This window comes from Candidatus Symbiopectobacterium endolongispinus (genome assembly GCF_018777385.1).
GTDB classification, from domain to species: Bacteria; Pseudomonadota; Gammaproteobacteria; order Enterobacterales; family Enterobacteriaceae; genus Symbiopectobacterium; species Symbiopectobacterium endolongispinus.
The window spans coordinates 57672-115342 of record NZ_JAFJYB010000007.1; the positions used below are offsets into that span (position 1 = coordinate 57672).

49 protein-coding genes and 9 pseudogenes (2 of these 58 cut by a window edge) are annotated in these 57671 nt (G+C 53.4%); 30 read left to right on the top strand and 28 right to left on the bottom strand.

Going from position 1 to position 57671, the window contains the following annotated elements; translation table 11 throughout:
* From JZM30_RS21365 to rfaD, 12 genes are all read right to left on the bottom strand, one after another.
* A protein-coding gene (locus tag JZM30_RS21365) for a glycosyltransferase (protein ID WP_252321235.1) crosses the window boundary here: on the bottom strand, positions 1-472 show its 5' end (the start). The gene continues 518 nt to the left of window position 1, outside the view; the window shows 472 of its 990 coding nt (coding positions 1-472); the start codon lies at positions 470-472; its stop codon lies beyond the left edge, outside the window.
* 18 nt (positions 473-490) lie between these two features.
* Complete coding sequence (gene waaO, locus JZM30_RS21370) at positions 491-1504, bottom strand: lipopolysaccharide 3-alpha-galactosyltransferase (protein WP_252321236.1); 1014 nt, start codon at positions 1502-1504, stop codon at positions 491-493.
* Between the two features lie 10 nt (positions 1505-1514).
* Positions 1515-2603 (bottom strand): lipopolysaccharide 1,6-galactosyltransferase, encoded by a 1089-nt coding sequence (waaB, locus tag JZM30_RS21375; RefSeq protein WP_252321237.1) that lies wholly within the window; start codon positions 2601-2603, stop codon positions 1515-1517.
* 20 nt (positions 2604-2623) lie between these two features.
* The gene (gene rfaP, locus JZM30_RS21380; protein WP_252321238.1) at positions 2624-3433 is read right to left on the bottom strand and encodes a lipopolysaccharide core heptose(I) kinase RfaP; all 810 of its coding nucleotides are present in this window, start codon (positions 3431-3433) and stop codon (positions 2624-2626) included.
* Positions 3434-4558, bottom strand: coding sequence for a glycosyltransferase family 4 protein (locus JZM30_RS21385; RefSeq protein WP_252321239.1), 1125 nt, complete (start codon positions 4556-4558; stop codon positions 3434-3436).
* Complete coding sequence (gene rfaQ / locus JZM30_RS21390) at positions 4555-5652, bottom strand: lipopolysaccharide core heptosyltransferase RfaQ (RefSeq protein ID WP_308167199.1); 1098 nt, start codon at positions 5650-5652, stop codon at positions 4555-4557. Before rfaQ ends, JZM30_RS21385 begins: the two co-directional genes overlap by 4 nt.
* Positions 5653-5799: 147 nt before the next feature.
* Positions 5800-6321: an O-antigen ligase family protein gene (locus JZM30_RS21395; protein ID WP_252321240.1), complete on the bottom strand. Its 522-nt coding sequence runs from the start codon at positions 6319-6321 to the stop codon at positions 5800-5802.
* A gap of 13 nt (positions 6322-6334) precedes the next feature.
* Positions 6335-6601 (bottom strand): hypothetical protein, encoded by a 267-nt coding sequence (locus tag JZM30_RS21400; RefSeq protein ID WP_252321241.1) that lies wholly within the window; start codon positions 6599-6601, stop codon positions 6335-6337.
* Positions 6598-7035, bottom strand: a complete 438-nt coding sequence (locus tag JZM30_RS21405) for a hypothetical protein (protein WP_252321242.1) — start codon at positions 7033-7035, stop codon at positions 6598-6600. Before JZM30_RS21405 ends, JZM30_RS21400 begins: the two co-directional genes overlap by 4 nt.
* 164 nt (positions 7036-7199) lie before the next feature.
* Complete coding sequence (gene rfaC, locus JZM30_RS21410; protein ID WP_252321243.1) at positions 7200-8219, bottom strand: lipopolysaccharide heptosyltransferase RfaC; 1020 nt, start codon at positions 8217-8219, stop codon at positions 7200-7202.
* Positions 8219-9268, bottom strand: coding sequence for an ADP-heptose--LPS heptosyltransferase RfaF (gene rfaF, locus JZM30_RS21415; RefSeq protein WP_252321244.1), 1050 nt, complete (start codon positions 9266-9268; stop codon positions 8219-8221). The genes rfaC and rfaF overlap by 1 nt, the downstream gene beginning before the upstream one ends.
* Before the next feature lie 127 nt (positions 9269-9395).
* Entirely contained in the window at positions 9396-10328 is a 933-nt protein-coding gene (rfaD, locus tag JZM30_RS21420; RefSeq protein WP_252321245.1) for an ADP-glyceromanno-heptose 6-epimerase, read from the bottom strand.
* A gap of 243 nt (positions 10329-10571) precedes the next feature.
* Here rfaD and JZM30_RS21425 point away from each other — a divergent pair, with 243 nt between their 5' ends.
* Both JZM30_RS21425 and tdh read left to right on the top strand, forming a co-directional pair.
* Positions 10572-11768, top strand: a complete 1197-nt coding sequence (locus JZM30_RS21425; RefSeq protein ID WP_252321246.1) for a glycine C-acetyltransferase — start codon at positions 10572-10574, stop codon at positions 11766-11768.
* A 13-nt stretch (positions 11769-11781) separates the two neighbouring features.
* On the top strand, positions 11782-12807 hold the full coding sequence (gene tdh / locus JZM30_RS21430) for an L-threonine 3-dehydrogenase (RefSeq protein WP_252321247.1): 1026 nt from the start codon (positions 11782-11784) through the stop codon (positions 12805-12807).
* 41 nt (positions 12808-12848) lie between these two features.
* On the opposite strand, the gene JZM30_RS21435 is transcribed toward tdh, so the two are convergent.
* Complete coding sequence (locus tag JZM30_RS21435; protein ID WP_438801537.1) at positions 12849-13784, bottom strand: divergent polysaccharide deacetylase family protein; 936 nt, start codon at positions 13782-13784, stop codon at positions 12849-12851.
* A 19-nt stretch (positions 13785-13803) separates the two neighbouring features.
* Positions 13804-15107 (bottom strand): annotated as a pseudogene (gene envC, locus JZM30_RS21440) (murein hydrolase activator EnvC).
* Between the two features lie 332 nt (positions 15108-15439).
* Here envC and JZM30_RS21445 point away from each other — a divergent pair.
* The 6 genes and pseudogenes from JZM30_RS21445 (at position 15440) to JZM30_RS21470 (ending at position 20401) form a co-directional block, all read left to right on the top strand.
* Positions 15440-15871, top strand: a complete 432-nt coding sequence (locus JZM30_RS21445; protein ID WP_252321248.1) for a rhodanese-like domain-containing protein — start codon at positions 15440-15442, stop codon at positions 15869-15871.
* Between the two features lie 173 nt (positions 15872-16044).
* The gene (secB, locus tag JZM30_RS21450; RefSeq protein WP_252321249.1) at positions 16045-16530 is read left to right on the top strand and encodes a protein-export chaperone SecB; all 486 of its coding nucleotides are present in this window, start codon (positions 16045-16047) and stop codon (positions 16528-16530) included.
* Positions 16530-17542, top strand: a pseudogene (gene gpsA, locus JZM30_RS21455) (NAD(P)H-dependent glycerol-3-phosphate dehydrogenase). The gene secB and the pseudogene gpsA overlap by 1 nt, the downstream one beginning before the upstream one ends.
* A 177-nt stretch (positions 17543-17719) precedes the next feature.
* Positions 17720-18541 (top strand): serine O-acetyltransferase, encoded by an 822-nt coding sequence (gene cysE, locus JZM30_RS21460; RefSeq protein WP_252321250.1) that lies wholly within the window; start codon positions 17720-17722, stop codon positions 18539-18541.
* A 344-nt stretch (positions 18542-18885) separates the two neighbouring features.
* Positions 18886-19405: pseudogene (pagP, locus tag JZM30_RS21465) on the top strand (lipid IV(A) palmitoyltransferase PagP).
* 96 nt (positions 19406-19501) lie between these two features.
* Positions 19502-20401, top strand: coding sequence for a carboxylate/amino acid/amine transporter (locus JZM30_RS21470; RefSeq protein WP_252321251.1), 900 nt, complete (start codon positions 19502-19504; stop codon positions 20399-20401).
* On the opposite strand, the gene metR is transcribed toward JZM30_RS21470, so the two are convergent.
* Positions 20304-21242, bottom strand: coding sequence for an HTH-type transcriptional regulator MetR (gene metR / locus JZM30_RS21475; RefSeq protein WP_252321252.1), 939 nt, complete (start codon positions 21240-21242; stop codon positions 20304-20306). The genes JZM30_RS21470 and metR overlap by 98 nt on opposite strands.
* Before the next feature lie 103 nt (positions 21243-21345).
* On the opposite strand from metR, the pseudogene metE reads away from it, so the two are divergent.
* Positions 21346-23615: pseudogene (metE, locus tag JZM30_RS21480) on the top strand (5-methyltetrahydropteroyltriglutamate--homocysteine S-methyltransferase).
* Between the two features lie 52 nt (positions 23616-23667).
* On the opposite strand, the gene JZM30_RS21485 reads toward metE, so the two are convergent.
* Positions 23668-24495, bottom strand: a complete 828-nt coding sequence (locus JZM30_RS21485; RefSeq protein ID WP_252321253.1) for a dienelactone hydrolase family protein — start codon at positions 24493-24495, stop codon at positions 23668-23670.
* A gap of 173 nt (positions 24496-24668) precedes the next feature.
* Here JZM30_RS21485 and udp point away from each other — a divergent pair, with 173 nt between their 5' ends.
* Positions 24669-25436, top strand: coding sequence for a uridine phosphorylase (udp, locus tag JZM30_RS21490; RefSeq protein ID WP_252321254.1), 768 nt, complete (start codon positions 24669-24671; stop codon positions 25434-25436).
* A gap of 29 nt (positions 25437-25465) precedes the next feature.
* Entirely contained in the window at positions 25466-26251 is a 786-nt protein-coding gene (locus JZM30_RS21495) for a tyrosine-protein phosphatase (protein WP_252321255.1), read from the top strand.
* 56 nt (positions 26252-26307) lie between these two features.
* Here the strand turns inward: JZM30_RS21495 and ppc are convergent.
* Both ppc and argE read right to left on the bottom strand, forming a co-directional pair.
* Positions 26308-28959: pseudogene (ppc, locus tag JZM30_RS21500) on the bottom strand (phosphoenolpyruvate carboxylase).
* A 235-nt stretch (positions 28960-29194) separates the two neighbouring features.
* Positions 29195-30344, bottom strand: a pseudogene (gene argE / locus JZM30_RS21505) (acetylornithine deacetylase).
* 241 nt (positions 30345-30585) lie between these two features.
* On the opposite strand from argE, the gene argC reads away from it, so the two are divergent.
* The 12 genes and pseudogenes from argC (at position 30586) to ygiD (ending at position 43713) form a co-directional block, all read left to right on the top strand.
* Positions 30586-31590: an N-acetyl-gamma-glutamyl-phosphate reductase gene (argC, locus tag JZM30_RS21510; RefSeq protein ID WP_252321256.1), complete on the top strand. Its 1005-nt coding sequence runs from the start codon at positions 30586-30588 to the stop codon at positions 31588-31590.
* 23 nt (positions 31591-31613) lie between these two features.
* The gene (argB, locus tag JZM30_RS21515) at positions 31614-32390 is read left to right on the top strand and encodes an acetylglutamate kinase (RefSeq protein WP_252321257.1); all 777 of its coding nucleotides are present in this window, start codon (positions 31614-31616) and stop codon (positions 32388-32390) included.
* 109 nt (positions 32391-32499) lie between these two features.
* Complete coding sequence (argH, locus tag JZM30_RS21520; protein WP_252321307.1) at positions 32500-33870, top strand: argininosuccinate lyase; 1371 nt, start codon at positions 32500-32502, stop codon at positions 33868-33870.
* 215 nt (positions 33871-34085) lie between these two features.
* Positions 34086-35564 (top strand): annotated as a pseudogene (rmuC, locus tag JZM30_RS21525) (DNA recombination protein RmuC).
* Between the two features lie 347 nt (positions 35565-35911).
* Positions 35912-36667, top strand: coding sequence for a bifunctional demethylmenaquinone methyltransferase/2-methoxy-6-polyprenyl-1,4-benzoquinol methylase UbiE (ubiE, locus tag JZM30_RS21530; protein ID WP_252321258.1), 756 nt, complete (start codon positions 35912-35914; stop codon positions 36665-36667).
* A 24-nt stretch (positions 36668-36691) separates the two neighbouring features.
* Positions 36692-37300 carry a ubiquinone biosynthesis protein UbiJ gene (ubiJ, locus tag JZM30_RS21535; RefSeq protein ID WP_252321259.1) on the top strand — a complete coding sequence of 203 codons (609 nt, stop codon included), beginning with the start codon at positions 36692-36694 and terminating at the stop codon, positions 37298-37300.
* Positions 37297-38940: a ubiquinone biosynthesis regulatory protein kinase UbiB gene (gene ubiB, locus JZM30_RS21540; RefSeq protein ID WP_252321260.1), complete on the top strand. Its 1644-nt coding sequence runs from the start codon at positions 37297-37299 to the stop codon at positions 38938-38940. Before ubiJ ends, ubiB begins: the two co-directional genes overlap by 4 nt.
* 240 nt (positions 38941-39180) lie before the next feature.
* Complete coding sequence (tatA, locus tag JZM30_RS21545) at positions 39181-39462, top strand: Sec-independent protein translocase subunit TatA (protein WP_252321261.1); 282 nt, start codon at positions 39181-39183, stop codon at positions 39460-39462.
* A gap of 3 nt (positions 39463-39465) precedes the next feature.
* On the top strand, positions 39466-40095 hold the full coding sequence (tatB, locus tag JZM30_RS21550; RefSeq protein WP_252321262.1) for a Sec-independent protein translocase protein TatB: 630 nt from the start codon (positions 39466-39468) through the stop codon (positions 40093-40095).
* Between the two features lie 3 nt (positions 40096-40098).
* Positions 40099-40818 (top strand): Sec-independent protein translocase subunit TatC, encoded by a 720-nt coding sequence (tatC, locus tag JZM30_RS21555; protein ID WP_252321263.1) that lies wholly within the window; start codon positions 40099-40101, stop codon positions 40816-40818.
* 514 nt (positions 40819-41332) lie between these two features.
* A pseudogene (locus tag JZM30_RS21560) lies at positions 41333-42767 on the top strand (ATP-binding cassette domain-containing protein).
* A gap of 160 nt (positions 42768-42927) precedes the next feature.
* Positions 42928-43713: a 4,5-DOPA-extradiol-dioxygenase gene (gene ygiD, locus JZM30_RS21565; RefSeq protein WP_252321264.1), complete on the top strand. Its 786-nt coding sequence runs from the start codon at positions 42928-42930 to the stop codon at positions 43711-43713.
* A gap of 9 nt (positions 43714-43722) precedes the next feature.
* Here ygiD and JZM30_RS21570 read toward each other — a convergent pair whose 3' ends face one another.
* The 5 genes from JZM30_RS21570 to tolC form a co-directional block, all read right to left on the bottom strand.
* Positions 43723-44073 carry a tetratricopeptide repeat protein gene (locus JZM30_RS21570; RefSeq protein WP_252321265.1) on the bottom strand — a complete coding sequence of 117 codons (351 nt, stop codon included), beginning with the start codon at positions 44071-44073 and terminating at the stop codon, positions 43723-43725.
* A 60-nt stretch (positions 44074-44133) separates the two neighbouring features.
* Positions 44134-44295 carry a hypothetical protein gene (locus JZM30_RS21575; protein ID WP_252321266.1) on the bottom strand — a complete coding sequence of 54 codons (162 nt, stop codon included), beginning with the start codon at positions 44293-44295 and terminating at the stop codon, positions 44134-44136.
* Between the two features lie 305 nt (positions 44296-44600).
* A complete protein-coding gene (locus JZM30_RS21580; protein ID WP_252321267.1) occupies positions 44601-45764 on the bottom strand; it encodes a glutathionylspermidine synthase family protein in 1164 nt (387 codons plus the stop codon).
* Between the two features lie 11 nt (positions 45765-45775).
* Complete coding sequence (locus tag JZM30_RS21585; protein WP_252321268.1) at positions 45776-46444, bottom strand: DUF1190 family protein; 669 nt, start codon at positions 46442-46444, stop codon at positions 45776-45778.
* A 231-nt stretch (positions 46445-46675) separates the two neighbouring features.
* Positions 46676-48055, bottom strand: coding sequence for an outer membrane channel protein TolC (tolC, locus tag JZM30_RS21590; RefSeq protein WP_252321269.1), 1380 nt, complete (start codon positions 48053-48055; stop codon positions 46676-46678).
* A gap of 287 nt (positions 48056-48342) precedes the next feature.
* Between tolC and nudF the strand changes: the two genes are divergently transcribed.
* The 5 genes and pseudogenes from nudF (at position 48343) to parE (ending at position 52871) form a co-directional block, all read left to right on the top strand.
* Positions 48343-48975 carry an ADP-ribose diphosphatase gene (nudF, locus tag JZM30_RS21595; RefSeq protein ID WP_252321270.1) on the top strand — a complete coding sequence of 211 codons (633 nt, stop codon included), beginning with the start codon at positions 48343-48345 and terminating at the stop codon, positions 48973-48975.
* Position 48976: 1 nt separating this feature from the next.
* Positions 48977-49432, top strand: a complete 456-nt coding sequence (locus tag JZM30_RS21600; protein WP_252321308.1) for a DUF1249 family protein — start codon at positions 48977-48979, stop codon at positions 49430-49432.
* A 16-nt stretch (positions 49433-49448) separates the two neighbouring features.
* On the top strand, positions 49449-50276 hold the full coding sequence (cpdA, locus tag JZM30_RS21605; RefSeq protein ID WP_252321271.1) for a 3',5'-cyclic-AMP phosphodiesterase: 828 nt from the start codon (positions 49449-49451) through the stop codon (positions 50274-50276).
* Positions 50276-50858: pseudogene (gene yqiA, locus JZM30_RS21610) on the top strand (esterase YqiA). The gene cpdA and the pseudogene yqiA overlap by 1 nt, the downstream one beginning before the upstream one ends.
* Positions 50859-50975: 117 nt before the next feature.
* Entirely contained in the window at positions 50976-52871 is a 1896-nt protein-coding gene (gene parE / locus JZM30_RS21615; RefSeq protein ID WP_252321272.1) for a DNA topoisomerase IV subunit B, read from the top strand.
* A gap of 5 nt (positions 52872-52876) precedes the next feature.
* On the opposite strand, the gene JZM30_RS21620 is transcribed toward parE, so the two are convergent.
* A complete protein-coding gene (locus tag JZM30_RS21620; protein WP_252321273.1) occupies positions 52877-53407 on the bottom strand; it encodes a GNAT family N-acetyltransferase in 531 nt (176 codons plus the stop codon).
* A 104-nt stretch (positions 53408-53511) separates the two neighbouring features.
* Here JZM30_RS21620 and JZM30_RS21625 point away from each other — a divergent pair, with 104 nt between their 5' ends.
* Entirely contained in the window at positions 53512-54009 is a 498-nt protein-coding gene (locus tag JZM30_RS21625; protein ID WP_252321274.1) for a LacI family DNA-binding transcriptional regulator, read from the top strand.
* Complete coding sequence (locus JZM30_RS21630) at positions 54006-54587, top strand: LacI family DNA-binding transcriptional regulator (RefSeq protein ID WP_252321275.1); 582 nt, start codon at positions 54006-54008, stop codon at positions 54585-54587. Before JZM30_RS21625 ends, JZM30_RS21630 begins: the two co-directional genes overlap by 4 nt.
* Positions 54588-54629: 42 nt before the next feature.
* Here the strand turns inward: JZM30_RS21630 and JZM30_RS21635 are convergent, their stop codons facing one another.
* The 4 genes from JZM30_RS21635 to JZM30_RS21650 form a co-directional block, all read right to left on the bottom strand.
* Complete coding sequence (locus JZM30_RS21635) at positions 54630-54845, bottom strand: hypothetical protein (protein ID WP_252321276.1); 216 nt, start codon at positions 54843-54845, stop codon at positions 54630-54632.
* A 36-nt stretch (positions 54846-54881) separates the two neighbouring features.
* Entirely contained in the window at positions 54882-55949 is a 1068-nt protein-coding gene (locus JZM30_RS21640; RefSeq protein WP_252321277.1) for an MFS transporter, read from the bottom strand.
* 76 nt (positions 55950-56025) lie between these two features.
* Positions 56026-56664, bottom strand: coding sequence for a hypothetical protein (locus tag JZM30_RS21645; protein ID WP_252321278.1), 639 nt, complete (start codon positions 56662-56664; stop codon positions 56026-56028).
* An 87-nt stretch (positions 56665-56751) separates the two neighbouring features.
* Positions 56752-57671 carry the 3' portion of a hypothetical protein gene (locus JZM30_RS21650; RefSeq protein ID WP_252321279.1) on the bottom strand. 262 nt of this gene lie beyond the right edge of the window, so 920 of the gene's 1182 nt are visible here — the last part of the coding sequence; its start codon lies beyond the right edge, outside the window; it ends in the stop codon at positions 56752-56754.

Sequence of the window (57671 nt, forward strand, 5' to 3'; positions counted from 1 at the left end):
CCATCCCCTCAATATCAGTTACAACTGCACAAATAGCATTATCAAAAGATAAATGTATTAATTCGTCAAGGGAGGCTTTACATACAATATCGGCATCAAGATATAATAATCGATCTGTATATGATCCCAAGTAATCGAATGCGATTAATCTGTAATAAGCAGAATAAGGCCAATTTTTTGTGGGTAAGTCTTTTAATGGTGTATTGTCAATATGATATATGAATATATCTACATTAAATCTATCAGACATTTTCTTGAAACGATGAAGATCATCATCGCTTATGGAGTCAATGAAAAAGTGTAAGGCGATAGGAATTTCACTATTTATAATCGTCGATGTGGCCGAAATTGCAGCACCGAATAAAAAATTCTTATCGACACCGTATGCAATATGCAATATCTTCTCTTTGTTGGTTTCCTGCGCACCAAGAAATTCAACCTTATTCTTGATCACACTGCTATCAAAATACATAATTTTCTATGCTCTGAATTAGATGATTTTTTTTAAGAAATAAAGTAAGTAGTTTTTTAAACCTGAAAATATTTTTTTATTATGAAATTCATGTTTGGCACAATAACGCAGCTGATTAGCTGAATGAGCTTTAAGCAATTCAGCGTCTTTCCATGGGGAGTTATTTTTTGCGTTTGTAAAATAGCATGATGAGTCATAATAAATGGCCCACTCATGCCACGGCTTTGTTGGGCCTATATAATGAATGAATACCGTGTTATTGGTGATGGGGGTGAGCATTTTTTTATTTTCATTTAGCTCATAGTTAATACTAAACTGGGTGTTGTGTTTTTTATCCAAAAAAATAACTTTATTCACAAACAATATGTTTAATATATCTTGATCTAAAAATGATATCTTTTCTTTTGTTTCATCTTTGGAAAGAAGATTCATTGCTTGCCGACTGATATCTTCTTTCGCCCATAAAGGAATGTTTATTAAAAGGAATCCTGCATTAAAATAACCATTACTTATATCCTCATCCCCTAACGCATGTGCCCGCTTGGTCCACCAGGGTTTCTCTCCTTCACTGACCACGGCAGCGAGATGAACGCCCAAGTCTAGATTTATTAACTCATCCAGTTTCCCATTACAAATAATATCAGCATCAAGATAAAGTACTTTAGATGATAACCCATTGAAAAAATCAGCAATGATAAAACGGAAATAGGTTGCATAAGACCAGTTTTTAGTGCTTGGTAATTTTTTTAACTCATCACAGTTGATAAGATAAACGATGATTTGGGTATTGTATTGATGGCTAAGTTCAGTAAATTCTGAGATGTTTTTTTCATCAAAATAATCGGTGAAAATATGAAATACTATTTCTCTTTCTTTATTATTTAATAATATGGAAGATATGGATATTCCGCAGCCAAATATAAAGTTTTTGTCTATTCCATAAGCAATATTAAATGCATTGGCAGGTAATGTATTAATATTGTCATTTAGTGTTATCTTCTCTTTTATAACATGTTTGATATTAAAATACACAATATCACCATTATTTTAATGTTTTTTGATTGTTATGATTGGAAATAGATTCCATGAATGTAGAGTAATAGTTTTCATCATAAAATCCACTGATGGATTTTTTAATTTCTCCTACATTGTGATTGATTTCTTTTTTTTGTACTTGAGATAATATCTTAATAAAACCCTTGATATTACTCGGAGCATAAAGTTGCCCATTCACACCGTTCTTGATGATATCACCTGGTCCCGATGAGCAATCGCTGCTAACGCAATAAATCCCATAAGACATGGCTTCAAGCAACGTCATGGGAAGCCCCTCAAAAGCAGAACTCATAACAAAAGCTGAGACTTGCTTGATCTCTGTCTGAACATATTCCCACGGCTTTTCTTGCCATCCGTGCCAATGCAAATGATCTGCAATGTCCAGTTGATGCGCGTAGGCCTGGCATATTTCTGCATCTGAACCGTCACCGATAAAATGGCATTCCCATTCACCGTGCAAACCTGAGAAAGCATCTAACATGTCTTTAAGACGCTTTTGACCCTCAAACTTAAGACGCCCGACATAGATAAAGACGGTTTTATCGGTTGGGCGCGGAATCACGACACTTTGTGGCGTGACTGGGTTAAAAATCACAGAGATGCGTTCGGGAGAAACGCCACGCTTTATTAATTGCTGCTTGATACCGGAGCTGATGGCCAAGTGATGATCCGCGACCAGTGCCTGTTCGGCATGTTTTTTGTGGTCGAGAGAGTAGTGCAGCCACGAAATCAGCGGCAGCATTTTCTTACTGTAACGGATCGCTTGTGCCGCAACGCGACAGGATGGCGCATCAAAAGCAATAACCGTATCGGGTTGGTTCTGTTTAATGAAGCGCGCCAGAGCGCACGCGTGGCTCATTCTACGCAGAAAGGAGATCTTGATGCCGGAACGATGGCAAATAAAGTGCTTTCCTTCCAGCCAGGCTTTATCCATGCGGTTATCACGGCAGAGGAAATATAAGGTATAGGTGTTTTTAGTGTCTTGATCACCTTCCAGGAAGCTAGTGACCTTTTTTATTACTGTTTCAATCCCGCCGAAACCGGAGGTGGCCTCACCGACGAAAAGTATATTCATAATGATAATTAGGACTCGGGTTAAAGTGCCTTACGCTCTGTTCTTTCTCGAATTTTTTCTGCTTTGGTAAACGCTTCATGAAATAGCGCTTGTTCCTGACGCAACGTAGTACGCAAGGGTTGATGATCAAAATAGATTTTCAGGAAAAACAAGAGATCGTGTTTGCTCGGCCCAATATCGAGTGAGGAAAAATAGAGACCGATAAGATCTTTATTACGCCATCTCAGCGGAACACGTTCGCGGAGTTGTGCCCGATGCAGGTCGATGACCGAAAGTGTAAATTGCGTATCGGTGGGCTGATAAGGCTGACGCAGCAATAAATGGCAAATATAGCAATCACGGTGATTGACGCCACCGGCATGCATCTTTCTCACCATTTCTGCCACACGGCGAATCAGTCGCCGTTTTTCGGCAAGCATTGGCGGATTCTTCGGCCAGTTGGCGCAATAATCTTCCAGGCTGATGGCCGGGCTTAAATCCTCTGTAATGATAAAAGATTCGCGCTGTAGCGGGTTTACTCCCCGCTGGCCAAATGCGGCGCCCGTCATGGTGTCTACACCGAGATCGCGCAAACGATGAATCGCGTTCCATTCACGATCGGCGCCCAATACGGGCAGTCGTAATGAAAGCAGGTTTTTGAGTGCCTCTTTTAATGCCGTACCGCGATGTATTTTGATAAACCAGGAGCGTCCGGCTAAAGTAAAACGTAATGTTTTGCGGCTCTCTAGTGCGCGAAAGACATCGCCATCCAGTTTTTTGACTTCTTCAAACGGGTCGCGTTCCTGCCAGAGTGAAGCGAATGGCTCTTTTAACGTAATGACACTTTTCATTTAGTGACGATCCTGGCCCGCAATCAGCTGCGCGGCTTTTTCCGGTAAGCTGTAAAGATCTTCCGTATCGGCATAATGCCGGGCATTCTCCGACCAGCGATGCAACGTTTCCGTTTGTCCTAATGCCCTGTGCAGCGCAGCGTTCAGCGCTTCCTGACTGAAGGGGGAGGCGATGACCTGGCCTGCTTGTGCCTTATCAATATGGAACGCGTAGCCACATACCTCTGTCACGATAACCGGTAGCCCGGCAGTAATCGCTTCAAGGAGCACGATACCTGCGGCTTCCTGATGTGCAGGGTGGAGTAGCAGGTCTGCGGCGGCCATAAAATCAGGAACATCGCTACGCCCAGCGAAAAAGCGTACCTGTTTATCAATCCCTAACTGACCCGCCAGCGTCTGATAACGGTCGGGTTTATCCTGGCCGACAACCAGGAAAACGACCTTTTCCCGTAGCGCTTCCGGCAGGCTGGCAACAGCGCGCAGGCTGCGCTCGACGCCCTTACGCTTGAAATCTGAGCCGACTTGCAGCAGTACCAGGGCGTTTTCGGGGATGTTTTGCGCATGACGAAAGGTCTGGCGAACGCCGGGAGTCTGCTGGTCATATTTTCTGTCCAGCGCAATGCCCGGTGGAAGAATCAGAAAACGCTCATCCTGCATACCATAATGTTTTTTAAAATCTGCAATCTGGCGTTGAGTCAGCATCAGCATTTTGGTGTTTACGCTTGGGCTGAACACCGCTTTTTCAAAAGCGGCGTAGTGCTTGTAGCGCGGCGTTAAGCGATAGAAAAATCCTTTCTCCTGCTCAACATTTTCTGCGTAGCACACATCAGCGGCGTAATAAAAATCCAGTCCCGGCATTTTATTGAATCCCACCACGCGATCGACAGGGTGCAATTGCAGATGGTGTTGAATCCACTCACTGTAGCGTTGATGCCGCGTGTTATTGCTGATACCCACCGTGGGCACCAAAATAATCTCAAGATTCTCAGGCTCTTCTCCCTGCCAGGACAACACATACACTCGCACACGGTGACCGTGCTTGACGCAGGCCTGAGCAATACTGAGGAAATCGCGCTGCAAACCGCCAAACGGGAAATATTTATACAAGCAGAAGGCAATATTCATGCAGAATTCCTTATCTTTCTGCGGTATTTAGCGAAGCACCCGTAGGGTCGGCCAGCAACTTTGCTGCGGCGTGAATTACGTCTTGAGCAGGGATACATGACAGGTATTTTTATTCCTATCGAGATGCTCTCTCTCTCAGGCATGGCGGTGTAGTCTCCCGCCCACAGGACAATATGGTTATCTGACCAAGGTCTCCATTTGCCGTGATCCGTCGGCCCAAACAGGCAAACCGTTGGCGTTGCGGGCGCTGCTGCCATGTGCATTGGTGCAGAGTCGACGCCGATATAGAGTACGGCGTTGTCGATCAATGCTGCCAGTTCAAGAAAATGCGTTTTACCGGCAAGCGACAGATTAGGTTTGTGTTCGCACAAGGTGCTGATCTCATTCACCACCGCCAAGTCGTCGGCACCAGGGCCACAGGTAAGGACGACTTCTAACCCTTGCTGTTTCAGATGATCAATAACCTGCGCAAATTTATCGTTATCCCAGCATTTAAAATACTGTCTGGCGGTTGGCTGGATGACCACATAAGGCGTTGCCGCTAATTCAGGCACGAGGGCAAAAACGCGGTCAGTATCTTCCGGGCCATAGTACAGCGACAGCGGACGTGTCCTGTCTTCCTCTGGCACATCCAGAGGGGCAAGCAAAGAGAAGTTCTGCTCAACGATATGTTGCCCCGTTGGTTCCAGACAACGTGTGAAACAGGCGCGCCATAGCGACTGTCTGGCTCCTCCGCGTTGAATGGAGAGGCTATAAGGGCAGTTCAACGATTTAATCAGCAGCGCTATTGGCCACTGGTCGGCCAGATTCACAATCAGGTCATAGCGATTGCGTTTGAGGGTGTTGCGCATGGCGAGAAAATCACTGACTTTCTCCATTGCGCCAGCGGTTTTTCTTTTTAAACCGTATAACCGGTGGATATCGGGATGCTTGGAAAGGATAGGGATGGTGTCCTCGTAGAGCAGCACATCAATAGCAGCTTCTGGGTAACGCGCTTTTAGCGTGCTGATAAGCGGCGTCGTCAGCAGCATATCCCCATGAAAACGCAGCCTTACAATCAAGATCCGGTTATAGGTAAGGGTTTTGAGGCTCACTCGCTTTCCTTCAGTTAACGCATATAAACCAGAAAATTGCCACGCTACCGCCCCTGGCTTTTCAGCTACCAATGGGCTGCGCGCTATTATCCGGATTGTTCTCAGGCGTAACGTAAATAAATACACAGGCTCTACTATTTTATACCGCTATGGTACTAAAAGCTGTATGCCTCTCACAGTGATAATTACGCTAGGTTGAGGGGGCGTCTGTGCTAGGGGGGGGCGGGTCCATTTTCCCGTCAGCGTCATGCCAAGGCAGAACGTGACCAGCCACGCCATCAACATATCCCGCGCAAAGAGAATGACATCACTCAAGCCAAACATAAGTAAGGCAAATAACAGCGCAATGGAAAAGTGGCTGCGCAACACAAAAATCGAAAAATAAGAGAGCGCGACATAAAACAAAATAATCAGTAGCGCACCGGGCCAGCCTTTCAGTGAAAAAGCTTCAATGACATCGTTATGAAGATGCACGTTCAGGTAACCCAGCGCCCCCTTCATGGCTGGTGTCTGCTGTGCGAAGTCGGTGATATGTGCCGCGCGCTGTTCGGCGGATTGTCCGAACGGCGCAACAAGCTCTGCGTCCATGCCGGATTGAACCATGGCAAACCGTGCGCCTACGGAAGTTTGACTGTTGTTCTGGTTGTAGCTGCGCACGCCATTGATCAAATCACTGGTGCGTTTATGGATAGTCGTGGAACAGCGCAATGCAGAGCGTTAACGTTATGATGGAGCCCAGCAGCCCCTTAAGTAATTTACGTTTATTATGACGCACTTCTGATAACAGAATTATCGCACCAATCAGGGGATAAACAAAAATGGCCGCCCGTGTCTGTGTCAGGATGATGGCACTGGTTACCAGCAAGAAATGGAGTAAATAGAGATAATATTTGTAGCGCACATTGAGCGTGAGTAATGCCTGCGCACTCAACGCTCCGATAAACGTCATAAAATAGGCCACACCGGTTGCCGGGCCAAAGACAGGCTTACACGGTGCATATCGTGAAAAACTGACTGAAATAGCGCATAAGCCAGCGTCATGATGCAGACTGCGAGGGCGCCAATTTGCAGGATGGGCTGGTTTTTATGTGGCAAGTGGCATGCGGCTAACAGAATAAATGCGCCGAGAATCGCCGCATGTCCGGCAGTGCGATAGGTGGAATAGACATCGGTAAAAAGTGTGTCGGGGTGATAGTAAAGTGAAAACCAGACAAGGTTGAGACAACCCGTCAGCAACAGAAGGGTGGGCAATATTAACAGGCGTTTGGCGACGAGAACCTGTTCCACATGCGTAACCACATACAGAGCGGCAGACACGCCGGTCAAATAGAACAGCCATCCGGCGATGATGGTACTAAACGGCATGACGGCTAGGGTCAACATGCACCCTGGAAACAGCGTATTTGTGGTTAAAGAGGCGCTTACCGCGGGGTATTTTGCCCAGCTGTATCTTAAATAATTCAACATATCATTGGGTCACGTAGCAAGGGCTATCCCCGTTGTCCCGTCCATCCGGGATGGCATGAGTGTAGCCCCGGCGCAAGCCTTTACGGAAGCGCGCTTTGCACCGATGTGTGCAGGGAAGTCGCGTCGAGAGGCTGTAAGTCTACCAACTCTGACAGCTTTTGCCGGACCGCATCGGCAGAGATAGCGCTCATGTGATGATTTTCAGATTGTTCTACCACCTGATTGAGCCCATATCCACCAATAAGCCCAGGATCGGTAGGACCATAGAGTGTGATATTTGGGCGATCCAATGCCGCCGTCAGGTGACTCAGGCCAGTATCGACGGAAACAACCGCTTGTGCCCCCGCCAGTACGGCGGCCACCTGCTGCAAACTCAGGCGCGGTAACACGTCGACGTGTGGAAAGTCGGCTGCAAGGCGCTGCGCTCGCTGATGTTCATGCTCTGTGCCCCAGGGGAGTTTGATGCGCAATCCTGACGGTTGCAGGCTGGCGATCAGTGCGAGCCAGTGAGATTCGGGCCAATGTTTTTCATAACGGGTGGTGGCGTGTAGGAATACCAGATAGCGCCCGGCATCTTCCGACGGTGCTGCCAGAAAATGCTGGGCAATACCGTAGTCCCCCCGCTCACTGGGCTTACGATAGCTCAGGCTGGCCGCGAAAAGCTCGCGAATGCGCTCGACGGCGTGCTGCTGCCGTGCAATACGGTGCCGGTAGTTATAGAAAATGCTGGCCAGCTGCTCACGCGCGCTGCTGCTGTCTAAACCGTGTTTTTTCCCGCGCGCGAGACGCGTGACCAACAGCGCACTTTTCAGCAGCCCCTGGGCGTCAATTACCGCATCGTACTGGCGCTCTCGCAGCTGTTGCTTAAATTGCGCGCGTTCACGCCGTATTTCTGCGCTGAACCAGCTTTTACGCCAGCGGCGGATGGCAACGGGGATTACGCGATCAACGGCGGAATGCCAAGTGGGGATTTGGGCAAACCCTTCTTCCTCCACCCAGTCAAATCGTAAATTGGGGATGACGCGCATGGCATCCGTCAAAGCAGGCAGCGTGTGCAAGATATCGCCCATGGAAGAGGTTTTAACGATCAGCACCCGCATTAGCGATGTTCCTTTGTCTGGATGTAAGGCGTCAAGGCTTCCAACACGCGCTCAGGATGAATATCAATCAGGCTTTGGTGATATCCCTGCTCGCCATCGCCTTTGCGCACGCGATGATATCCAGTAATCAAGCGGATAACGCTGGCCTGATGTGACAGCGGCGGTGTGAAATCCGGACTGCTGGGGCCATAGAGTGCCACCAGAGGACGGTTTAACGCGGCTGCCACGTGCATTAATCCGGAGTCATTGCTGACCACGACGTGACAGGCGGCAATCAGCACCACGGCTTGATCCAGTGACGTTTTGCCTGCCAGATTGGCGCAAAAGGCACGCAGAGATTCTGGTAACGTATCGCGTATCGCTTCTCCCGCCTCGTTATCCTTGGCTGAGCCGAACAGTACAACGTGATGGCCGCGTTCGATCAGAGTTTGTGCCAGACTGGCATAGTGATGGTGTGGCCAGCGCTTGGCGGGGCCAAATTCAGCGCCGGGGCAGAAACCAATAAGTGAGCGCCCGCTAACTAAATCAAAGGTGGGGAGCACGGCGTCGATTTCTGCCTGTGCGACCTGTAGCTGCGGCCATAACAGCGGCTGTGGAAGATCTTCAGCTCGGTGAATCTGGTCGCGCGGATAGGCCAGGGCGACATAGCGCTGCACCATCAGGGGAAACGCGGCTTTGTCCAATACCCGCACATCGTTAAGCAAGCCATAACGCATCTCTCCGCGCCAACCGGTGCGCTCTGGCACCTTGGCAAAGAAGGGCACCAGCGCGGATTTAAACGAGTTCGGTAGCACATAGGCGCGATCGTAACCTTGCTCGCGCAACGACACCCCTAAACGCCGACGTTCACCCAACGCCAGCGCCCCGTGCCCGAGCGGCATCGCCATCGTCTGACGCACTTCCGGCATGCGGTCCAACAGCGGGCGGCACCAAGCCGGCGCCATGACATCAATCTGTGCATCCGGGTACTGTGCTTTGAGCGAACGATACAGACTGTGGGACATCATCATGTCACCCACCCACGATGGGCCAATCACCAGGATTTTCATAGCGTTTATCTTTTATGTTCTTTTGCTTGGCGGCCAGAAAAATGCCATCGAAGGATGCAATCCTGTGCCTGCTGCTTACCGGGAACGTGCGGCCATACATACGTGCGGCCGCACATTGTTGTGGCGTTTACGCGGAGCGGTTCAGCCAGGTCAGGTAGTCGCTGACACCTTCAGCCACCGTTTTGAATGGCTTGCCGTAGCCTGCCGAGCGCAGTTTGGTCAAATCGGCTTGCGTGAAGGCCTGGTAACGGCCTTTCAGTTTTTCAGGGAAAGGAATGTATTCCACCTGGTCTTTCTGGTGGAAATCCAACACGGCATCGGCCACGGCCTGGAATGACTCGGCACGACCCGTTCCGCAGTTGAAAATACCGGAAACGCCGTGCTGCCAGAACCACAGGTTAACCGCAGCCACATCACCAACGTAAATGAAATCGCGTTGGAAATTTTCGCTGCCGGAGAACAGTTTTGGATTTTCGCCCTGATTGATCTGGTTATTCAGATGAAACGCGACGCTCGCCATGCTGCCTTTGTGCCCTTCGCGCGGGCCGTAGACGTTGAAGTAGCGGAAGCCGCAAATCTGGGAATCTGCCTGCGGCAGAATATCGCGCACGTATTGGTCGAACAGGAATTTGGAATAGCCGTAAACGTTCAGCGGCTGTTCGTATTGACGTTCTTCAATAAAGTCGCTGGTGCGCCCACCGTACGTGGCTGCGGAAGAGGCGTACAGGAACGGGATGCTACGTTCCAGACAGTAGTGCAGCACCTCTTTCGAGTACTGATAGTTATTGTCCATCATGTACTTGCCGTCCCACTCCGTGGTGGAAGAGCATGCACCTTCATGGAAGATGGCATCGATATCGCCCAGATCGTCGCCTGCAACGATACTGGCGATGAAGTCTTCCTTGTCCATGTAATCGGTAATGTCCAGATCGACCAGATTGACAAACTTGGTGCCGTCTTTCAGGTTATCCACCACCAAAATGTCTCGATAACCGATGTCATTCAATGATTTAACAATATTGCTGCCGATAAAGCCGGCTCCGCCTGTGACGATGATCATGGGAGTAACCCTTGTAAATCTCGTGGGTGAAGCACCACGCCCCACACTATTTATGACTGCTATCATAACATTTCGTTGCACTACAGACAGTACACCATTTTGTGCTGCCGCAAGGTTTTACCGAGGCGGTGTTACGGCATGCCGTGACCCGCATGGCATTTTTCAGATTCTGTGGCGTTATCTGTCACCGTAATAAACAGGATTGATTAAGCTGTGTACGGGCTTACACAAAGGAGTGACACCATGCCTGCATCGTTTTATCAGCGTCTGTCCGCGCAACTAATGGCGGTGCGAACCGACGGCCTGTTTAAAGAAGAAAGGATTATCACCACGGCGCAACGTGCGGATATAGAGGTGGCCGACGGCGGCCCTTTGCTGAATTTCTGCGCCAACAACTATCTGGGGCTGGCAGACAACTCAACCCTGATTGCAGCAGCGAAAGCTGGGTTGGACAGCCACGGTTTTGGCATGGCGTCCGTGCGTTTTATTTGCGGCACGCAAGACATCCATAAAACGCTGGAGAATAAGCTGGCGGATTTTCTCGGCATGGAAGATGCCATCCTTTACTCCTCCTGTTTCGACGCTAACGGCGGCCTGTTCGAAACCCTGCTGGGTGACGACGATGCCATCATCTCCGATGCGCTGAATCACGCCTCGATCATTGATGGCGTCCGGTTGTGTAAAGCGCGTCGCTATCGCTATGACAATAACGACATGCAGCAACTGGAAGCACAGTTGCAAAAGGCAAAAGCGGAAGGCGCTCGCACGCTGATGGTGGCGACCGACGGCGTCTTTTCAATGGATGGCGTGATCGCCAACCTGAAAGGCATTTGCGATGTGGCAGAGCGTTATGGTGCGCTGGTGATGGTGGATGACTCGCACGCGGTAGGGTTTGTCGGCAAGCAAGGGCGGGGTTCCCATGAATACTGCGATGTAATGGGACGCGTCGATATTCTGACCGGTGCGTTGGGCAAAGCGCTGGGCGGTGCGTCTGGTGGCTATGTTGCTGCGCGTAAACCGGTGATTGATTGGCTACGCCAACGCTCCAGGCCTTACCTGTTTTCCAACTCGCTGGCCCCCGCGATTGTCACGGCTTCCATTGCCGTGTTGGATTTGCTGGCACAGGGGGATGCACTGCGTGAACAGTTGTGGAAAAACGCCGCGCTGTTCCGTCAGCGCATGACGGCTGCTGGATTTACGCTGGCGGGTGCCGATCACGCCATTATCCCGGTGATGTTGGGCGATGCACGGCTGGCGCAAGATTTTGCATTGGCCATGCAGCGTGAGGGAGTATACGTCACCGGCTTCTTCTATCCCGTGGTACCGCAAGGGCAAGCGCGCATTCGCACGCAGATGTCGGCCGCGCACACCACGGAGCAGATAGAACGCGCCGTAGCCGCCTTTATTCGGGTTGGAAAACGCCTTGGTGTTGTCAGCTAACGGAGGGAAACGCATGAAAGCACTCGCCAAACTGAAGTCGGAGCCCGGTATCTGGATGATGGATGCGCCGTTGCCGGAGGTGGGCCACAACGACATCATGATCAAGATCCGTAAAACGGCGATTTGCGGTACTTATGTACATATTTACAACTGGGATAGCTGGTCGCAAAGGACCATTCCCATTCCAATGATCGTGGGGCACGAATATGTGGGTGAAATCGTTGCCATTGGTCAGGAAGTCAGTGGCTTTCTGATCGTCGATCGCGTGGCGGGAGAAGGGCATATCACCTGCGGTTTTTGCCGTAATTGCCGCGCGGGGAGGCGTCATCTTTGCCGTAACACCATCGGCGTTGGCGTGAATCGTCCCGGTGCCTTTGCTGAATATCTGGTGATCCCGGCATTTAATGCGTTTCCTATTCCCGATGGAATCTCTGATGAGCTGGCCGCGATTTTCGATCCCTTTGGCAATGCCGTGCATACCGCGCTGTCGTTCGATATGGTCGGTGAAGATGTGCTGATTTCAGGCGCTGGTCCGATAGGCATTATGGCAGCAGCGGTGTGCCGCCATGTTGGGGCGCGCCATGTGGTGATCACCGACGTTAATGAATATCGACTGGAGCTTGTGCGCAAAATGGGCGTTACGCGAGCGGTGAATGTGGCGCAAGAGACGCTGGCGGATGTCATGTTGTCGTTGGGGGTGCGTGAAGGGTTTGATGTGGGTCTGGAAATGTCCGGCGCGCCAGCTGCGATGCACGCGTTGTTGCATGCCATGAACCACGGTGGGCGGGTGGCGCTGCTTGGCATTCCGCCGGAACCGATGATGGTTGATTGGAACGAAGTGATTTCCAAAGGACTGACGATCAAAGGAATCTACGGGCGGGAGATGTTCGAAACCTGGTACAAAATGGCGTCATTAATCCAATCAGGCCTCGATTTAACGCCGATTATCACTCATCACTTCCCAATAGATGACTTTCAGCAGGGCTTTGATGTGATGCGCTCTGGGCAATCCGGCAAAGTGATTTTGCACTGGGATTAACGGCATCGTAGCGCGCCCCGAGGCCAGGACGCGCTACGCATTTATTTATCCCCTGATGTGACCCAGGTACGCCAGCGCTGCTCAATAAAATGAACGGGCGCACTGTCACGTAATCTTTCCCCGATCAGTTTAAAGAAGACGTCGTTACCCACCGGCGGTAGTGGCTGTTTAATAGTACACAGCTGCGGTTTGCGGAACGGTTTACGTGCTGGTTGCGCAGGACGAGGTTCATAGGGCAGCGTCTGGTAGTGAACCGGCTCATTCAACAACTGGCTGGGGCGCACCAGAACGATATCGGTATCCAGCGTGGGCAACATCTGTTGCAGCACTTTGATAGTCGCGGGGTGCGGGTGACCGATGGCAATGGCCGAACCGGTACGGCGTGCCAGTTGCACCGCACGATTAAACTGGGTGCGGATATCCGCCTCATTCTGAGTATCGTCTAAAAAGACCTTACGCTTGATCACCTTGACGTGCGTGCCCGCCGCAGCCGGAATGGATTGGCTGCTGCCGATAGTCATGCTGTCGAGAAAGTAGAGCTGATAAGCGTTGAGGGCCTGCATCACCTTTTGCATACCTGGCAAGCTGGAGGTCATGGCGCTGCCCATATGGTTATTTAACCCGACCGCGTAAGGGACGTTATTTACCGCCTGACGGATAATGCGTTCGATCTCTTCACTACTCATCTCCGGGCGTAGTGTATCTTTCTCGAGAGGCTGTTTTCCCATCGGAGCCATCGGTAGGTGGATCAATATCTCGCGCCCTTGCTGGTGGGCTTTTACTGCCATGTCACGGGCATAGGGCGCGTTGGGCAACACCGCAATGGAGATGGCGGTTGGCATCGCCAGTATCTGATTTTCGTTGTGGGGCCGATAACCGAAATCATCAATCACAATTGACAGCTTTCCCGCCATCGCCCATGAACAAAATGCCAATAACAAGGTGAAGAGAAGCGGACGGCGTACTTTTCGTAACATCGGTAAAATGTTTTCCCTGTTATTTCCCTAACCAAGGTTGTGGGTCGACCGCCTGACCTTGACGGCGAATTTCAAAGTAGAGCACAGGCTGGCTTTGGCCACCGCTGGTGCCCACTAATGCGATCGGTTGTCCGGCTTTCACCTGTGCGCCGACCGACACCAGTGCGCCCTGGTTATAGCCATACAGGCTCATGTCTTCCTTGCCGTGCTGCAACACCACAACAAGTCCATACCCTTGCAGCCAATCCGCCATCAGCACGGTGCCATAGGCAATGGCCTTGACATCGGCACCCTCTGGTGCCGCGATCACCAATCCCTTCCAGCGCAATTCGTCCTGCAAGGGTTCACCAAAACGTCGTTCAACACGCCCCCTCACTGGCCAGATAGCCTGACCGGCGGGTTGGCCCAACCCGCCGTGCGCGCCATAAGTGAACGCTCACTTTCCGATGGTTGGTAACGGCTGCCGCTGCGTTTGGCTTGTTCTTCATGTTCACGCACCTTGGCTGCCTCGCGCGCTTCGCGTTCGGCTCGCGCTTTGGCTTCGCGTTCAGCGCGGGCAATCTGGTCGCGCAGGCGTGCTTCATTCTGTCGTAATTCTGTCAGTTGCTGCTGATCTTTTTCCAGCGTGGATAGGGTTTGTTTACGTTCACCCCGCGCTTGCTCCAACGCCTTTTGCTGTGTTTGCTGCTCGGCAAGCAACGTTTTTTGCGTTGCTTGCTTCTGCTCTACCTGCCGTTTCTGTGCGGCGAGCTCGGTGCGGGTGTGTTGCAACTCAGCGATGTTTTGCTGGCGAGCTTCATTCAGGTAACCAAAGTAGGCCAAAATACGCTCGCTACGCTGGCTCTCTTCGCCGCTGAGGATCAGTTGCAAGCCGTTGTGTTGACCCTGACGAAAGGCGGCGTCTAATTGGCGTGCCAGCAGCGCTTCCTGCTGCTTTCTTTGGCTTTCGAGTTTGGTGATGGAGGTTGCCAGCGCTTTAAGCTATTCGCTAAGTGTGGCAAGCGTTCCCGTGGTGTCACGCAGTTGGCGACTGGCCCGGGCGATGGATTGTTCTTGCTGCTGTAACTGGCTGAGCAGCGCGCTGCGTTGCTGTTTCTGCTCTTGAACGCGTTTTTCCTTCTCCGCGATATCCTGTTGCAGCGTCTTGAGCTGTTGCTGATTATCGGCACCGAGCCCGAGCGTCGGCCACGCAAAAGCCCCAACGCAAACCGCGCTGATACATATCGCGAGCAGCGCATGCAGCGGTGATTTGCCTGTGCTTGAACCCTGAGCATGCACACTGCATGGTACTCGGGGCGAGACCACTGACGCTTTCTTATTCATAAGATGGGATTATTTCACGATGGGCAGCCCCTGACCAGTCATCCTACCGCGCTTTTCTCTCTCCGATAATGAAAGAACATGTTGCAGAGGTGCGCATCTTGGGTAAGGTTTACACAGGATGAACTGCATCAAGCATAGATAAAAAGGGTGCAATACACATAAAATGGCACAAACGTTAGCGGCGGTCGCTACGATTTTTCTGATTCATACCACAGATAGAGTTACAGTTTAGCGGCTTACTGGTTGTTACAGGCTGTAATTGCTGTACCGCATAGGTATACTCAGAAACCTTGATTTTTGTTGATTAACTGATTCGGGAGCTGTTACCCCCCATGCAAGAGATTATGTCGTTCGTAAGCAGGCATCCGATTATGAGTATCGCCTGGGTTGCACTGTTGGTTGCCGTTATTGTCATGACCGTGAAAAGTAAGCTTCCCAATGTGAAAGAAATCGCGCGTGGCGAAGCCATTCAACTTATCAATAAAGAAGAAGCGGTTATCGTTGATTTGCGCAACCGTGATGATTTCCGTCGTGGCCACATTGCCAACGCCATCAACCTGCTGCCTAACGACATTAAGAATGGCAGTCTGGGCGAGTTGGAGAAACACAAAGCGCGCCCTGTGATTGTCGTTTGCGTGAACGGTATCAGCTCGCGTGAATCAGCTGACAACTTGCTGAAAGCCGGTTTTGAACGCGTGTCTGTTCTGAAAGACGGCTTGTCCGGCTGGAGTGGTGAGAATCTTCCGCTGGTGCAGGGTAAATAAGCGCGATGGCGCAAGCCGAATGTCTTTAAAGCATGCCGTAAAGGTATGGTAGGTTGTAACTAGGCGCAGGTTCCCTGCGCGCATCGTTCGATTTTAAATGCACACATTGGCGTCCGCTGCCACACGGTGAATGCGGCGCATTAAAAACGTTAACATTAAAGGTATTAGCCAACATGTCCGAACAAAACTCCGCCGAAATGACTTTTCAGATTCAACGTATTTACACCAAGGATGTCTCTTTTGAAGCGCCGAATGCTCCTCAGGTGTTTCAACAGGATTGGCAACCGAAAGTTAAACTGGATCTGGATACGGCGTCCAGCCAACTGGCGGAAGACATGTATGAAGTTGTGCTGCGCGTAACGGTAACCTCGACGCTGGGCGAAAATACTGCGTTCCTGTGTGAAGTTCAGCAAGCGGGTATTTTCACCGTTGGCGGTCTGGAAGGCACGCAACTTGCACATTGCCTGGGCGCTTACTGCCCGAACATTCTGTTCCCGTATGCGCGTGAATGTGTGACCAGCATGGTGACACGCAGTACATTCCCGCAGTTGAATCTGGCGCCGGTGAACTTCGATGCGCTGTTCATGAACTATCTGCAACAGCAAACGGAAGGGCAGTCCGCAGAAGGTGAAAACGGCGCACCGCGCCTGGATGCCTGATGAGCACAGCTAATGCTTCCATGACAGTGGTCGGTGCCGGTTCATACGGCACCGCCCTGGCGATTACGCTGGCCCGCAATGGTCACTCCGTGGTGCTGTGGGGACACGATCCTGCGCACATACAGACATTGCAGGCCGCCCGGTGTAACCAGGCGTTCCTACCGGATGTGCCTTTCCCCGATACGCTGCACCTCGAGTCTGATTTAGCGCAGGCGCTGGCGGCGAGTCGCGATATTTTGGTGGTGGTGCCGAGCCATGTGTTTGGTGACGTGCTGCGTCAGCTAAAACCGCTGCTGCGTGCCGATGCACGCTTGGTGTGGGCGACAAAAGGGTTGGAGGCAGAAACCGGGCGCTTGTTGCAAGATGTGGCGCGGGAAGCATTAGGTGAAGAGATTCCTCTGGCGGTGATTTCTGGTCCGACGTTCGCGAAAGAACTCGCGGCGGGATTACCCACCGCTATCGCGCTGGCCGCGACAGACAAAACGTTTTCTGACGATCTGCAAACGCTGCTGCACTGTGGTAAGAGTTTTCGCGTCTACAGTAACCCCGATCTTATCGGCGTTCAGCTTGGCGGAAAAATGTGATTTCTATTGGCGCTGGCATGTCCGATGGCATTGGCTTTGGTGCCAATGCGCGCACGGCGCTCATCACGCGTGGACTGGCGGAAATGACGCGGCTTGGCGTGGCGCTTGGGGCCGATCCCGCCACGTTTATGGGGATGGCTGGGCTGGGCGATCTGGTGCTGACCTGTACCGATAACCAATCTCGTAACCGCCGCTTTGGCATGATGCTGGGCCAGTGGCTGGATGTACAAAGCGCTCAGGATCAGATTGGTCAGGTGGTGGAAGGTTATCGCAATACCAAAGAGGTGCTGGCGTTGGCGCAGCGTCATGGGGTAGAAATGCCCATCAGTGAACAACTGTGGCAGGTTTTATACTGTGGCAAGGCCGCGCGCGAAGCGGCGCTTACCCTGCTTGGTAGAACGCGCAAAGACGAAAGCGAGCGCGAATAATACAACGTTATCCTTGAGGCCAATGGTGACGCTGGTCTTCTGGCGTTTTTTGGCTTTTATATCGTATATATCGTATGCTGGCGGCTACGCGAGTCTTTGGCAAGCGTGCCGGGCGATAACAATAAATGTAACGTGTCAGCGCATCGCAATGAACGGTGCGGCAGGGGAGTGAAGGCAATGTCGACTGATGAATTGGAATTGGTGTGGGCAAATATCAAAGCAGAAGGCCGGTCGCTGGCTGATTGCGAGCCGATGTTGGCCAGCTTTTTTCATGCCACATTGCTGAAACATGAAAACCTGGGCAGCGCATTGAGTTATATGCTGGCGAACAAGTTGGCAAATTCCATCATGCCGGCGATCGCCATTCGCGAAGTAGTGGAAGAGGCCTACCGTGCCGATCCGCAAATGATTCTGTCAGCCGCGTGCGACATTAGCGCGGTGTGTCAGCGTGACCCGGCGGTGAATAAATACTCCACGCCGCTGCTTTACCTGAAAGGATTTCATGCGCTTCAGGCCTACCGTATTGGTCATTGGCTCTGGTATCAGGGGCGTAAAGAGCTGGCTATTTATTTTCAGAACCAGATTTCGGTGTCGTTTGGCGTCGATATTCACCCGGCTGCGACCATTGGTTGTGGGATCATGCTCGATCATGCCACCGGGATTGTTATTGGTGAGACGGCGGTGGTGGAAAATGACGTGTCTATCCTGCAATCTGTCACCTTGGGCGGGACCGGGAAAACTAGCGGCGATCGCCATCCCAAGATCCGCGAAGGGGTTATGATTGGCGCGGGTGCCAAAATTCTCGGTAATATTGAAGTTGGGCGCGGCGCAAAAATTGGCGCAGGTTCCGTGGTGTTGCAGCCAGTTCCGGCGCATACCACGGCGGCGGGCGTCCCGGCGCGCATTGTGGGGCGTCCGGAAAGCGACAAACCCGCAATGGACATGGATCAATACTTCAATGGGATCAATCGGGGATTTCAATACGGCGATGGGATTTGAGTTCTTCTTACCGTAAGCTGTTTTTCAAATGATTTTCCCTACTTATATCGCATACTATCCGAATATTCAGCTGAGCTAAGATATTTTCTTATAAGAAATATCTCAAATATTGCCGCTTCACCGACAATTACACGCAATATAGCGTGTGAATCCGTCATAATACCGGTTTGGACAGGCTTTTACCCGTGGCCTGTTTTCCTAAACCAGACTTTCCCTGTCATCTGACGGTTCAGGTCTCGCAACAACATTGATGGTTTACGAGAAGCAAAGATGTATCTGATGCGTGTGATATTTACCCTTTTCTGTTCTCGCTTCCTTCCCTCGCTGCCCCAACGGATTCCGCCGTGGAAATGTCGAATGAGTCTGTGCAGAGCAATGGGCAGGGCAGTTGGTGGCAAAAAGCCAAATTTAATCTGTCAGAAACCTGGTAGAATTCGTCAAGTCAGGATCTCTATATCCCGGCTATCACCTGGCATAACCGCTGGACTTACGACAAAGAGAAAACCGACAAGTACAATGAACGTCCTTGGGGGCGCAGGCTATGGCGTGTCACGTCTGGATGCCGACGGCGATTGGCACGGTCTGTACCTGATGGCGTTCAAGGATTCCTTCAACAAATGGGAGCCCATCGGCGGTTATGGCCTTGAGAAACGCTGGACGCCTACCACGAATCCGGATTTCCAATTGGGTGCGGGTTTCACCGCTGGCGTTACTATGCGGGACAACTGGCACTATATCCCGATTCCGGTGCTATTGCCGCTGGTCTCGGTGAACTATCAGCGCCTCTCTTTTCAGGCGACCTACATTCCTGGCACCTACAACAACGGCAACGTCTTTTTTGCCTGGCTGCGCTGGCAAATCTAATCGTTGGTATATAAACCAAATGTAAACCGCATTGGTCGAGGATTATGCAGCCAATGCGGTACAATGGCCCATTATCATTTTTACTAGGGTGTCAGCGTGTTATTACTGGTCATTACCACCATTCTGTGGGCATTTTCATTCAGCCTGATTGGCGAATATCTGGCGTGGCAGGTCGATAGCTGGTTCTCTGCCATGTTTCGTTTAGTGCTGGCCGCTGTGGTTTTTCTGCCGTTCCTGCGTTGGCGTGGTTATTCAGCCAAAGTATTGGGATTGTATCTGCTGATCGGTGTGATCCAACTGGGCGTGATGTACCTGCTGCTGTTCCGTAGTTATCTCTATCTCGATGTTCCGACGCTGCTGCTGTTTTCAGTAATGACGCCGCTTTACGTCACGTTGATTTACGATGTAATCAGCGGGCGGCGCTTGCGCTGGGGCTATGCCTTTAGCGCGTTGCTGGCAGTATTGGGGGCCGTAGTCATCCATTATCATGGCGTCAGTGCGCATTTTTGGCATGGTTTTCTGCTGATTCAGGTTGCCAATATTTGCTTCGCCGCAGGGCAAGTAGGCTATAAACGCCTGATGGAGCTGCACCCGATGCCGCAGCACAGTGCGTTTTCCTGGTTTTATCTGGGGGCGGGATTGGTGACGCTGGTAGCGTGGGGACTGTTTGGCAACTTCACCAAACTACCCACCGCCCCGATACAGTGGGGCGTGTTGGTTTTCTTGGGGGCGATTGTCTCCGGCCTGGGCTATTTCATGTGGAACTACGGTGCCACCAAGGTGGATGCGGGCACGCTAAGTATCATGAACAACTTTCACGTCCCTGCCGGACTACTGGTTAACTTCCTCTTCTGGCAGAAGACGCCCGACTGGGGGAGTTTCTCGCTGGGGTCTCTAATTATCCTTGCGGCTTTGTTGGTACACCTGCGCTGGGTCGTGCAGCATCCCGCACGAACGGCAGATGCGAACACGCGTGCTGGCGGGCAGAACGAATAAAGGCTTCAAGTACCGGCTGGCGCTGCTCTCCATCGCGTACCGCAGCGTACAGTCGGCCCCACAATCCCTCACCCAGCGTTTTGGTCACCACCAACCCCTGACGCTCAAAACTTTCCACTACCCAGTGTGGCAGCGCGGCAATACCCATGCGTGCTGCCACCATCTGAATTAGCAATAGGGTGTTATCCACGCTCTTTAACGTTGGACTGATGCCTGCCGGTTGCAGGAAATGACGCCATATGTCCAAGCGCTGGCGCTGAACCGGATAGATCATCAGGATCTCATCGGCGAGATCCTCCGGTGAAATCGTCTCTTTGCTCGCTAATGCATGGTCTGGTGCCAGCACCAGCCTCACTTCAAAATCAAACATAGGTGAATAGTGCAACCCACTGCGCGGCAAAATGTCCGATGTCATCACCAGATCCAATTCCCCCTGTTGCATTGCCGGTTGGGGATCAAAGGTGACACCGGATTTGAAGTCCATGTTCACCTGCGGCCACTGGCTGTGGAAATGCCCCAGAGCGGGCGTCGGCCACTCAATACAGCTATGGCACTCAATCGCCAGACGCAGCGTGGTCTGATGCGGTTCGTTGCATGCCTGCAACGCCTGTTGAATCTGGGGCAACACCTGATCGGCCAATTGCAGCAGGATTTCCCCCTGAGGAGTAAAGCACAGCGATTGGCTCTTACGTACAAACAGCCGAAAACCCAGACGCTGCTCCAGCTCACTGAACTGGTGGGAAAGCGCCGATTGCGTCTGGTGAAGCTGCGCGGCAGCTGCTGCCAGTGAGCCTGTGCCGCGCAGTGCTTGCAGTGTCCGTAAGTGTTTCCGTTCGATCATGAGAGTCCTTCACAATGACAGTGAATAATTTGCGCTTGTGCATTATACAGTACCTGTTGATTATGGATGTGTAAACATCTGGACGGCTAAATGAGGATTAACGATGGCAATTTTAAATCGCACACTGGGTTTTCCGCGCGTCGGACTGCGCCGTGAACTGAAAAAAGCGCAAGAAGGCTATTGGGCAGGCAACCTTACTCAGGCTGAACTGCTGGAAGTGGGCAAATCGCTGCGGGCACGTCACTGGCAACAGCAGAAAGACGCTGGCGTTGACTTGCTGCCGGTGGGTGATTTTGCCTGGTATGATCATGTACTGACACCGCCAGCCTGCTGCTGGGTAACGTGCCTGCGTGCCACCAAAATGCCGATGGCAAGGTTGATATCGACACGCTGTTCCGCATTGGCCGTGGTCGTGCGCCGACGGGCGAACCGGCGGCCGCCGCAGAGATGACCAAATGGTTTAACACCAACTACCACTACATGGTGCCCGAGTTCACTCAGGGACAGCGTTTTGCCTTGACATAGACGCAACTGCTCGACGAAGTGGACGAAGCGTTGGCACTGGGCCACAAAGTCAAACCTGTGCTGCTGGGGCCAGTGACCTACCTGTGGTTGGGCAAAGTGAAGGGTGACGCATTCGATCGTCTCTCCCTGCTGAAAGACATTCTGCCGGTGTATCAACAGGTGCTGGCAGAGCTGGCTAAACGTGGTATCGAGTGGGTTCAGATTGATGAGCCTGCACTGGTGCTGGAACTGCCGCAAGAGTGGCTGGATGCCTTTAAACCGGCTTACGATGCGTTGCAGGGCTCGGTCAAACTGCTGTTGACCACCTATTTTGACAGCATCGGCCATAACCTGGATACTCTCCGTGCGCTGCCGGTACAAGGTCTGCATGTGGATCTGGTGCACGGTAAGGATGATGCCGCTGCGCTGCTGGCGCAACTGCCGGCTGATTGGCTGGTATCACTGGGTGTGATTAACGGTCGTAACGTGTGGCGTGCGGATCTCAGCACCTGGTTTGAACGCCTGCAACCGCTGGTCGGGCAGCGTCAACTGTGGATCGGTTCTCCCTGCTCTCTGCTGCACAGCCCGATCGATCTGAGCGTGGAAACGCGTTTGGATGACGAAGTTAAAAGCTGGTTCGCCTTCGCATTGCAGAAGTGTGCTGAACTGTCGCTGCTGACGGCGGCACTGAACAGTGGCGAGGGTGCTGCTCTGGTGGAATACAGCGCACCGATTCGTGCGCGCAGCACCTCAACGCATGTTAACAATGCGGCAGTGACTCAGCGTATGGCGGCGATTACCGCGCAGGATAGCCAGCGTCAACACGCCTATCCGGTACGTGCCGAGGCACAGCGCGCACGTTTTAATCTGCCCGACTGGCCGACTACCACCATTGGTTCCTTCCCGCAAACCACAGAAATTCGTGGCCTGCGTCTGGACTTCAAGCAAGGCCGCCTTGATGGCAACAACTACCGTACCGGCATCGCCGAACACATCAAACAGGCGATTGTCAAGCAGGAACGTCTGGGTCTGGACATATTGGTGCACGGTGAAGCAGAACGTAACGACATGGTCGAGTATTTTGGTGAACACCTGGATGGCTTTATCTTCACCCAGAACGGGTGGGTGCAGAGCTACGGTTCACGCTGCGTGAAACCGCCGGTGATCATTGGTGATATCAGCCGCCCGGAACCGATCACAGTCGAGTGGGCCAAGTATGCCCAATCCCTGACCGACAAGCCGGTAAAAGGTATGTTGACCGGGCCGGTGACCATCCTGTGCTGGTCGTTCCCGCGCGAAGATGTCAGCCGTGAAACCATCGCCAAGCAGATCGTGCTGGCACTGCGTGATGAAGTGGCGGATTTGGAAAGTGCAGGTATCGGTATTATCCAGATTGATGAACCGGCACTGCGTGAAGGGCTGCCGCTGCACCGTTCTGACTGGCAGGCTTATCTGGCATGGGGCGTGGAAGCATTCCGTCTGAATGCGGCCGTGGTACGGGATGACACCCAGATTCACACCCATATGTGTTACTGCGAGTTTAATGACATCATGGACTCCATTGCGGCATTGGATGCGGATGTGATCACCATTGAAACCTCGCGTTCCGACATGGGGCTGTTGGAGTTGTTCGAAGAGTTCGAGTACCCGAATGAAATTGGGCCGGGCGTGTACGATATCCACTCACCGAACGTACCGAGCGTGGAATGGATTGAAGCGCTGTTGCGTAAAGTGGCGCAGCGTATTCCCGCCGAGCGCCTGTGGGTCAACCCGGACTGCGGCCTGAAAACGCGCGGTTGGCCGGAAACGCGTCAATCACTGGCTAACATGTTCGAAGCGGCACAGCGCTTACGCGCAAACGAAGTTTAACCTCACAAGGTTGGTATCAAACGCAGGGCGTTTCTCCCTGCGTTTTTTTTGCTTATTTCACACCATACTGCGCAAACCACGCCAGCATACGCTGCCAGCCATCCTGAGCGGACGCTTGATGATAGCTGGGGCGATAATCTGCATGGAAAGTGTGTCCTGCCTTGGGATACACTACAATCTCCGCCGTGGCGTTGGCGGAGCGTAGCGCCTGTCGCATCAGCTCGACCTGATCGAGCGGGATACTGCCATATTCTGCGCCGTACAAACCGAGCACGGGCGCACTGAGATCGGCGGCGATATCCACCGGGTGTTTCGGCGTAGTCAGGGTTTTGTTACCGGAAAATTTACCGTACCAGGCAACGGCGGCTTTCAACTGCGGATTGTGCGCCGCATACAGCCAACTGATTCGCCCACCCCAACAGAAGCCGGTAATCCCTATTTTGTTAGCATCGCCGCCTTGCCGCACGGCCCAGTTGGCCGTGCGATCGAGATCCAATAGCACCTGTGCATCCGGCACCTTACTGACCAGTACGCTCAGCAACGTCGGAATATCATCATACTGATGTGGATCGCCCTGACGGAAATACAGTTCTGGCGCGATGGCAATATAACCCTGTTTCGCCAGCCGACGGCAAACATCCTGAATATGCTGATGCACCCCAAAAATTTCCTGCACCACCAGAATGATGGGATAAGGCCCATCACCTGATGCCTGTTTGGCGAGGTAAGCGGGAAGCTGCTCACCTTGGGACGGAATGGTGGTCTCACCCGCGATAATCCCTTGGCTGTCGGTGAGGATAGTTGACTCGGTATGGGGCGTAACGGCACGGGTTATCGCCCGATCGGTTTGTCGGAGTTCCAGCGGTTCGGCCACTTTCATGGTGGTTGTTCTCCTCTTGAGCATAAAAGGGATTATTGGTGTGACAGCGCGCAATTTATAAGTGTATACCACTGTATTGGTTTCTTTTGGTAGTGAGATATATCACTGCTGTTAGGGTACTGATGCGCTAGGATAATAAACGGTACTATCTTGCCCATAATGAGGAGACGAGTATGTCTGAATCTGATGTGTTCCACCTGGGGTTAACCAAACAGGGGCTGCAAGGGGCGACGTTAGCCATTGTGCCCGGCGATCCGGCGCGGGTTGAAAAAATCGCGCGCGAGATGGATAACCCTGTGTTTCTGGCCGCGCACCGTGAATTTACCACTTGGCGTGCTACGCTTGCAGGGCAACCGGTGGTTATCTGCTCTACGGGTATTGGCGGCCCCTCGACCTCCATTGCGGTGGAAGAACTGGCGCAATTATGCGTCAGAACCTTTCTGCGCGTGGGCACCACAGGGGCGATCCAGCCTGATATGAATGTGGGGGATGTGTTGGTGACGACGGCGGCTGTGCGTTTGGACGGTGCCAGCCTGCACTTTGCACCGCTGGAGTATCCGGCTGTGGCCGATTTTGCGTGCACTGCCGCGCTGGTTGATGCTGCGAAGGCCTCAGGTTTCCCGCTGCACATTGGCGTAACCGCCTCTTCGGATACGTTTTATCCGGGGCAAGAGCGCTACGATACCTACTCTGGGCGCGTCGTGCGACGTTTTCAAGGCTCAATGCAAGAGTGGCAAAGCATGGGCGTGTTGAATTATGAAATGGAGTCGGCCACGCTGCTCACCATGTGTTCCAGTCAGGGGTTGCGGGCGGGCATGGTCGCAGGCGTCATCGTCAACCGCAACCAGCAGGAAACACCGGATGTTGCGACGATGAAGCTGGCGGAAACCGCTGCCGTTACGGTGGTGCTGGATGCAGCACGCCGGTTATTGAGTGCCTGAGTTTTCCGCTACGTATTGCAAGGAGTTGTATGACAACATCAGCACCACGCCATCCCTCTTTGGTTGCGTTAGAGGGCGGCATCAATTTCCGTGATTTAGGTGGATTGTATACCGCAGATGGGCAACGTATTCGCCCGCGCAAACTGTTCCGTGCAGGCTCGTTGGATCAACTGAGTGCCGCGGACTGTGAGCACCTGGCCGGTGTTCCCGTGTCGCACGTGGTTGACTATCGTGACCCGGATGAAGTGACGGCCAAGCCTGATATTCTATGGGAAGGCGCGCATTATCACACGTGCCCCGCCAACCCGATTCGCCACGAGGTCACGGCCAGTCTGGAGTCGTTGGGTTCAGATCAGTTCTCTGCGTTTGACTCACAGGCCTTTATGCTGGAACTCTATCGGCGTTTGCCTTTCAACAATCCCGCCTATCGTCAACTGGTTGCCCTGTTGCAGAGACCAGAAGAAGGGGCACTGGTGCAGCACTGTGCTGTCGGCAAAGATCGTACCGGCATCGGCTCCGCTCTGGTGTTGTTTGCGCTCGGGGTGGATGAAAAGACGGTGATGGAAGATTATCTGGTTACGGACATCACCCTTGCGCCTTTTCGCGAGCAACTGCTGACATCGCTGGCCGATACGCTGAATGAGAAAGCGCTGTCGCAATTCTCCTTTGTGCTCTCGGTTCAGGAAGCCTTTCTGGCGACCGCACTGCGAACTATCAAAGAACGCTATGGTTCTATAAACCGTTGGCTGGCGACGGACTATGGGCTGGATGATGACGCGCGCTACCAATTGCAGCGTAAGTATCTGGCTGACTAAGTAAAGCAAGGCGATATCCCGCCTCAATGTGAGGCGGGAACAGAGCGGTGTTGCGGTTAGCCCGTGTTGCGCATACCCGCTGCCACGACGGCAATGGTCACCATCAGCGCCAGTTCCGCCTCTAGGCTGGGTTTTCCTGCTCACGCGAACGGTGTAACAGCTCGGCTTGCAGCACGTTTAACGGGTCGGTATAGACGTTACGCAGCGCGATAGATTCAACAATCCACGGCAAATCTGCCATCAGATGGTCATCGTTGGAAATCCGCAGCACCACGTTGATATCTGCCGCCAACTGGTCGCGCAACTCTTTGCCCAAAGGCCACAGTTTTTCGTCGACCAGACGCTGATCGTAGTATTCCGCCAGCCACAGGTCCGCTTTGGCGAACACCATTTCCAGCATCCCGATACGCGTGGAGAAGAACGGCCAGTCGCGGCACATGGTTTCCAGCGCTTTCTGCTGACCATTTTCCACGATTTTTTGCAACGCCGCGCCCGCGCCCAACCAGGCTGGTAGCATCAGGCGGTTTTGCGTCCAGGCAAAAATCCACGGAATGGCGCGCAGGCTTTCTACACCACCGTTAGGACGGCGTTTGGCCGGACGTGAGCCGAGCGGCAGTTTACCCAGTTCCAGTTCCGGCGTTGCGGCGCGGAAGTAAGGCACAAAGTCGTGATTTTCACGCACATAACCGCGATACATATCGCAAGACACGCGAGAAAGCTCATCCATGATGTCGTGCCATTCCGGTTTCGGCTCTGGCGGCGGCAGCAGGTTAGCCTCAATGATAGCACCGGTATAGAGCGACAAATTGCTGATGGTCACTTCCGGTAAACCGAACTTGAAGCGGATCATTTCTCCCTGTTCGGTGACGCGCAGGCCGCCTTTCAGGCTGCCCGGCGGTTGTGACAGCAGGGCGGCGTGAGCCGGTGCGCCACCGCGACCGATGGAGCCGCCGCGTCCGTGGAACAGCGTAAGCGCAATGCCTGCTTTCTCGCAGGTTTTGATCAGTGCGTCCTGCGCGCGGTATTGCGCCCAGGAAGCCGCCATCAAGCCCGCATCTTTGGCGGAGTCGGAATAGCCGATCATCACCATCTGCTTGCCCTGGATAAAGCCGCGATACCAGTCGATACCCAGCAGTTGCTTCATCACATCGTCGGCGTTGTTCAGGTCATCCAGCGTTTCAAACAGCGGGGCGACTGGCAAGGCGAAGGGACAACCCGCTTCTTTTAACAGCAGGTGCACGGCCAGCACGTCGGATGGTGTGCGCGCCATGGAGATCACGTAAGCGGCGATAGAGCCCTGCGGCGCTTCGGCGATCACCTGGCAGGTATCCAGCACTTCTTTGGTTTCTGCGCTCGGTTCCCACTGACGGGGCAACAACGGACGTTTGGAACTTAATTCTCGAATCAGGAACGCCTGCTTGTCGGATTCAGACCAGCTTTCGTAGTCGCCCAGCCCAAGGTAGCGGGTGATTTCCGCCAGTGCTTCCGTATGACGCGTACTTTCCTGACGAGCATCGATACGTACCAACGGCACGCCGAAACAGCGCACGCGGCGCAGGGTATCGAGCAGTTGGCCGTCGGCGATAATGCCCATGCCACAGGCATGTAGCGATTGGTAACACGCGTGCAGCGGTTCCCACAGCTGTTCGTTGTGTTCCAGCAGATCGTGCGGACGCGGCGTGCGCTCGCCCTTCAGGCTGCCCTCAAGGTAAGTCAGGGTCGCGTTAAGCTGCGCACACAGGGATTTCATAATAACGCGATAGGGTTCCTGAACCTATTCCCCTTCTGCGATACCGGTGCGCTCACGCAGCTCCGGTGTGCATTCCGACATGGAAAGCTCGGACACCAGTACCTGAATATCACGCAAAAACAGGTCTGCGGCTTTCCAACGGCTCAGCAGCAGGACGTGACGGGTAATTTTGGCGGTCACGTTTGGGTTGCCATCGCGGTCGCCACCCATCCAAGAGGTAAAGCGTACGGGGACAGAATCCACCGGCAGGCGGAAACCAAAGGATTTTTCCAACTGCTCATCCAGCTCGCGCAGGAAGGCTGGCACCCCTTCCCACAGGCTGTTTTCCACCACGGCAAAGCCCCATTTGGCTTCGTCTACGGGGGGGGGTTGGGCGGATCTTACGGATCTCATCCGTATGCCACGACTGGGCGATCAACTGACGCAGACGGCGCATGATCTGGTTGCGCTCATAGTCTGCCAGATCGTTGTGATCGAACTGTTTTAGGCAGGTGTTTACCTCAACCAGCTTATGAATCAGCGTGCGACGGGTAATTTCTGTAGGGTGTGCGGTCAGCACCAGTTCAATGGAGAGCATCTCCACCGCGTCACGAATATCGCGTTCGCTTAAGTGTGCCTGCGCTTTCAGACGATCGAACCCCTGAGATAAAATTTCCGGGTTGCTGGCCGCTTCGCCGCGTGGCGAAATTGAGTGATATTGCTCTGCTGTGTTGGTCAGATTAAGGAACTGGCTGAAGGCGCGCGCGACTGGGAGCAACTCCTCATTGGAGAGATTTTGCAGCGTGTTCAACAGCTCCTGACGGTGCTTTTCATTGCCTGCGCGGGGCGATTTTGACAGCTTACGGATCGTCTCGACCTTATCAAGAATACTCTCTCCTAATGCATCCTTGATGGTGTCACCAAGAAGTTTACCCAGCATGCTCACATTACTTCGCATCGCGGAATATTGTTCGTTCATATTTACCCTGACCCATCTCTATTTTTTGTAAGTTTGTTTCATTGAAAGACGCAAAACGCTACCTTCATCTAGCCACGCCCGGCGGGATTCGTCAATTGACGATTGGTTGTTTTATCACCCTGCCAGTTTTACCCCCCTATTGTTGTACCTGCTTTCGTGTGGGATTGGCAATTGGTGAAATTTAATTACATCCGTGTGCAGATTAGGGGCGCTTATTAAGCCCCTCCTTTCACGTTTACCGGCAGAAATGTTGCACCATCTGGGTGATCAACTTATGCGTTGGGGCGATAAATGCGGTGTCGATATATTCATCCGGCTGGTGGGCTTGTTCGATCGAACCGGGGCCGAGCACCAGCGTCGGGCACAGCGTCTGGATAAACGGCGCTTCGGTGCAGTAGTTCACCACATCCGTGGGCACGCCCAGCAATTTCTCAATCACGCCTACCAAGGCGTGATCCACTGGGCATTCATAGCAGGGGATCGGCGGATGCAGCTCGCTGACGCTCACGCGTCCCGGCCAACGCTCGCTCACTGGCGCCAGCGCTTCCGTCACCAGACCGTTTAAATCGTTCAGCGTTAATCCTGGAAGTGGGCGGATATCCATATGCAGTTCACAGCAGGTACAGATGCGGTTAGCCGCATCGCCACCGTGAATATGGCCGAAATTCATGGTTGGATAGGGGATATGGAACGCCGCGTTGTGATAACGGGTTTGCAGCGTATTGCGCAACACCATCAAGTGGGAGATGGCATCGTGCATCAGTTCGATAGCGTTTACGCCGCGCGAAGGATCGCTTGAATGGCCGGATTGCCCTTGAATCCGCACTGCATTTGACATATGGCCTTTGTGGGCGCGAATCGGTTTCAACGATGTTGGTTCGCCAATGATGGCGCAGTCCGGGCGTATCTGCGTAGATTCAGAGAAATATTTGGCGCCCGCCATGGTGGTCTCTTCATCGGCGGTGGCCAGCACGTAAATCGGTTTGGTCAGCGTTGCCGGATCGATGTCGCGCAGCGCATCCAGAATAAAGGCGGAAGAAGCCTTTCATATCCGCAGTGCCCAGCCCGTAAAGCTTGTTATCGTGTTCTGTCAGGGTAAAGGGATCGCGCGTCCAGCGGCCATCATCAAACGGCACCGTATCGATATGCCCAGCCAGCAGCAAGCCACCCTGGCCTTGGCCGATGCGCGCCAGCAGATTGAATTTATGCCGCGTACCGGGCACTGGCTGTACCTTAACGTGAAAGCCCAAATCGGCAAACCATCCGGCGAGCAGATTGATTAATGCTTCATTGCTCTGATCTAGCGCCTGATCGGTAGCGCTGATGGAAGGCGTCGCGATCAACGCCCGATACAGCTCAATAAATGGGGGTAAATTCATCTTCACTGTTGACAGCCTTATGTTAGGATAGTATCAATATTCATGCGTTTATTTTGAATAAAAATACAATAACGCGTAGCGAAAGGAAACTGTTTCTAACCCTTGGATGAGACATTACCTGATAGTCTACACTTGCACCGGTCGAATACCGTTAGCGGGTTTGGCGTTTTGTAGATACCCTGTTTTAACGACATTGTTTTTAACGATGCACTGTTTACATTATTTTAGTGGAAGGTATGCAGATCCCATGCTGAATACGTTGATTGTTGGCGCAAGCGGTTATACTGGCGCTGAACTTGCACTCTATCTGAATCGTCACCCTCAGATGAACCTTACCGCACTTGCGGTATCCGCGCAGAGCGTTGATGCGGGCAAACGCATTTCTGATCTGCACCCTCAACTGAAAGGCATCATCGATTTGCCGGTACAGGCGCTGACGGATGCCGCCGAAGCCGCCAAAGGCATCGATGTGGTGTTTCTGGCGACCGACCACAAAGTGAGTCACGATCTTGCGCCGGTGTTTCTGGCCGCAGGCTACGTGGTGTTCGATCTCTCCGGTGCGTTTCGCGTGCAGGATGCTGAATTTTATCGCCGCTACTACGGTTTCGAGCATCAACACGCTGACTGGCTGGCGCAGGCGGTGTATGGCCTGGCCGAGTTTCAGGCGGAGCGCGTCAAGCAAGCGCAGCTGATTGCCGTCCCCGGTTGTTACCCGACGGCGTCACAGCTGGCACTGAAACCGCTGGTGGATGCGCAACTGCTCAACACCGACCAGTGGCCGGTTATCAATGCGGTCAGCGGTGTGAGCGGAGCCGGACGTAAAGCGTCGCTCACCAGCAGCTTCTGCGAGGTGAGCTTGCAACCTTATGGCGTGTTCAATCACCGTCATCAACCCGAAATTGCGACCCACCTGGGCATTCCGGTTATCTTCACGCCGCATCTGGGGAATTTCGCGCGCGGGATTCTGGCGACCATTACCTGTCGCCTGAAGCCGGGGGTCAGCGCGCAGGATGTGGCGGAAGCTTACCACAATGCCTATCACGACAAACCGCTGGTGCGCCTCTACGATAAAGGGGTTCCGGCGCTAAAATCGGTTGTTGGCTTGCCGTTTTGTGATATCGGTTTCTCCGTACAGGATGGGCACCTGATTGTGGTCGCCACGGGAGACAACCTGCTTAAAGGCGCGGCGGCGCAAGCTGTACAGTGCCTGAATATTCGTTTTGGTTTCCCTGAAACCCAATCTTTGCTCTGACATAATCCTGAGGCACGAAAGCGATGAATCCGTTAATTATCAAACTGAGCGGTGTGTTACTAGACAGCGAAGAAGCGCTGGAGCGTCTGTTTACGGCGCTGGTTGCCTATCGTGAGCAATACCAGCGACCGCTGGTCATTGTGCACGGCGGTGGCTGCCTGGTGGATGACCTGATGAAAAAACTGGCGCTACCCGTAGTGAAGAAAAATGGGCTGCGCGTGACACCAGCGGATCAGATCGACATCATCACCGGTGCGCTGGCTGGTTCGGCCAATAAAACGCTGCTGGCTTGGGCGAAGAAACACGCCATCAACGCGGTGGGTTTGTGTCTGGCGGATGGCGGCATGACCACGGTAACGCAGTTGGATGAATCCTTGGGTTACGTTGGTAAAGCACAGGCGGGTTCTGCCGATCTGCTCAATGCGCTGCTGAGCGCCGGGTATCTGCCAATCGTCAGTTCTATCGGAATTACCGAACAAGGCGATTTGATGAACGTTAACGCCGATCAGGCCGCAACCGCGCTCGCGGAGACGCTGGGTGCCGATTTAATCCTGTTGTCGGACGTGATGAGCGGTATCCTCGATGGTAAGGGGCAACGTATTGCGGAAATGACCGCGCAGAAAGCAGAGCAGTTGATTGCGCAGGGGATTATTACCGATGGCATGATCGTTAAAGTCAACGCGGCGCTGGATGCGGCTCGCGCGCTGGGTCGCCCGGTAGATATCGCCAGTTGGCGTCATGCCGATCAACTGCCCGCGCTGTTTAACGGCACGCCGATTGGCACGCGGATTCTGGCGTAAATCTGTTAATCTGTAAGGCATTTCCGTTGGCTGAAAGGCAACGGAAGCGAGCATGCGGGTCCGCCCGCATGGTTACAAGACATTGAAGCACATTTTGGGAGTATCGGTTATGGCGTTGTGGGGCGGTCGTTTCAGTCAGGCGGCAGATCAGCGGTTCAAACAATTTAATGACTCGCTGCGGTTTGATTACCGTCTGGCGGAGCAAGATATAGTCGGCTCCATCGGCTGGTCAAAAGCGCTGGTGGCGGCCAATGTTCTCAGCGAACAGGAACAGCAGCAGTTAGAGCAGGCGCTGAATGCGCTGCTGGCCGAGGTGCAAGCTGATCCGGAACAGATTCTGCAAAGCGACGCCGAAGACATTCATAGCTGGGTAGAGCAGAAACTGATCGACAAAATGGGCGATTTGGGTAAAAAACTCCACACTGGCCGCAGCCGTAACGATCAGGTCGCCACCGATCTTAAACTTTGGTGTAAAGCGCAAATCAGCGAACTGCAACTGGCCGTGCGCCAACTGCGTTCCGCGTTGGTGGCTACGGCTGAGGCGAATCAGGATGCGGTGATGCCGGGTTACACCCATTTGCAGCGCGCTCAACCGGTGACCTTTGCCCATTGGTGTCTGGCTTACCATGAAATGCTGGCACGCGATGAAAGCCGCCTGGAAGATACGTTAAAACGCCTTGATGTCAGCCCATTGGGCTGCGGCGCGTTGGCCGGGACGGCCTATCCTATCGATCGTGAGCAACTGGCAGGCTGGCTGGGTTTTGCGTCTGCCACGCGTAACAGTCTGGACACGGTGTCAGACCGCGATCACGTGCTGGAACTGCTCTCTAATGCCTCGATCGGCATGGTGCACCTGTCACGCTTTGCCGAAGATCTGATCTTCTTCAACAGCGGTGAATCCGGGTTTGTTGAACTGTCCGATCGTGTGACCTCCGGTTCATCCCTGATGCCGCAAAAGAAAAACCCGGATGCGCTGGAGCTGATCCGCGGTAAATCGGGTCGAGTGCAAGGCGTGCTGACCGGAATGATGATGACGCTCAAAGGCTTGCCGCTGGCGTACAACAAGGACATGCAGGAAGACAAAGAAGGGCTGTTCGACGCGCTCGATACTTGGCATGACTGTCTGATGATGGCGGCACTGGTGTTGGAAGGCATTCAGGTCCGTCGTCCGCGCTGCCAGGAAGCGGCGCAGCAGGGTTACGCCAATGCGACCGAACTGGCAGACTATCTGGTGGCAAAAGGCGTTCCGTTCCGCGAAGCGCACCACATTGTCGGTGAGGCCGTGGTGGAAGCAATTCGGCAGGGTAAGCCGCTGGAAGCATTGCCGCTGGCGGATTTGCAGAAATTCAGTGCCACCATTAGCGATAACGTGTATCCCATCCTGTCGCTGCAATCCTGTTTGGAAAAACGCGCGGCCAAAGGCGGTGTGTCACCACAGCAGGTAGCACAGGCGATTGCCGATGCCAAAGGGCGTCTGTAACGCTGATAGCGCTCTGTCACCTGTATCAGGGCCGGATTTCCGGCTCTTTTTTATTCAGCCAATAACCATAAGTCATAACGCAAGACGCCCCACATTTTAACAATTTCACCGCCGACAACGATGTCGCTTTACGTTGGCCTGCGCTATTCTTTCTGGACATACATACAGCATCATTTTACCTTGACGGACAGTGGCGATAACGAAAGGAATGCGACGTGGATATCACCCTCTTTTACGGTGTAGGCGGCGGGGCGGTCGGAGTGCTGGTGGGATGGCTGGTTGCCAGCCTGCGTTACCAGCAACGCCGCGCCCAGCAAGAAACGGAACAACGTATACAAGAACAAGCGTTACAGCAGGCGCAAAGCGCGGTACGTTAGCTTCAGCTTGCGCGTGATAAGGACGAACAGCGCCTGCGTCAGGATGATATGGAACTGCGTTTGATGCACGGTAAACTCACCGCCCATCAGGAAAAGCTGCTGATCATGGCCCGGTTGCAAAATGAGTGCAACCAGCTCAACCAGGAATTGCGCGCGCTGCGCGAAGCAAACGGTGCGCAGGAAGCGGAACTGCGTGAAGTCACCATCCGTCTGGAAGAGACGCGCCTCGCTGCTGAGGAAAAACAGCGCTTGTTAATCAACAGTGAGCAACGCCTGACGACACAGTTTGAAAATCTGGCTAACCGGATTTTTGAGCACAGCGGTCGCCGGGTGGATGAACAAAATCAACAGAGCCTTGATAAACTGCTTACGCCACTGCGGGAACAACTGGACGGTTTTCGTCGTCAGGTCCAGGAGGGGTTCGGCAGTGAAGCGCGTGAGCGCCACACGCTGGCGCATGAAATTCGCCAGTTGCAGCAACTCAATGTGCAAATGGCGCGAGAAGCGGTCAACCTGACGAAAGCCCTGAAAGGCGATAATAAAACCCAGGGGAACTGGGGCAAAGTGGTGCTGGGACGCGTGCTTGAGGCTTCGGGCCTGCGTGAAGGCCATGAATACCAAACGCAGGTCAGTATCCAGACGGGCGCAAACGGACGCATGCAGTCGGATGTGATCGTTCGTCTCCCACAGGGCAAAGATGTGGTGATTGATGCCAAGATGTCGCTGGTGGCCTATGAGCGCTACTTTAACAGCGAGGACGACGGGGAACGCGCCAGCGCACTCAACGAGCATATCGCCTCCGTGCGCGGGCATATCCGCCTGCTGAGCAATAAGGACTATCAACAATTGCCGGGGCTGCGCTCGTTGGACTATGTGCTGATGTTTATCCCCGTCGAGCCTGCTTTTCTGGTTGCTATCGACCGCCATCCTGAATTGATCAGCGAAGCCCTGCAACACAACATCATGCTGGTAAGCCCTACCACGCTGCTCGTCGCGTTACGTACCATCACCAATCTGTGGCGTTATGAACAGCAAAGCCGCAATGCGCAGCAGATCGCCGATCGTGCCTCTCGGCTGTACGATAAACTGCGTCTCTTTGTGGAAGGCATGGCGGTGTTGGGGCAAGGTCTGGATAAATCACAGGTTAGCTATCGGCAGGCTATGAACAAACTGGCTTCCGGGCGCGGTAATCTGATAGCCCAGGTAGAAGGTTTCCGTTCCCTTGGTGTTGAGGTTAAGCGTACCATAAACCCCAACGTGGCAGAGCAAGCGGTGCTATCTGCTGAGGCTAACGACGAGACCGGGTGGCTGTCTTAGCAGCCTGAAGCAATGCAAACTGACATCCCGACCAGCGGAGAACAACCTGCCAGTGCAGACGTGGGAATATCGAACCAGCTGTGATGCGTTGCGTATGTTCACGTTTTACAACTTTATTCAGTGCATCAGAGCTATGGGTTTTTAAGCCTGGCCTGTTACACTCCCCCCATTAAGGGGTAGTTCCAAAATTTGATGTTCCTCTTCGATTGTTGATGCGAAACGCACACAGACACGCCAAGCTCGTGTTGCGCATAACGCTCGACAGCGCAATGTGAGCGGTGAGTCTAGCCGAGAGTGCGCAAAGGGGATTGACCACAATTCTGATTTGGAAAAGTAGGGCGAAGAACATGACGAACGATCCGGAGAAAACCACTCATTTTGGTTTTCGTACTGTCGATAAAAACGATAAAGAGGCCATGGTAGCGGGCGTATTTCACTCCGTAGCGGGAAAATATGACCTGATGAACGATTTGATGTCCTTCGGGATTCATCGTGCCTGGAAACGATTTACCATTGAGTGCAGCGGCGTCCGGCGCGACCAGCGCGTGCTGGATCTGGCGGGCGGAACGGGGGATTTGACGGCTAAATTCTCACTTCTGGTCGGCGAAGCGGGGGAAGTGGTGCTGGCCGATATCAATGCTTCCATGCTGAAAGTGGGACGCGAAAAGCTCCGCAATCTGGGGATTATTGATAACGTCAGCTATGTGCAGGCCAATGCGGAGGCGCAGCCCTTCCCGGATGACTACTTTGACTGCATCACCATTTCTTTCGGTTTACGCAACGTGACGGATAAAGACAAAGCGCTGCGCTCCATGTTCCGCGTCCTGAAGCCCGGCGGCCGTTTGCTGGTGCTGGAGTTTTCCAAACCGATGTTGAAACCGCTCAGCAAAGTCTACGATTTCTACTCATTCCATGTTTTGCCGCGTATTGGCGATATGGTGACCAAAGATGCGGGCAGCTACCGTTATTTGGCGGAATCGATACGTATGCATCCGGATCAGGAAACGCTGAAGGGCATGATGGTGGATGCGGGCTTTGACAGTGTAAACTACTTCAACCTCACGGGAGGCATTGTCGCGTTACACCGTGGGTTCAAATTTTAAGTTGTTTTATAGTGGGAAACGCTGATGCTGATAACGTCTGTGCTGACTGCCGCGCTGGAAACGGCGTTAAATAGCCTGCTTTTTCGCGAACGTAGCTTGAAAGCGGCGCGCCAGCGACTACAGGGAAAAACGCTCAAAATTGTGTTAGCAGAACTGCCAATGCCGCTGGTATTGGTCTTTGGTGAGCACCGCGTTGATGTGGTAAGCCAGTGGGCTGATACGGCGGATTGTCAGTTAGAAACCCGGATACCCGCATTGCTAACATTGCGCGATCGCCAGCAGCTTTCATCGCTGATGCGTCGTGGTGAACTGGTCATTGAAGGGGATATGCAGGTTGTCCAACACCTTGTCAATCTATTGGATTTGGCGGAGTGCGACCCCGCAGAGTGGCTTGCGCCTTACACGGGCGACGTTGTTGCGCAAAGCATTGGTCAGACAGTACAAGGCGCGTTTCGCGGTGCGGCCCGTTTGTTTGATCGCCAGCGGCGTTATTTGGCAGAAACCGTAACGGAAGAGTGGCGGCTTGCGCCTGGGCGTTTAGAAGCGGCCTGGTGGTATGATGAAGTGGCCGCGTTAAGCGATGATGTCGATACGCTGGCGGCACGACTGGCGAAGCTGGAGTCTGCCGCATGACGCCAAGTGAATTGCTGCGCCTTTACCACATTATTCGCGTCATGTTGAGCTATGGGCTCGATGAACTGATCCCGCATTTGCGCATCACCTTACCGTTGCGTATCTGGCGCAAATTCCTGTTCTGGATGCCAAACCTCCATAAGGACAAACCGCTTGGTGAACGTTTGCGTTTGGCGTTGCAGGAATTGGGCCCGGTGTGGATCAAGTTCGGTCAGATGATGTCTACTCGACGCGATCTTTTTCCACCGGAGATTGCCGATCAGCTCGCTATCCTTCAGGATCGCGTCGATCCTTTTGACGGTAAACTGGCCCGTGAGCAGATCGAACTTTCGATGGGAGGCATTCTACTCGAAAGCTGGTTTGATGATTTTGAAATAGTGCCACTGGCCTCTGCGTCTATCGCACAGGTACATACTGCGCGGCTCAAAACAAACGGCCAGGAAGTGGTTATCAAGGTCATTCGTCCTGATATCCTCCCTGTCATTAAGGCTGATATGCGGCTGATGAACCGTTTGGCGGGCTGGTTGCCGATGCTGTTACCGGATGGACGACGTTTGCGCCCGCGAGAAGTAGTGCATGAGTACGAAAAAACCCTGCTTGACGAATTAAACCTGCTGCGTGAAGCGGCAAATGCCATTCAATTGCGCCGTAACTTTGATGGCAGCCCGATGCTGTATATTCCGGAAATCTATTCGGATTATTGCAGTGAAAACATGCTGGTCATGGAGCGTATCTACGGTATTCCGGTCTCAGACGTTGAGGCGCTGAAAGCCAACGGCACCAATATGCCGCTGCTGGCGGAGCGCGGCGTGCAGGTGTTCTTTACTCAGGTGTTCCGCGACAGCTTCTTCCACGCCGATATGCATCCGGGAAATATTTTTATCAGCTATGAACACCCTGAAAACCCGCAATATATCGGTATTGATTGTGGCATCGTTGGGTCATTGAACAAAGAAGATAAGCGCTATCTGGCAGAAAACTTCATTGCCTTTTTCAATCGCGATTATCGTCGCGTTGCTGAACTGCATGTAGATTCCGGCTGGGTGCTTGCCGATACTAATGTTGAAGAGTTTGAATTTGCGATTCGCACCGTGTGCGAACCCATTTTTGAAAAGCCGTTGGCAGAGATCTCCTTTGGGCATGTGTTATTAAACTTGTTCAATACGGCGCGCCGCTTCAACATGGAAGTGCAGCCACAGTTGGTCTTGTTGCAAAAGACGTTGCTCTACGTTGAAGGTGTAGGCCGCCAGCTTTACCCGCAGTTGGATTTATGGAAAACAGCCAAGCCTTTTCTGGAGTCGTGGCTGAAAGATCAGATGGGGGTTGCTGCACTGATTCGCGGATTGAAAGAAAAGGCCCCCTTCTGGGCGGAAAAACTGCCGGAAATTCCCGAGTTGATTTACGATGGTTTGCGGCAGCATCGGCTGCTGCGCCACAGTGTTACACAACTGACAGATGAACTGCGCATGCAGCGAGTGCGTCAAAGCCAGTCGCATTATTTACTTGGCGTTGGCGCGACGTTGCTGCTGGCTGGGTTACTCATGTTGGTGGGGCGTCAGGATCTCCCGGAAGTGATTTCGGCGGGGTTAATGGCCGCTGGTGTTGTGAGCTGGGTCATTGGTTGGCGTCGTACACGTTGAAGCAGATCATGACAGGCGCTATTAATAGCCGTATATAATAGTTACGGCTTTGACCTTATATGCCTTTCCGCCGCAGGAAAAAGGCGTTGCAGGAAACGCAAACCGAGCGCATCCTCTGGGCATGCATTCTCTAGGTAAGAATAACGCGCGGTGACTCGTTTTTGGACAAAATGCACACACGAACGTTTGCGGCGTGAAAGATGATAGATAACTCCCCTTTGTAGAAAAGAGGTAATTGGTATGGGTGGTATTAGTATTTGGAACTTGTTGATCATTGTGGTGATCGTGGTTCTGCTGTTTGGTACTAACAAGCTGAGAACGCTAGGCTCCGATTTGGGTGCATCGATTAAAGGCTTTAAAAAAGCCATCAGCGATGACCAACCTTCGTCCGCTGACAGCGCATCTGCAAACCAGAATGAAAAAACACAGCAGGATGCCGATTTCGCGACGAAGTCCATCACGGAACAACAGGCTGACGTAAAATCAGAAGAAACGAAGAGCCATCACAAAGAGCAGGTATAATCGGTGTTTGATATCGGATTTGGTGAGCTGATGCTCGTAATGGTGATCGGCCTGGTAGCACTCGGGCCTGAACGCCTGCCCGTTGCGGTTAAAACGATTGCTGGTTGGGTCAGAACGCTGCGCTCGCTGGCGTCTACGGTGCAAAATGAGCTGACCCAAGAGTTGAAGTTGCAAGAGTTGCAGGACAGTTTGAAGAAGGTGGAGCAGGCTAGCCTGAAAAACCTTTCTCCAGAGTTGAAAGCCTCTATGGACGAACTCAAAGAAGCGGCGGATGCGATGCGACGCGGTTATGCGAAACCCGGTGACAGCGCCACTGCGCAGTTGGGTGAGGTGCCGCATAAGCCGTTGGCGGATGCTGAGGCAGCACATGATGGTGTTATCAACGCCGAGCAGGCGTCGTCGCCAGCAGCGTTACCGTCTGTAGACCAACCCGCCGCTGCGCCATCCTCATCCCTTATCGATGTGGCACCGCCTGCGGCAGTCAATAGCTCACCAGAAGCGCCTTCTGCAACGGCTGTGCCTGACAATACGCCAGCTGTCGCTGCCGTGGCACCGACCGATGATGTACCCAATAAGCGCGCAGCGCCTGCCCCGGCTGTCGCGCCTTCCCAACCCTCTGCTGATGAACGCTAGTCTATGGCCGTTGAAGATACACAACCGTTAATCAGTCACCTGATTGAGCTTCGCAAGCGCCTGTTAAACAGCATTATTTGTGTGCTGGGCGTATTTGTCGTGCTGGTTTTTTTTGCTAACGACATCTATCAGATTGTCTCGGCACCGCTTATTGAACAACTGCCTGCCGGGGCCAGTATGATTGCCACCGACGTGGCCTCCCCGTTCTTTACGCCGATTAAACTCACGATGATCGTGTCGGTGTTTGTCGCTGCACCGTTGGTGTTGTATCAAGTCTGGGCGTTTATCGCTCCGGCGCTGTACAAACATGAACGTCGCCTGATGATGCCGTTGCTGTTCTCCAGCAGCCTGCTGTTCTATGCGGGTATGGCATTTGCCTACTTTGTCGTGTTCCCACTGGCGTTTGGCTTTTTTGCCAAGACAGCGCCGCAGGGTGTGCAAATCGCCACTGATATCAATAACTACCTCGATTTCGTGATGGCGCTGTTTATGGCGTTTGGCGTCTCTTTCCAGGTACCTATTGCTATTGTGCTGCTGTGCTGGAGCGGTGTGACCAACACGGAAGATTTGAAGAAGAAGCGGTCTTATGTGCTGGTTGGCGCTTTCGTTGTTGGTATGCTGCTGACGCCGCCGGACGTGTTCTCACAGACGTTGTTAGCTATTCCGATGTACTTGTTGTTTGAAGTCGGCCTGTTCTGCTCACGTTTTTACGTGGGGAAATGACGCCGTCAGTATGAGGCGGAAGAGCGCGAGGCAGAAGAAAGCAACGAAGGTCCATCGTCCTGAATCCTGTTGTTATCCCTGCTACGGCGGGGTTTTTGCGTTCAGAACGCCGCTTTGGTGCATAAATCTAAAGGGGGATTTTGGCGTGTGCAGTGAACGTTTCGTGCGCATTAACCCACGTGGTTATTTGCACCGTACAGCGCACGCGCCCGACACGGGACTCTCAATCGCCGTTCACCTTGTGGCCTCGTATTCCCCAGCGCTTCGGCAGATGTTTGCACGCAAGAGCTTGTATCTAAATGCATGGCTGCCTGAGTGCTTATCTATCTCTTAGCTCAACGGGATAAAAATTAACCTTGAGTCGGGGCTTGGGGTCCGTTAACCTTTGCTGCAATGAACTTCTCGTCTCACCTGAGCACACACGGAAAATGAATAAACACGACTGATGAATTCGGATCCTTGCTAACGCGAATGCGTTATCTGGAATGGCTATTGATTTCATTCAGGAGTGCTTATGGCTCATTGTGCTCAATCCCCTTCTTTTCTTTTACATCAGGTCACCTGCCAATTTGCGACAGGCTTGACGCTTTTTGGTCCGCTGACGCTGTCGCTTGAACCCTCATTGTGCGGCCTGGTCGGGCTTAACGGCTGCGGAAAAACATCGCTGCTGCGGCTGCTGGCAGGGCACGACACCCCCCGCTTTCGGTCATATTGAACGCGTGGGTTCTCTGGCATATGTTGCTCAGCAACATAGGGTTTTATCAACCACAACGCTGGCTGAACTGAGCGGCGGTGGACGCGTGCGGGCACTGCTGTGCGCGGCGTTTATGACTGATGCTGACTATTTACTGCTTGATGAACCGACGAACCACCTCGATAGACAGGCGAGAACGTAGTTTTACGACAAGCTTTCCCAGCGACGTGGCGGTGCATTGGTGGCAACGCACGATCGTGAACTACTGGCGATGATGTCGCGCATTTTGGAACTGACCCTGACGGGTCTGCGCAACTATGGCGGCAATTATGATGACTATCAGCGGCAGCGCCAGGCTGCTCAGGCGGCATTGGAACATGCCACTACCGAGCGTCGGCGCACCCGAATGCGTTTGCAAAAAGAGCATGATGCCAGCCAGCGGCGCTCGGCACAGACCTTACGCACGGTAGATTCACTGAATATCGCCTCATTTGAGCGGGTGCAATACAAAGCGGCGGCAAAAGCGCGTTTAGGCACACTGCGTAAGCAGCACCGTGAGCAAAATGGTGTGCTTAATGCTGCTGTCTGTGAGATGCGAGGAAGGGTCGAGGAAGATAGCCCGATATTATTTACGCTGCCAGGTAGCCATGTCGCACCCAATAAACCGGTGTTAGTGCTCGACGATCTCGTATTGCCCCACATCGCGAATGCGCCTTTCAACTGGAGGATGGATGGCCCGATGCGGGTAGCGCTGCGCGGGCCAAACGGCTGCGGCAAATCGACCATGCTTAAGGTGATTATGGGAGATGGAACGCCGGTATCGGGTGACTGTTGTGTTTCAGTCACCACGGCTTATCTTGATCAGCATTTGTCGCGTTTGGATCTCTCGTTGTCGGTACTGGCACATCTTAATACCGACGATACGCCTCTAGAGGAGGGGGTCTTGCGTACCCGGTTGGCGCAACTGCAACTGGATGCGAATAAAGTGGGTCTACCTCTGGCAGCATTAAGCGGCGGTGAGCGTTTGAAGGCGGCTTTGGCTTGTGTGCTGTGGCGTTGCGATGCCGCACAATTGTTGTTGGATGAACCCACCAACCATCTCGATCTTACGTCAACGCAGGCGATTGAGGCGGCGTTATCCACGTTTCCGGGGGCAATGATTGTAGTATCGCACGATGAAGCCTTTCTTTCTGGTTTGAGGCTTACGCACAGCCTCGAATGGCGGGAAACGGGGCGGCAGTGTCAACATGAGTAGCGAAGGCGCTGGTTTGAAAATGGCGGATGTCTAACTGTGATGATTCAAATTTATTGATGTTCTTCATCACGCGCTGGTGACTTTCTCCTGGCGAAAAAGGGCGTAGAGTAATCCTATCGAGTGCACTGGCACATCAATATGGCTCACTAAGGATACTTCTATGAACACTTCCCGGATGCCCGCACTGTTTCTCGGCCATGGTAGCCCGATGAACGTGTTGGAAGAGAATGAATATACGCGCGCATGGCGTCAGTTAGGCGAAACCCTGCCGCGTCCTAAAGGCATTATCGCGGTCTCGGCTCACTGGTATACCCGAGGTACGGCGGTAACGGCAATGGAAAAACCGCGTACCATCCACGATTTCGGCGGCTTCCCGCAGGCGCTGTTTGATACTCAGTATCCGGCACCGGGATCGCCTGAATTGGCAGAGCGCATTCAACAGGCATTGGCACCGCTGCCAGTGATTGCTGACCACGAGCAGTGGGGGTTTGACCACGGCTCTTGGGGCGTGTTGATCAAGATGTACCCGGATGCGGATATTCCCGTGGTGCAACTGAGCGTGGACGGTACGCAATCGGCAGAGTATCACTACCAGTTGGGCACCAAACTGGCAGCGCTGCGTGACGAAGGCTATATGATTGTCGCCAGCGGTAACGTGGTGCATAACTTGCGTATGGTGAAATGGGATGGCGATGCCACGCCTCATGACTGGGCGGTTTCCTTCGATCAGTTTGTCAAAGACAATCTGAACTATCAGGGAGATAACCATCCGTTGGTGGACTTTATGCAACATAAAGGGGCGGCGTTGTCGAACCCGACGCCCGACCACTTTTTACCGCTGCTCTATGTGCTGGGCAGTTGGGATGGCAAAGAGCCCATCACGGTGCCCGTCGATGGTATTGTGATGGGAGCCTTGAGTATGCTGTCGGTACAAGTGGGCGGTTAAGTTTGAATATCAAGCCCGTGCACAGCACGGGCTTGTCTTATTCGTGGTGGCATTAGCCGTTTTTAAGTGAATTAAAATATCCTGCGCTGTTTTTTTGTGGTTCTCGGACGCTTTGGCATTATTCAGTAGGCGGTTTGCCCAAAATGCCGATGCTTTAACATCCTTCTTCAACACTTTGCCATCGGCGAGCAGGCTTGCCAGCGCCGTTTGCGCGATAGGTAAATTGGCATTGGCCGCTTTGGTCAGGTACGCCTGCCCCTGCTGTGGATCGTGTGGAATTCTTTTCGAGGTAAAGTAGGTTTTGCCTACGGCAAACTGCGAGGGCACATGGCCACCATCCGCAGCGCGTTTCAGCCACACAAACCCTTCTTTCCAGGCGCTGTTCGAACCGCTGGTGGTCAGGTTATACGCCAGGCGGTTCTACGCTTCAAGATCGCCCTGTTCTGCACGTTTTACCAGATCGGTATCTTCATCGTAGATGGCTTTAACATCGGCAGGCAGAGAGGCGGTGCTGGCGGCGTGGGCGGTAAACAAGGTGCTAACGGCGCAAAGCAGCAGCGCAGACAGAAGTCGCTTTTTCATAAAAGTCCTTTTTCCATGAGGTAAATAACGCTATTGAATATCGGCGAAGAGAGCGTTTTCTTTAATCTTTTCAGTAATTAATTCAATTACATCATGATATTAGGATTATGCCACTAAATAATTACCTCAATCCGGTGATTGAGGCTGCTGACAAACTTATCTAAAACCGCCACTTTCCGCCCAATTCCCTCATTCCCGCGCAGGCGGGAATCTCTGGCAGGTAAAACGCGTTTCTTCTCACAGAGATCCCCGGCTTTCGCCGAGGATGACGATGGGAATAAAGCGGCTTTTCCTGGCAGTAAGAATCAGTCCAGAATGATATGCGGGTAAAAGCGTGACAGATCCTGAGTGATCAGTTCGCGATCTTCGCGCAGACCAATGCCGCACGGCTGATCGTTGACCAGCCAACTGCCGATCACCGTATGGCTGTCACCAAAGGTTGGCAGTGGGTGATACTGCTGAACGATCTTGCCTTCTTCGCCGTAAGGACCGTCAACGGAGGCGATCTGCTGCCCATTTTTCACGATCTGAATGTTGGCACCTTCACGTGAAAACAGCGGTTTAACCACGTAGCTGTCGAGTGGCGGGTGATCGTCATCAGCAAAGAAGTAGGCGGGCAGCAGGTTGGGATGATTGGGGAACATTTCCCACAGCATCGGCAGCAACGCCTTGTTAGAGATGATGCTTTTCCAGGCCGGTTCCAGCCAGCGCACTCCTGCATCTTCCAGCTTGGTGGAAAATATTTCGCGCAGCATGAATTCCCACGAGTAGAGCTTGAACAGGTTGCCGATCACCTGGTTTTGCATATCGGTGAATTGGCCTTTTTCACCCAGCCCAATCTCTTCCATGTAGAGAAATTCCGTGGGCACGCCCGCTTCCAGCGCGCAATCCTGAAGGTACTGCACTGTACCGCGATCTTCTTCGGTATCCTGACAGCAGGCCATATGCAGTAGACCGAAGCCGTGATTGAGGCGCAGTTCTTCAAAGCGGGCGATCAGCGCTTCCTGAATGCTGTTGTACTGATCGGCATCCTGTGCCAGCTTACCGGCTTCTTTCTGATCTTCCAGCCATAACCATTGAAAAAAGGCCGCTTCATACAGCGATGTCGGCGTATCGGCATTGTTTTCCAGCAGCTTGGCCTGGCCTTTTCCGTCATAGGCCAGATCGAGGCGCGAGTAAAGTGAGGACTGCTGGCTGCGCCATGAGCTTCTGACAAATTCCCATGTGTGCTTGGGAATGCAGAATTTGGTCAGCAATGCATCGCTGCCGACCACCTTTTCGACTACTTGCAGACACATCTGGTGCAGTTCTGCAGTTGCCGCTTCCAACTCTTCAATCTGCGCCAACGTGAACTGGTAGTAAGCATTTTCACACCAGTAGGGCTCACCGTACATGGTGTGAAAGTTGAAACCAAACTCTGTCGCCTTTTCACGCCAATCCGGGCGTTCGGCAATATCAACGCGCTTCATGCTTATGTCCCTTAGCCACCCATACTGCGAGAAGATGAGCTGGAACCGGTGCTGGCGCTGCTACGTTGCATACTGGTCTGCTTGGCAACGCTTTCGCCAAAACCACCACGGGTGATGGTGTTAGTGGTCGCGGGTTTAGGAGCCAGTGCTGTTTTGGGGACGGTAACGGTACGACCTGAGGTGGCAGCGCCGTAGCTTTTACCGCTGGCGTCAACGAACTGACCGTTGGCTGGGCTTGCCGGAGAGCGGGAAGAGAACAGCGGCTGCTGGGCAAAGCCCGCGCCCCCACTCATCATGCGGCCCATCATGTAACCAGCCATCAGCGGCATCCAGGAACTGCTGGTTTGTGTTGGCTGAGCGGCGGTGCCTGCCTGAGCCGGTACTGGTATACATTGCGCTTCGCCAAATTCTGCGACGCAGTCTTCTTTTCTGGCGTATTTCGGTGCGGTTTTTTCGGCTTCTTTCAGCGCGTTGTTGTACGCCGTGGTGCACTGTGCGCTCATGGACGGGTTCGTCGCCGAGCAGTCATCCGCATTTTGATACATCGACACGGTTTCGTCGGTCTGTTCGCAACCGGCCAGAATAAACGCAGCACTGATCGCAAGCGCAATCGGTGCCAGACGATAGGAGCGCCACCCTTTTCGGAAAGCGTCCTTCTGTATATTTTCTGTACGTTTCATGTGGTTATCCCAGAGGGTAAGGCGTCAATGCCAAAGGTGTGCCAAGTCTGCATTAGCATAGGGGATGGCTGGCTGAATTTAAAGCATTATGCCTGTCAGAACGCCTAATCTTTACGTTGCTATACATTTTATTGCGTGCTTGGACGGCGTGGAATCAATTCAAGGCAAACAAAAAGGAGATACGCTGCGTATCTCCTTTTTGTTATCAACCGTCAGAACCGTGCGATCTGATTAGCCGCGCGGCGCTCTCGGCTCCGGTGCTCTGCTGTCAGTAAAGACTGGTGACGTGGAAACGTCCTGACCTAACGCGCCGTTCAGCGCCTGCAAGTCGTTTTCATTCAAGGCGCCCAACGCTGATTTAATGTTCAACTGGTTGATCAGGTAGTCATAACGCGCGTTAGAAAGCTGCTGCTTGGCGTTATATAACGTGGTGGTGGCATCCAACACGTCAACGATGGTACGCGTACCCACCTGATAGCCCGCTTCCATCGCATCCAAAGAGCTTTGCGCAGATACTTCGGCCTGTTTGTAAGCGTTGATGCTGCTGATTGAGGCAGAAATATTGTTAAACGAGGAGCGCACGGTCTGCACGACGGAGCGATGTGCGCTTTCCAGCAGTTCGCTGGCGCTGACAAAGCTGTGCTGCGCCTGTTTCACGCGTGAGCTTGTGGCACCACCGCTGTAGAGCGGCACGGTTAATGACAGGCAGATTTTGTTTTGGCCTGCATCGACCTCCGACGCTGTCTTATTTGCACCAGAATTGCGCATATTGCTGACGCCGGAGGAAGCCGTCAGATCCAACGTTGGCATATGACCGGTTTCCGCTGAGCGAATCTGCTCACGCGCCAGATCCTGGCTGAGTCGCGCGGACAACAGGCTCAGGTTATGGCTTTCCGCATCTTTCAGTAAGGTGGCGATCGCTCCCGGTTTCTCGGTGGAGAAACGGGTGATGTTCAGCCCTGCAAGTCGCTGGTATAAGTTGCCGCTGACCTGACGCAGATTTTCCAGCGCGTTATCCAGCGTGTTGCGTGCGGACACTTCGTTGGCCAATACGCTGTCGTATTGGGCACGGGCGTTCTGTACGTCGGTGATGGAGACCAATCCAACATTAAAACGCTGGGTGGTTTGATCGAGCTGGCGGTAAATCGCCTGTTTCTGGGCGTTAACGTAGGAGAGCGCATCAATGGCGCGCAGCACGTTGAAATAGGCGGTAGCGGTTGTGAGGATCAGCGACTGTTGGGCCGTCTGGTAGGTCACATCTTGAATGCCAGCCTGCTTTTCTTGCAGCGTCATGGCGCGCCATTTGGACATATCAAACAGGGTCTGGGTCAACTGCAAGGAACCGCTGGTAGCATTACTGTTGACGCCGTCCTGCGCACCGCGAAAGTTTTTGGTGTAACCGTAGTCAGCACCGAGCCCGAGTTGTGGCAACAGGGGGCTGCGAGCCTCGTTGATTTTCTCGAAAGCGGCATCACGGGTGGCAGCCGAGCTGCGCAAATCCGGGTTGATGGTTTTAGCTTGTTGATAGACCTGTAACAAATTTTCCGCGTGACCCACGGCGCTAAAGCCGCTCAGGCTCAGACCAATAAGAAGAGGGAGCAATTTCTTCATGTGCATTCCTTGTTGTGCAGCTAAGGCAACGATGTAGCGGAGATAGCGCTGTCAAAAAACGAACCCGGCAGATTCTATCAGAATGTGCCAATAGGATAAGTTGGCTGAACGTGCCATCTTCCCCCTGACCGACCCCATTAGGGGGTTTAATTTGCTCTCAGACCCTAACGTTTGGTCAAATAGGTGTTCTATTAATCCAATTTATCACAAAGCATCGCAAGTATGATGTCCATCATGATACATGAGACACATCCCCGTACCTGCTGTTGCTCGCAAGGAGTTGAGGTATGGCTGTGTCTGCGTCCCATCCGGCGACTTTCCATAAAGACGATGTAGAAATTATTGCACGAGAGTCGCTGTACGAGGGTTTTTTTTCGCTTGAGCGCTACCGTTTTCGTCATCGGTTGTTTAACGGTGAGATGAGCGGTGAAGTCAGCCGGGAAATTCTGGAGCGTGGTCATGCGGTTGTGCTGCTGCCATACGATCCGGTTCGGGACGAAGTGGTGTTGATTGAACAGATCCGCATTGCCGCTTATGACACCAGTCCGACCCCGTGGCTGTTTGAACTTGTGGCCGGCATGATTGAGCCAGGTGAATCTCTGGAAGCGGTAGCGCGACGCGAAGCGCAGGAAGAAGCCGGTCTCAACGTTGGGCGCTGTAAACCGATTATCAGCTATTTGGCGAGCCCGGGTGGCACCAGTGAGCGTCTGGCGGTGATGGTGGGCGAAGTCGATGCCCGTGCCGCACAGGGCATTCACGGTCTGGCCGAAGAGAATGAAGACATTCGGGTGCATGTCGTCAGCCGCGAACAGAGCTACGCCTGGGTAGAAAGTGGAGTTATTGATAACGCGGCGTCTGTAATTGCGCTGCAATGGTTGGCGTTGCACCATACGCAATTGAGAAAGGCGTGGACGGAGTAAACTGATGAAACGCTACACCCCGGATTTTCCGGCCATGATGCGGCTGTGTGAAATGAATTTCGCACAATTACGCCGTTTATTGCCGCGAAAGGATGAAGTCGGAGAAAGTGCGGTTTATCATGTAAATAGTGCAAGCTATCGCTTAACGATAGTGGAATCCACGCGTTATACCTCATTGGTTGAAATCCAGCAGATTGCGCCCGCCGTCAGCTACTGGAGCCTACCAACGTTAAGCGTGCGACTCTACCACGACGCGTTGGTTGCGGAAGTGTGTGCCAGTCAGCAGATCTACCGTTTTAAAGCACGTTATGATTACCCGAATAAAAAATTGCATCAACGTGATGAAAAGCATCAAATTAATCAGTTTCTTGCTGATTGGCTAAGGTACTGCCTGGCGCATGGTTTTGCATCGGCACCGCGAAATGCCGATTCCAGTCTGTTAGACAGATTTCAGTAACCAAGGATACTATTTTTTGGAAAGTCTGCTGAAAGTTCCTGTGGCGAGTGGGGCCAGAATCAGGATTTTACAAATAACCGATACCCACTTGTTTGCCGGCGAGCACGAGACACTGCTCGGCGTGAACACATACCGTAGTTACCATGCCGTGCTGTCTGCCATTCAGGCGCAGGGGCAGGATGTTGACCTTATTGTGGCAACGGGAGATCTTGCTCAGGATCATTCGCAGGAGGCCTATCATCACTTCACACGCGGCATTGCGCAGCTATCTGCACCTTGCGTATGGCTGCCGGGAAACCATGATTTCCAGCCTGCGATGGTGGATGTGCTGGCGCAGGCTGGCATTGCGCCTTCCAAGCACGTGCTGTTGGGTGATGCTTGGCAGATTGTTTTATTAGACAGCCAGGTGTTTGGCGTACCCCACGGCGAATTGAGTGAATATCAACTCGAGTGGCTGGAGTGCAGCCTGTTGCGTTTTCCAGAGCGTCATACGCTGTTGCTGTTACATCATCATCCGCTGGCTTCAGGCTGTACCTGGCTCGATCAGCACAGCCTACGTAACTCGCACCATCTGGATGCGGTGCTGGCGCGTTATCCGCAGGTGAAAAATGTGCTGTGCGGGCATATTCACCAGGAGCTGGATCTTGACTGGAACGGGCGCAGGCTGATGGCGACGCCTTCCACCTGTGTGCAGTTCAAACCACACTGCACTAACTTTACCATTGACGATGTCGGGCCCGGCTGGCGTTATTTGGATCTGTTATCGGACGGTTCGCTGGAGACGCGCGTTTACCGCCTGAGCGGTAGCGAGTTTTTGCCTGATATGGATTCGGACGGCTATTAATGCCTACGCTACTCTACCTCCATGGTTTCAACAGTACGCCTAAATCGGCCAAAGCGACGGCGCTGGCTGCATGACTGGCGCAGCACCATCCCCAGATAGAGATGCTGGTGCCGCAGCTGCCGCCCTATCCGGCGGAGGCGGCCGATCTGTTGGAATCGTTGGTGATGGAGCGGGTGGGGCATCCCATCGGCCTGGTGGGGTCATCGCTGGGCGGCTATTATGCCACCTGGCTGTCGCAATGTTTTACCTTGCCCGCCGTGGTCGTCAATCCGGCGGTAAAACCCTTCGAACTGTTGCTGGAACATCTCGGCGAATATCGTAACTCCTATACAGGTGAAGAATATGTGCTAGAGTCTCGGCATATTTACGACCTGAAAGTGATGCAGATTGAATCACTCGATGCGCCGGATTTACTGTGGTGTTTGCTCCAGACAGGGGGATGAAGTGCTGGATTATCGGCAGGCTGTGGCGTATTACACGGCGTGTCGCCAGACGGTGGAATCGGGTGGGAACCACAGTTTTGTTGGGTTTGAACAGTATTTTGACCCCATTGTGCGTTTCCTTGGATTGAGCGACGATTGACCAGTTCTGTACTGCACTGCCCTTACTGACACGTACAGCGACAATGCGTGGTCCGCGGGCAGTGCATCCTCTCAGCGCCATTCCGTTTTACACATTTAAACAACGACTAACGCGAATATGAGTCAATCAAGTTATAACGCTGATGCCATTGAGGTGCTCAGCGGCTTAGAACCGGTGCGCCGCCGTCCGGGGATGTACACCGATACTACACGCCCCAACCATTTGGGGCAGGAAGTGATTGATAACAGCGTCGATGAAGCGCTGGCGGGCCATGTGCGCCGTGTTGACGTTATCCTGCATGAAGATCAGTCACTTGAAGTGATTGACGATGGCCGTGGTATGCCTGTGGATATCCACCCTGAAGAAGGGGTGCCCGCCGTTGAACTGATTCTGTGTCGCCTGCACGCTGGCGGGAAATTCTCCAACAAAAACTATCAGTTCTCCGGTGGTTTGCACGGCGTGGGCATCTCGGTGGTGAACGCGTTATCTTCACGCGTGGAAGTGACCGTGCGCCGCGACGGGCAGGTTTACGACATTGCCTTCGAAAACGGCGAGAAGGTGCAAGCGTTAACGGTGAGCGGCACCTGCGGACGACGCAATACCGGTACTCGTGTGCATTTCTGGCCGGATGCCAGCTTTTTTGACAGTCCGCGTTTTTCTGTCTCGCGCCTGACGCATTTATTGAAAGCCAAAGCGGTGCTGTGCCCCGGCGTGGAAATCACGTTTAAAGACAAGGTCAACAATACCGAACAGCGTTGGTGCTATCAGGATGGCCTGAACGACTACCTGTGCGAAGCCGTTAACGGTTTGCCGACGCTGCCGGAAAAACCGTTTATCGGCGCTATCGCTGGCGATACCGAAGCGGTGGACTGGGCGTTGCTGTGGCTGCCGGAAGGGGGCGAACTGCTGACGGAAAGCTACGTCAATCTGATCCCCACGGTACAAGGCGGGACGCACGTTAACGGCCTGCGTCAGGGCTTGCTGGATGCCATGCGTGAGTTTTGCGAATTCCGCAATATTCTACCGCGCGGCGTGAAACTCAGTGCCGAAGATATCTGGGAACGCTGTGCTTATGCGCTGTCGGTGAAGATGCAGGATCCGCAGTTTGCCGGGCAGACCAAAGAGCGCCTTTCTTCGCGTCAGTGCGCCGCGTTTGTGTCTGGCGTGGTGAAGGATGCGTTTAGCCTGTGGCTGAACCAGAACGTGCAAGCGGCTGAAATGCTGGCCGAATTAGCAATTTTTAGTGCCCAGCGTCGCATGCGCGCGGCCAAAAAAGTGGTGCGCAAGAAATTGACCAGCGGCCCGGCGTTGCCGGGGAAACTGGCGGACTGCACCTCACAGGATTTGAATAAAACAGAACTGTTCCTGGTGGAAGGGGATTCTGCGGGCGGCTCCGCCAAGCAGGCGCGTGAGCGTGAGTTTCAGGCCATCATGCCGCTCAAAGGTAAGATCCTCAATACCTGGGAAGTCTCTTCCGATGAAGTGCTGGCCTCGCAGGAAGTGCATGATATTTCTGTCGCAATAGGCATGGATCCCGACAGCGACGATCTCAGCCAGTTGCGCTATGGCAAGATCTGTATTCTGGCGGATGCCGACTCGGACGGTTTGCACATCGCCACGCTGCTGTGCGCGCTGTTTGTGCGCCATTTCCGCCCGTTGGTCGCAGGCGGCCATGTGTATGTCGCCATGCCGCCGCTCTACCGTATCGATCTGGGTAAAGAGGTGTACTACGCGCTGGATGAAGAAGAAAAAGCCGGCGTGTTGGAGCAGCTTAAGCGCAAGAAGGGCAAGCCTAACGTTCAACGTTTTAAAGGGTTGGGCGAGATGAACCCGCTACAGTTGCGCGAAACCACACTTGATCCCAATACGCGCCGCCTGGTGCAGCTCACCATCAGCGAAGACGATGTGAACGAAACGCTGGCGGTGATGGATATGCTGCTGGCGAAGAAACGCTCGGAAGATCGCCGCAACTGGCTGCAAGAGAAGGGCGATCGGGCGGATATCGAGGCGTGATGCTGCTATCGCGCAATCTTGTATAAACAGAACCGCCCCAGCGCGTGACCCGCCGGTATTTTGGGATAATTAAAATCTTCACCGGTGTTGGTCATGCCTGCCTTTATCATCACACGCTGTGAAGCCATATGTTGCAGCGGGGTATAGGCGTAGACCTCTGGTGACTCAAGTTGCTCAAAGGCATAACGGATCACGCGTTTTGCCCCTTCCGTGGCATAGCCGTTTCCCCAGTGCCGCGCCTGTAAGCGCCAGCCCGCTTCGATAAGCGGCGCATGAGGAATTCCGCTCTCTTCCTTCTGCTTATGCAAACCAATAAAGCCGATAAATTCGCCGCTTGATTTCAATTCCACGGCCCAGAAGCCCCATCCTTTGTTGGCAATATGTTTTGTGAAACGGCCTATCTGTGCATCGCTTTCTTCGCGCGACATCAGCTCAGGGAAATAGCGCATCACTTCCGGGTCGGCATTCAATTGTGCATAAATAGGGTAATCTTCATCTCGCCATTGGCGCAGAATCAATCTTTCCGTCTCGATCATGGCGATTTTTCTCCTTATTCACGCGAAAGGCTAACAAATCAATGTGAAAGACGCTGACAGGCTTCATGGCTTCACAGTAGAGTAAATAAGCCCCTTAATCCTTGATGACTGTGTATGATTATGGAAAAAAAGCACAAAAAAATCCGGTTGACGCAGAAAAGCTCGATGGCGGTTCGCGCCGTGTACGGCTGGAAGATATCGCAGCGCTCTGTGGTACTTCGTTAAGCACGGTGTCTCGTGCGCTGAGCGGTGAAAAATGGGTGAGCCAGGCGCTGCGCGCACAAATATTGGAAGTGGCGCGTGCGGTGCGCTACAGCCCCGCCGTGGAAATGGGGGGCTCCCGTATCGTGCTGGCTGTCTCTCCGGTGGCGATGCTGGACTACCACCGTTATCAATTCAGTTGGTATGTCCTGCAAGGGCTGAAAGAGCGCGCCAAAGTGCTGGGACTGGATCTGGTGACCCATCCGCTTTCCGACAAAGGCACGCAGGCGCTGACCGATCTGCTTAATCAGGATGATATTGGTGGGATGCTAGCACTCACCGTCGACGATCCGGCGATTTTAGACGTTGTGGTAAACCTGAAAAACCTGCGGTGCTGGTGAACAGCGAAGATTCTCTGATGCGACTCTCCAGCGTGATGCCGTGTAACCGCTCGGCAACCCGGATGGCGGCTGACTATCTGGTGTCGCACGGGCATCGCGATATCCTGTTTTTGACCCATCCCGGACGGCGAACTATTGAACAACGGCATGAGGGCTGGCAGGAGTCGATGCGTTATTTTCAACTGCCCTGCTCCGAGCAGCAGGTGATCAGCGTGACGGATTGGCTTCCCGAACTGGCTGAGCAGGCGGTGGTATCGTGGTTTCGAGAAAAAAAACGTACCTATACGGCGATACTATGTGCCAATGACTCATTGGCGTTAGGGGCCATTAGTGGGTTACAGCGCTTAGGTCTGGATGTGCCGGGGGATATCTCGGTGGTTGGTATGAACGACTTGCCGCAGGCCGAGTTTGCGTCGCCGCCGCTGACCACTGTGCATTTGCCGGTGCAGGAAATCGGCGTTATTGCGCTGGAGTTGTTGCAGGACATCATTGTTGGCAACGTGACGATTCCGCGGCGTATAGAACTGGCGTGCGCCATGGTCGAGCGTCAGTCCGTGGCGGCGTTAAACGCATCATGAGGGCGAATGCCCTCATGATGCGGTGCAGCGCTTGTTACGCAGTTATTTGAATTTCGCCCGCTCCATAGTGGGGATCAGCAGCAGGTACATCACGCCCCAGGCGACCAGATAGGCCACGGAGCTGATAGCGAACAGCGCCCAATAATTGCCTGATGCTTCGAGTACGGCACCGATCACCGTGGAGAAGATCACGCTGCCGATCATGCCAAAGGTGCTACCGATGCCGACGACTGAACCCACCGCCGCTTTGGGGAACAAATCGGATACCGATGTCAGCAGGTTTGCTGACCAGCCTTAGTGCGCAGCAACAGCCAACCCGACGAGGGCAACGGCCAGCCACAAGCTTTCGACCTGCGTCGCGGCAAAAATAGGAATGACCGCACAGGCGCAAATCAGCATGGTGGTTTTGCGCGCTTTCGCGGCACTGAATCCCATACTCATCAGCTTGCCGGGCAACCAGCCTGCGCCCAGACTGCCGCCAATAGCAAACAGATAGATCATGATCAACGGCACACCCAATCCAGCCATATTGATATCACGGGTTTCGTTCAGCCATTTTGGCAGCCAGAACAGGAAGAACCACCAGATGGGATCGGTCAGCATCTTGCCCAATGCAAAGGCCCATAGTTGACGGTAGCGCAGTAGGTGAGTCCATTTGATGGATTCCACGCTGACATGCTCTTCTTTGTCCTGACGGATCCAGGCCAGTTCCTCGGCAGAGGCTTTATCTTGCGGTTTGCCAAACAGGAAAAACCACGGGATAAGCCAGACAAAACCTACCGCCCCAAGAATCAGAAACGCCCCGTGCCAGCCGTAATGAATGGCGATAAACGGAATCAAGGCAGGGGAGACAACGACGCCAAGGTTAACGGCGACGCCCAGAATCCCTGTAGCCAGCGTGCGCTCTTTCTTGGGGTGCCAGTCGGCGATGACTTTCATCGCAGCCGGGAAGTTGGCCGATTCCCCCAATCCAAGAATGACGCGCACAATGGCAAACCCGACCACGGTGCCGACCGCGGCGTGCAACATAGCGGCGGCGCTCCAGACAACCATCGCCACGGCGTAGCTGATTTTGGTGCCGAGCTTGTCAATGATACGGCCGCAAATCAGCGTGCCCGCGCCGTAGGCAATGGTGAAGGCGTTTACCAGCCAGCTGTACTCCATTTGCGTCCAGCCGATATCTTTTTGCAGCATCGGCGCCAGCAACCCGAGCAGTTGGCGGTCCATGTAGTTCACCGTGGTGGCGAACACCAGCATCGAGCAGATAGTCCAGCGATAGCGGCCTTTGGGGGGCGCGCTGGCGGTGGTTTGGCTGTCGCCGTGAGGGACAGCAGCTTCTTTTTGGCTAACTTGAGTGTCCATAGTGATTCTCCAGCTCAGGCCAGCGGCCTGAGTGGTTGATGGTTAGGGTAGAGTGGTGTTGCGTGATGAAAAAAGGCTAAAGCGTCAGTTCGCAGTGCGTACCGGCCACGCTCCAGGCATCGGGGTCAAGGGTGCGGCCTTGCGCCTCCACGCGGCCATCCGGTAGAAAGCGCACTTCACCGTAGACCGGATCGAGGACGCGCAGGGTGCCATCGGCCTCGTGTTGCACGGTAAGTTCGGCGAAAGTCTGCGTAAAGCTGTCCAGCGACTGAATGTCTGCGGCATCATTCAGGCGCACCAGCCAGGTGGTTGTTTTGCCGTGCTGTTGTACTTCACAGTGGCGCGTCGGGCCTGTTTCCACAATGTGGAAGGGTTGAGAGCCGAACAACAGCGCCATGCCTGCGCCGCTTTGCAACGCGATGCGCTCAGGGCTGATACGCACATCGTTAAAGATGTGCTGCGGTAGCCAGGCGTGGGTAAACGTCGGTTGCCCTTCGTGGGGAGTGGAGGTCAGTACCGCTAGCCCACGATACTGCTGGACGCGCGGCAGCGTACCGCAACCGCCCCAGTAGGAGGGTCTGCCGAATCCGCCGTGTATAGTTTCACCGGGATGGTTGATCCACACCTGCGCTTCGGGAATATCACCAATCCGCAGATGCAACGGCGTCTCCTGATATCCCCATTCGCCCCAGCGATAACTGGCAATGGAACCCATTGCCACATGGCGGGTTTTGTAGTGGTACAGTTTGGCAATGCGGTTAGCCCCTTGGGCAAAGCACCACTCTTGCGCCGTCGGTTTCTGTCACACCGCAACCTCAACCAGTGCCGGATCGAGGGTCAAGCAGTGGTCACGCAGCAGTAGCGCCAACTGCGGCAAGGCGTGGAAGCGGCAGCCGTAGTTGCCTTTGCCCCACATCAGGCGCGAAATTGCGGCCAGTTCCAATGAGCGTCCGGCGCGCAGCGTGTGTTCGTAAGAGCGCCACTGGGAGGCGGTCAGCATGCCCTGATGACAGGAGCGGGCGATTTGCTCAATCAACCGTTGGATAGCGCGGCCGCTGCGTGCGGCAATATCCGCGTCGGGAGAAAGCGCAGCCAACGCGGTCAACCCTTTCAAATCCACTGGGAAATAGGGGGCAGAGTTCCACTCGGCCATCTCACAGGATTCAAAATGAGTGAGCCAATTGAGCACCCGCTGCTTGCCGGCGGCAGCCTGCTGGCTCCCGCTGCGGTTGGCTCGCACGAACGTGGCCTGTGGGAAAAAGCTGCCCGACAGATAGGCGGCAGTGTGAAACAGCAGCGCATGGTTTTCCGAGAAGTACCACTGTACGTCGTTGCCCGGTTCATCCATCCAGTAGCGGAAATGCAGAATGGCGGCATCGATTTTTTCCTGGGTGGCCGGTGCGATGGCATCACCCCAGGCGATGCGGCACCACAGCAACGGCACCAGCGTGAAATCGGCACAGTCATGACAATCCAGCACCGAAGGCAATACACCCTCCAGCATGGCGTGGGTTTCCTCATCGGCCATGCCGCAGGCCAGTCTGGCTAACGCTTTAACACTGCCGTACTCCCCTTGCGTGGCGACTGTGTACAGCGCTTCGGCAATACGCGCTGCTAAGGTCTCTGGCACAATCTGCTGCGCGGTGGCATGACAAATCTCGACACCAAGGGTGCGGCTTATCGATAACTCTTCGCTGGAGAGCGTAATCACGAAGTTGCGGA

Coding starts and splice junctions, on each gene's coding strand:
- metR (WP_252321252.1), bottom strand. CDS start 21,242: ATGATCGAACGGAAACACTTACGGACACTGCAAGCACTGCGCGGCACA.
- JZM30_RS21405 (WP_252321242.1), bottom strand. CDS start 7,035: ATGTTGACCCTAGCCGTCATGCCGTTTAGTACCATCATCGCCGGATGG.
- argB (WP_252321257.1), top strand. CDS start 31,614: ATGAATCCGTTAATTATCAAACTGAGCGGTGTGTTACTAGACAGCGAA.
- ygiD (WP_252321264.1), top strand. CDS start 42,928: ATGAACACTTCCCGGATGCCCGCACTGTTTCTCGGCCATGGTAGCCCG.
- JZM30_RS21435 (WP_438801537.1), bottom strand. CDS start 13,784: ATGTTACGAAAAGTACGCCGTCCGCTTCTCTTCACCTTGTTATTGGCA.
- JZM30_RS21645 (WP_252321278.1), bottom strand. CDS start 56,664: ATGGGTTCCATTGCCAGTTATCGCTGGGGCGAATGGGGATATCAGGAG.
- JZM30_RS21485 (WP_252321253.1), bottom strand. CDS start 24,495: ATGAAAGTGGCCGAACCGCTGGAACTCCGACAAACCGATCGGGCGATA.
- parE (WP_252321272.1), top strand. CDS start 50,976: ATGAGTCAATCAAGTTATAACGCTGATGCCATTGAGGTGCTCAGCGGC.
- argH (WP_252321307.1), top strand. CDS start 32,500: ATGGCGTTGTGGGGCGGTCGTTTCAGTCAGGCGGCAGATCAGCGGTTC.
- JZM30_RS21385 (WP_252321239.1), bottom strand. CDS start 4,558: ATGAATATTGCCTTCTGCTTGTATAAATATTTCCCGTTTGGCGGTTTG.
- argC (WP_252321256.1), top strand. CDS start 30,586: ATGCTGAATACGTTGATTGTTGGCGCAAGCGGTTATACTGGCGCTGAA.
- JZM30_RS21625 (WP_252321274.1), top strand. CDS start 53,512: ATGACTGTGTATGATTATGGAAAAAAAGCACAAAAAAATCCGGTTGAC.
- waaB (WP_252321237.1), bottom strand. CDS start 2,603: ATGAATATACTTTTCGTCGGTGAGGCCACCTCCGGTTTCGGCGGGATT.
- nudF (WP_252321270.1), top strand. CDS start 48,343: ATGGCTGTGTCTGCGTCCCATCCGGCGACTTTCCATAAAGACGATGTA.
- cysE (WP_252321250.1), top strand. CDS start 17,720: ATGTCGACTGATGAATTGGAATTGGTGTGGGCAAATATCAAAGCAGAA.
- ubiB (WP_252321260.1), top strand. CDS start 37,297: ATGACGCCAAGTGAATTGCTGCGCCTTTACCACATTATTCGCGTCATG.
- JZM30_RS21640 (WP_252321277.1), bottom strand. CDS start 55,949: ATGGACACTCAAGTTAGCCAAAAAGAAGCTGCTGTCCCTCACGGCGAC.
- rfaC (WP_252321243.1), bottom strand. CDS start 8,219: ATGCGGGTGCTGATCGTTAAAACCTCTTCCATGGGCGATATCTTGCAC.
- ubiE (WP_252321258.1), top strand. CDS start 35,912: ATGACGAACGATCCGGAGAAAACCACTCATTTTGGTTTTCGTACTGTC.
- rfaD (WP_252321245.1), bottom strand. CDS start 10,328: ATGATCATCGTCACAGGCGGAGCCGGCTTTATCGGCAGCAATATTGTT.
- tatA (WP_252321261.1), top strand. CDS start 39,181: ATGGGTGGTATTAGTATTTGGAACTTGTTGATCATTGTGGTGATCGTG.
- tdh (WP_252321247.1), top strand. CDS start 11,782: ATGAAAGCACTCGCCAAACTGAAGTCGGAGCCCGGTATCTGGATGATG.
- secB (WP_252321249.1), top strand. CDS start 16,045: ATGTCCGAACAAAACTCCGCCGAAATGACTTTTCAGATTCAACGTATT.
- JZM30_RS21400 (WP_252321241.1), bottom strand. CDS start 6,601: ATGACGTTTATCGGAGCGTTGAGTGCGCAGGCATTACTCACGCTCAAT.
- JZM30_RS21585 (WP_252321268.1), bottom strand. CDS start 46,444: ATGAAACGTACAGAAAATATACAGAAGGACGCTTTCCGAAAAGGGTGG.
- JZM30_RS21620 (WP_252321273.1), bottom strand. CDS start 53,407: ATGATCGAGACGGAAAGATTGATTCTGCGCCAATGGCGAGATGAAGAT.
- JZM30_RS21425 (WP_252321246.1), top strand. CDS start 10,572: ATGCCTGCATCGTTTTATCAGCGTCTGTCCGCGCAACTAATGGCGGTG.
- tatC (WP_252321263.1), top strand. CDS start 40,099: ATGGCCGTTGAAGATACACAACCGTTAATCAGTCACCTGATTGAGCTT.
- tolC (WP_252321269.1), bottom strand. CDS start 48,055: ATGAAGAAATTGCTCCCTCTTCTTATTGGTCTGAGCCTGAGCGGCTTT.
- rfaF (WP_252321244.1), bottom strand. CDS start 9,268: ATGAAAATCCTGGTGATTGGCCCATCGTGGGTGGGTGACATGATGATG.
- JZM30_RS21495 (WP_252321255.1), top strand. CDS start 25,466: ATGACAACATCAGCACCACGCCATCCCTCTTTGGTTGCGTTAGAGGGC.
- JZM30_RS21580 (WP_252321267.1), bottom strand. CDS start 45,764: ATGAAGCGCGTTGATATTGCCGAACGCCCGGATTGGCGTGAAAAGGCG.
- JZM30_RS21575 (WP_252321266.1), bottom strand. CDS start 44,295: ATGAAAAAGCGACTTCTGTCTGCGCTGCTGCTTTGCGCCGTTAGCACC.
- JZM30_RS21445 (WP_252321248.1), top strand. CDS start 15,440: ATGCAAGAGATTATGTCGTTCGTAAGCAGGCATCCGATTATGAGTATC.
- udp (WP_252321254.1), top strand. CDS start 24,669: ATGTCTGAATCTGATGTGTTCCACCTGGGGTTAACCAAACAGGGGCTG.
- ubiJ (WP_252321259.1), top strand. CDS start 36,692: ATGCTGATAACGTCTGTGCTGACTGCCGCGCTGGAAACGGCGTTAAAT.
- rfaP (WP_252321238.1), bottom strand. CDS start 3,433: ATGAAAAGTGTCATTACGTTAAAAGAGCCATTCGCTTCACTCTGGCAG.